At 55.0% G+C, this 57671-nt stretch carries 56 protein-coding genes and 2 tRNA genes (2 of these 58 cut by a window edge); 25 read left to right on the top strand and 33 right to left on the bottom strand.

Features of this window, described 5'->3' with window-relative positions; all coding sequences use genetic code 11:
- From pnp to AC0TOY_RS06195, 8 genes are all read right to left on the bottom strand, one after another.
- On the bottom strand, positions 1-1380 hold the 5' portion of the coding sequence (gene pnp, locus AC0TOY_RS06230; protein WP_473721609.1) for a polyribonucleotide nucleotidyltransferase. The gene continues 759 nt to the left of window position 1, outside the view; the window shows 1380 of its 2139 coding nt (coding positions 1-1380); it begins with the start codon at positions 1378-1380; its stop codon lies off the left edge, out of view.
- A gap of 242 nt (positions 1381-1622) precedes the next feature.
- Positions 1623-1892: a 30S ribosomal protein S15 gene (gene rpsO, locus AC0TOY_RS06225; protein ID WP_003861789.1), complete on the bottom strand. Its 270-nt coding sequence runs from the start codon at positions 1890-1892 to the stop codon at positions 1623-1625.
- 154 nt (positions 1893-2046) lie between these two features.
- The gene (truB, locus tag AC0TOY_RS06220; protein ID WP_148770242.1) at positions 2047-2997 is read right to left on the bottom strand and encodes a tRNA pseudouridine(55) synthase TruB; all 951 of its coding nucleotides are present in this window, start codon (positions 2995-2997) and stop codon (positions 2047-2049) included.
- Positions 2997-3401: a 30S ribosome-binding factor RbfA gene (gene rbfA / locus AC0TOY_RS06215; protein WP_003024988.1), complete on the bottom strand. Its 405-nt coding sequence runs from the start codon at positions 3399-3401 to the stop codon at positions 2997-2999. Before rbfA ends, truB begins: the two co-directional genes overlap by 1 nt.
- 89 nt (positions 3402-3490) lie before the next feature.
- The gene (gene infB / locus AC0TOY_RS06210) at positions 3491-6178 is read right to left on the bottom strand and encodes a translation initiation factor IF-2 (protein ID WP_048992084.1); all 2688 of its coding nucleotides are present in this window, start codon (positions 6176-6178) and stop codon (positions 3491-3493) included.
- A 24-nt stretch (positions 6179-6202) separates the two neighbouring features.
- The gene (gene nusA, locus AC0TOY_RS06205; RefSeq protein WP_003861798.1) at positions 6203-7705 is read right to left on the bottom strand and encodes a transcription termination factor NusA; all 1503 of its coding nucleotides are present in this window, start codon (positions 7703-7705) and stop codon (positions 6203-6205) included.
- Positions 7706-7733: 28 nt separating this feature from the next.
- Entirely contained in the window at positions 7734-8186 is a 453-nt protein-coding gene (rimP, locus tag AC0TOY_RS06200) for a ribosome maturation factor RimP (protein ID WP_014833432.1), read from the bottom strand.
- A gap of 207 nt (positions 8187-8393) precedes the next feature.
- A tRNA-Met gene (locus AC0TOY_RS06195) sits at positions 8394-8470 on the bottom strand.
- A gap of 287 nt (positions 8471-8757) precedes the next feature.
- Here AC0TOY_RS06195 and argG point away from each other — a divergent pair.
- Positions 8758-10104 carry an argininosuccinate synthase gene (gene argG, locus AC0TOY_RS06190; RefSeq protein ID WP_024906366.1) on the top strand — a complete coding sequence of 449 codons (1347 nt, stop codon included), beginning with the start codon at positions 8758-8760 and terminating at the stop codon, positions 10102-10104.
- Positions 10105-10257: 153 nt separating this feature from the next.
- Here argG and AC0TOY_RS06185 read toward each other — a convergent pair.
- From AC0TOY_RS06185 to rlmE, 6 genes are all read right to left on the bottom strand, one after another.
- Positions 10258-10344 (bottom strand) — tRNA-Leu (locus AC0TOY_RS06185).
- 9 nt (positions 10345-10353) lie between these two features.
- Positions 10354-10686: a preprotein translocase subunit SecG gene (gene secG / locus AC0TOY_RS06180; RefSeq protein ID WP_023333590.1), complete on the bottom strand. Its 333-nt coding sequence runs from the start codon at positions 10684-10686 to the stop codon at positions 10354-10356.
- Between the two features lie 223 nt (positions 10687-10909).
- Positions 10910-12247, bottom strand: a complete 1338-nt coding sequence (glmM, locus tag AC0TOY_RS06175; protein ID WP_024906365.1) for a phosphoglucosamine mutase — start codon at positions 12245-12247, stop codon at positions 10910-10912.
- Positions 12240-13088 (bottom strand): dihydropteroate synthase, encoded by an 849-nt coding sequence (gene folP / locus AC0TOY_RS06170; RefSeq protein WP_024906364.1) that lies wholly within the window; start codon positions 13086-13088, stop codon positions 12240-12242. Before folP ends, glmM begins: the two co-directional genes overlap by 8 nt.
- 98 nt (positions 13089-13186) lie before the next feature.
- Complete coding sequence (gene ftsH / locus AC0TOY_RS06165; protein WP_010436002.1) at positions 13187-15121, bottom strand: ATP-dependent zinc metalloprotease FtsH; 1935 nt, start codon at positions 15119-15121, stop codon at positions 13187-13189.
- Positions 15122-15223: 102 nt separating this feature from the next.
- Entirely contained in the window at positions 15224-15850 is a 627-nt protein-coding gene (rlmE, locus tag AC0TOY_RS06160) for a 23S rRNA (uridine(2552)-2'-O)-methyltransferase RlmE (protein ID WP_003861812.1), read from the bottom strand.
- A gap of 127 nt (positions 15851-15977) precedes the next feature.
- Between rlmE and yhbY the strand changes: the two genes are divergently transcribed.
- Complete coding sequence (gene yhbY / locus AC0TOY_RS06155; protein ID WP_003861814.1) at positions 15978-16271, top strand: ribosome assembly RNA-binding protein YhbY; 294 nt, start codon at positions 15978-15980, stop codon at positions 16269-16271.
- A gap of 151 nt (positions 16272-16422) precedes the next feature.
- Here yhbY and greA read toward each other — a convergent pair whose 3' ends face one another.
- Complete coding sequence (gene greA, locus AC0TOY_RS06150; protein WP_014171793.1) at positions 16423-16899, bottom strand: transcription elongation factor GreA; 477 nt, start codon at positions 16897-16899, stop codon at positions 16423-16425.
- Positions 16900-17127: 228 nt separating this feature from the next.
- Between greA and dacB the strand changes: the two genes are divergently transcribed.
- The 3 genes from dacB to pmrB are packed head-to-tail and all read left to right on the top strand — an operon-like array spanning position 17128 to position 20266.
- The gene (dacB, locus tag AC0TOY_RS06145; RefSeq protein WP_061716417.1) at positions 17128-18561 is read left to right on the top strand and encodes a serine-type D-Ala-D-Ala carboxypeptidase; all 1434 of its coding nucleotides are present in this window, start codon (positions 17128-17130) and stop codon (positions 18559-18561) included.
- A gap of 2 nt (positions 18562-18563) precedes the next feature.
- Positions 18564-19226, top strand: coding sequence for a two-component system response regulator PmrA (pmrA, locus tag AC0TOY_RS06140; RefSeq protein WP_024906362.1), 663 nt, complete (start codon positions 18564-18566; stop codon positions 19224-19226).
- The gene (pmrB, locus tag AC0TOY_RS06135) at positions 19223-20266 is read left to right on the top strand and encodes a two-component system sensor histidine kinase PmrB (RefSeq protein WP_024906361.1); all 1044 of its coding nucleotides are present in this window, start codon (positions 19223-19225) and stop codon (positions 20264-20266) included. Before pmrA ends, pmrB begins: the two co-directional genes overlap by 4 nt.
- Positions 20267-20300: 34 nt before the next feature.
- Here the strand turns inward: pmrB and cgtA are convergent, their stop codons facing one another.
- From cgtA to rplU, 4 genes are all read right to left on the bottom strand, one after another.
- Positions 20301-21476: an Obg family GTPase CgtA gene (gene cgtA, locus AC0TOY_RS06130; protein WP_023333597.1), complete on the bottom strand. Its 1176-nt coding sequence runs from the start codon at positions 21474-21476 to the stop codon at positions 20301-20303.
- A gap of 15 nt (positions 21477-21491) precedes the next feature.
- Positions 21492-22457 carry a DMT family transporter gene (locus AC0TOY_RS06125; RefSeq protein ID WP_014833443.1) on the bottom strand — a complete coding sequence of 322 codons (966 nt, stop codon included), beginning with the start codon at positions 22455-22457 and terminating at the stop codon, positions 21492-21494.
- Between the two features lie 96 nt (positions 22458-22553).
- Positions 22554-22811, bottom strand: coding sequence for a 50S ribosomal protein L27 (gene rpmA, locus AC0TOY_RS06120; RefSeq protein WP_004385076.1), 258 nt, complete (start codon positions 22809-22811; stop codon positions 22554-22556).
- A gap of 19 nt (positions 22812-22830) precedes the next feature.
- The gene (gene rplU / locus AC0TOY_RS06115; protein ID WP_003025032.1) at positions 22831-23142 is read right to left on the bottom strand and encodes a 50S ribosomal protein L21; all 312 of its coding nucleotides are present in this window, start codon (positions 23140-23142) and stop codon (positions 22831-22833) included.
- Positions 23143-23399: 257 nt separating this feature from the next.
- On the opposite strand from rplU, the gene ispB reads away from it, so the two are divergent.
- Both ispB and sfsB read left to right on the top strand, forming a co-directional pair.
- Positions 23400-24371, top strand: coding sequence for an octaprenyl diphosphate synthase (ispB, locus tag AC0TOY_RS06110; protein ID WP_024906360.1), 972 nt, complete (start codon positions 23400-23402; stop codon positions 24369-24371).
- A gap of 230 nt (positions 24372-24601) precedes the next feature.
- Entirely contained in the window at positions 24602-24889 is a 288-nt protein-coding gene (sfsB, locus tag AC0TOY_RS06105) for a DNA-binding transcriptional regulator SfsB (protein WP_024906359.1), read from the top strand.
- A gap of 60 nt (positions 24890-24949) precedes the next feature.
- Here the strand turns inward: sfsB and murA are convergent, their stop codons facing one another.
- From murA to mlaF, 7 genes are all read right to left on the bottom strand, one after another.
- On the bottom strand, positions 24950-26209 hold the full coding sequence (gene murA, locus AC0TOY_RS06100) for a UDP-N-acetylglucosamine 1-carboxyvinyltransferase (RefSeq protein ID WP_024906358.1): 1260 nt from the start codon (positions 26207-26209) through the stop codon (positions 24950-24952).
- A 50-nt stretch (positions 26210-26259) separates the two neighbouring features.
- Positions 26260-26514 carry a BolA family iron metabolism protein IbaG gene (gene ibaG, locus AC0TOY_RS06095; protein ID WP_008501458.1) on the bottom strand — a complete coding sequence of 85 codons (255 nt, stop codon included), beginning with the start codon at positions 26512-26514 and terminating at the stop codon, positions 26260-26262.
- Positions 26515-26640: 126 nt separating this feature from the next.
- A complete protein-coding gene (gene mlaB / locus AC0TOY_RS06090; RefSeq protein WP_024906357.1) occupies positions 26641-26934 on the bottom strand; it encodes a lipid asymmetry maintenance protein MlaB in 294 nt (97 codons plus the stop codon).
- Positions 26934-27569, bottom strand: coding sequence for a phospholipid-binding protein MlaC (mlaC, locus tag AC0TOY_RS06085; protein WP_148770239.1), 636 nt, complete (start codon positions 27567-27569; stop codon positions 26934-26936). The genes mlaB and mlaC overlap by 1 nt, the downstream gene beginning before the upstream one ends.
- 18 nt (positions 27570-27587) lie before the next feature.
- Positions 27588-28136, bottom strand: a complete 549-nt coding sequence (gene mlaD / locus AC0TOY_RS06080; protein WP_024906355.1) for an outer membrane lipid asymmetry maintenance protein MlaD — start codon at positions 28134-28136, stop codon at positions 27588-27590.
- A gap of 4 nt (positions 28137-28140) precedes the next feature.
- On the bottom strand, positions 28141-28923 hold the full coding sequence (mlaE, locus tag AC0TOY_RS06075; RefSeq protein WP_010436044.1) for a lipid asymmetry maintenance ABC transporter permease subunit MlaE: 783 nt from the start codon (positions 28921-28923) through the stop codon (positions 28141-28143).
- A 7-nt stretch (positions 28924-28930) separates the two neighbouring features.
- Positions 28931-29743 carry a phospholipid ABC transporter ATP-binding protein MlaF gene (gene mlaF / locus AC0TOY_RS06070; RefSeq protein ID WP_024906354.1) on the bottom strand — a complete coding sequence of 271 codons (813 nt, stop codon included), beginning with the start codon at positions 29741-29743 and terminating at the stop codon, positions 28931-28933.
- Between the two features lie 227 nt (positions 29744-29970).
- Between mlaF and AC0TOY_RS06065 the strand changes: the two genes are divergently transcribed.
- From AC0TOY_RS06065 to npr, 11 genes are all read left to right on the top strand, one after another.
- Positions 29971-30948, top strand: a complete 978-nt coding sequence (locus tag AC0TOY_RS06065) for a calcium/sodium antiporter (protein ID WP_023309354.1) — start codon at positions 29971-29973, stop codon at positions 30946-30948.
- 12 nt (positions 30949-30960) lie between these two features.
- Positions 30961-31947 (top strand): arabinose-5-phosphate isomerase KdsD, encoded by a 987-nt coding sequence (gene kdsD, locus AC0TOY_RS06060; RefSeq protein WP_008501450.1) that lies wholly within the window; start codon positions 30961-30963, stop codon positions 31945-31947.
- A 14-nt stretch (positions 31948-31961) separates the two neighbouring features.
- Positions 31962-32528 (top strand): 3-deoxy-manno-octulosonate-8-phosphatase KdsC, encoded by a 567-nt coding sequence (gene kdsC / locus AC0TOY_RS06055; RefSeq protein WP_023309356.1) that lies wholly within the window; start codon positions 31962-31964, stop codon positions 32526-32528.
- Positions 32525-33100: an LPS export ABC transporter periplasmic protein LptC gene (gene lptC, locus AC0TOY_RS06050; protein WP_024906353.1), complete on the top strand. Its 576-nt coding sequence runs from the start codon at positions 32525-32527 to the stop codon at positions 33098-33100. The genes kdsC and lptC overlap by 4 nt, the downstream gene beginning before the upstream one ends.
- The gene (lptA, locus tag AC0TOY_RS06045; RefSeq protein WP_024906352.1) at positions 33069-33623 is read left to right on the top strand and encodes a lipopolysaccharide ABC transporter substrate-binding protein LptA; all 555 of its coding nucleotides are present in this window, start codon (positions 33069-33071) and stop codon (positions 33621-33623) included. Before lptC ends, lptA begins: the two co-directional genes overlap by 32 nt.
- 6 nt (positions 33624-33629) lie before the next feature.
- Complete coding sequence (gene lptB, locus AC0TOY_RS06040) at positions 33630-34355, top strand: LPS export ABC transporter ATP-binding protein (protein WP_025756692.1); 726 nt, start codon at positions 33630-33632, stop codon at positions 34353-34355.
- Between the two features lie 47 nt (positions 34356-34402).
- Positions 34403-35836 carry an RNA polymerase factor sigma-54 gene (gene rpoN, locus AC0TOY_RS06035; RefSeq protein ID WP_032650397.1) on the top strand — a complete coding sequence of 478 codons (1434 nt, stop codon included), beginning with the start codon at positions 34403-34405 and terminating at the stop codon, positions 35834-35836.
- Between the two features lie 22 nt (positions 35837-35858).
- Positions 35859-36146 carry a ribosome hibernation promoting factor gene (gene hpf / locus AC0TOY_RS06030; protein WP_008501444.1) on the top strand — a complete coding sequence of 96 codons (288 nt, stop codon included), beginning with the start codon at positions 35859-35861 and terminating at the stop codon, positions 36144-36146.
- Positions 36147-36228: 82 nt separating this feature from the next.
- A complete protein-coding gene (ptsN, locus tag AC0TOY_RS06025; protein ID WP_008501443.1) occupies positions 36229-36720 on the top strand; it encodes a PTS IIA-like nitrogen regulatory protein PtsN in 492 nt (163 codons plus the stop codon).
- Between the two features lie 45 nt (positions 36721-36765).
- The gene (rapZ, locus tag AC0TOY_RS06020) at positions 36766-37620 is read left to right on the top strand and encodes an RNase adapter RapZ (protein WP_014885397.1); all 855 of its coding nucleotides are present in this window, start codon (positions 36766-36768) and stop codon (positions 37618-37620) included.
- Complete coding sequence (gene npr, locus AC0TOY_RS06015; RefSeq protein ID WP_003861872.1) at positions 37617-37889, top strand: PTS phosphocarrier protein NPr; 273 nt, start codon at positions 37617-37619, stop codon at positions 37887-37889. The genes rapZ and npr overlap by 4 nt, the downstream gene beginning before the upstream one ends.
- Before the next feature lie 39 nt (positions 37890-37928).
- On the opposite strand, the gene mtgA is transcribed toward npr, so the two are convergent.
- From mtgA to lptF, 5 genes are all read right to left on the bottom strand, one after another.
- Positions 37929-38654, bottom strand: a complete 726-nt coding sequence (mtgA, locus tag AC0TOY_RS06010; RefSeq protein ID WP_148770237.1) for a monofunctional biosynthetic peptidoglycan transglycosylase — start codon at positions 38652-38654, stop codon at positions 37929-37931.
- Positions 38651-39304, bottom strand: coding sequence for an isoprenoid biosynthesis glyoxalase ElbB (gene elbB, locus AC0TOY_RS06005; protein WP_061716459.1), 654 nt, complete (start codon positions 39302-39304; stop codon positions 38651-38653). The genes mtgA and elbB overlap by 4 nt, the downstream gene beginning before the upstream one ends.
- Positions 39305-39536: 232 nt before the next feature.
- Complete coding sequence (gene arcB / locus AC0TOY_RS06000; RefSeq protein WP_473721608.1) at positions 39537-41870, bottom strand: aerobic respiration two-component sensor histidine kinase ArcB; 2334 nt, start codon at positions 41868-41870, stop codon at positions 39537-39539.
- A gap of 135 nt (positions 41871-42005) precedes the next feature.
- Positions 42006-43088, bottom strand: coding sequence for an LPS export ABC transporter permease LptG (lptG, locus tag AC0TOY_RS05995; RefSeq protein WP_024906346.1), 1083 nt, complete (start codon positions 43086-43088; stop codon positions 42006-42008).
- Positions 43088-44188 carry an LPS export ABC transporter permease LptF gene (gene lptF, locus AC0TOY_RS05990; protein WP_024906345.1) on the bottom strand — a complete coding sequence of 367 codons (1101 nt, stop codon included), beginning with the start codon at positions 44186-44188 and terminating at the stop codon, positions 43088-43090. The genes lptG and lptF overlap by 1 nt, the downstream gene beginning before the upstream one ends.
- Before the next feature lie 266 nt (positions 44189-44454).
- Between lptF and pepA the strand changes: the two genes are divergently transcribed.
- From pepA to ahr, 5 genes are all read left to right on the top strand, one after another.
- The gene (gene pepA / locus AC0TOY_RS05985; RefSeq protein WP_024906344.1) at positions 44455-45966 is read left to right on the top strand and encodes a leucyl aminopeptidase; all 1512 of its coding nucleotides are present in this window, start codon (positions 44455-44457) and stop codon (positions 45964-45966) included.
- 118 nt (positions 45967-46084) lie between these two features.
- Positions 46085-46528: a DNA polymerase III subunit chi gene (gene holC, locus AC0TOY_RS05980; RefSeq protein ID WP_008502815.1), complete on the top strand. Its 444-nt coding sequence runs from the start codon at positions 46085-46087 to the stop codon at positions 46526-46528.
- Positions 46528-49383, top strand: coding sequence for a valine--tRNA ligase (locus tag AC0TOY_RS05975; protein ID WP_473721607.1), 2856 nt, complete (start codon positions 46528-46530; stop codon positions 49381-49383). Before holC ends, AC0TOY_RS05975 begins: the two co-directional genes overlap by 1 nt.
- Before the next feature lie 122 nt (positions 49384-49505).
- Complete coding sequence (locus AC0TOY_RS05970) at positions 49506-50009, top strand: GNAT family N-acetyltransferase (protein ID WP_111967955.1); 504 nt, start codon at positions 49506-49508, stop codon at positions 50007-50009.
- 83 nt (positions 50010-50092) lie between these two features.
- The gene (ahr, locus tag AC0TOY_RS05965) at positions 50093-51112 is read left to right on the top strand and encodes an NADPH-dependent aldehyde reductase Ahr (RefSeq protein ID WP_473721606.1); all 1020 of its coding nucleotides are present in this window, start codon (positions 50093-50095) and stop codon (positions 51110-51112) included.
- 49 nt (positions 51113-51161) lie between these two features.
- On the opposite strand, the gene AC0TOY_RS05960 is transcribed toward ahr, so the two are convergent.
- Entirely contained in the window at positions 51162-52796 is a 1635-nt protein-coding gene (locus AC0TOY_RS05960) for a dihydroxyacetone kinase subunit DhaK (protein WP_473721605.1), read from the bottom strand.
- A 137-nt stretch (positions 52797-52933) separates the two neighbouring features.
- Here AC0TOY_RS05960 and AC0TOY_RS05955 point away from each other — a divergent pair, with 137 nt between their 5' ends.
- Entirely contained in the window at positions 52934-54436 is a 1503-nt protein-coding gene (locus tag AC0TOY_RS05955; RefSeq protein ID WP_463727345.1) for a helicase HerA-like C-terminal domain-containing protein, read from the top strand.
- Here AC0TOY_RS05955 and mnmL read toward each other — a convergent pair.
- Entirely contained in the window at positions 54416-55357 is a 942-nt protein-coding gene (mnmL, locus tag AC0TOY_RS05950) for a tRNA modification radical SAM protein MnmL/YtqA (RefSeq protein ID WP_370884352.1), read from the bottom strand. The genes AC0TOY_RS05955 and mnmL overlap by 21 nt on opposite strands.
- A gap of 687 nt (positions 55358-56044) precedes the next feature.
- Here mnmL and gltB point away from each other — a divergent pair.
- Positions 56045-57671, top strand: partial view of a glutamate synthase large subunit gene (gltB, locus tag AC0TOY_RS05945; RefSeq protein WP_032645059.1) — the start only. The gene runs 2834 nt beyond the window's last position; only the first 1627 of its 4461 coding nucleotides appear in the window; its start codon is at positions 56045-56047; the stop codon falls past the right edge of the window.

Raw genomic sequence — 57671 nt, 5'->3', positions numbered from 1 at the left:
GGCGGCTTTGATTGGCACGCCTGCATCCATCAGCGCCAGAGAGGCACCACACACGGAAGCCATGGAAGAGGAACCGTTGGATTCGGTGATTTCAGAAACTACACGTACGGTGTACGGGAATTTGTCTGCTTCTGGCATGACTGCCAGTACGCCGCGCTTCGCCAGACGACCGTGACCAATTTCACGACGCTTCGGCGAGCCAACCATACCGGTTTCGCCTACGGAGTACGGAGGGAAGTTGTAGTGGAACAGGAAGCTGTCAGTGCGCTCGCCCATCAGTTCGTCGATGATCTGCGCATCACGTGCAGTACCCAGGGTCGCGGTAACCAGCGCCTGCGTTTCGCCACGGGTGAACAGCGCGGAACCGTGAGTACGTGGCAGAACGCCAGTACGCACATCCAGACCACGGATCATGTCTTTTTCGCGGCCATCGATACGCGGCTCGCCTGCCAGTACGCGGCTACGAACAACGTTTTTCTCGATAGCGTGCAGGATGTCGCTCAGTTCATTAGCGTCCAGCGTTTCATCTTCCGCAACCAGGGTCGCGATAGTTTCAGACTTGATCACGTCAACCTGAGCGTAACGCTCCTGTTTGTCAGTGATGCGGTATGCATCGCTCAGACGAGATTCTGCCAGTGCAGCAACGCGTGCGTTCAGCGCGTCGTTTGCCGCTTCTGGCTGCCAGTCCCAACGTGGTTTACCGGCTTCTTTCACCAGGTCGTTGATGTTCTGGATAACGATCTGCTGCTGGTCGTGGCCAAATACCACAGCGCCCAGCATCTGGTCTTCGCTCAGCAGTTCAGCTTCGGATTCAACCATCAGTACAGCCGCTTCAGTACCCGCAACCACCAGGTCCAGCTTACTTTCTTTCAGCTCTTCCTGGGTTGGGTTCAGCACGTACTGGTCGTTGATGTAGCCAACGCGCGCGGCACCGATTGGACCATTGAATGGAATACCAGACAGTGACAGGGCAGCGGACGCACCGATCATCGCTACGATGTCCGGGTTAACCTGCGGGTTAACGGAAACAACGGTCGCGATAACCTGTACTTCGTTAACGAAGCCTTCCGGGAACAGCGGACGAACCGGGCGGTCAATCAGACGCGCGATCAGGGTTTCGCCTTCGCTTGGACGGCCTTCACGACGGAAGAAACCACCCGGGATTTTACCGGCAGCGTAGGTACGCTCCTGGTAGTTAACGGTCAGCGGGAAGAAGTCCTGACCTAGTTTAGCTTTTTTCTGGCCAACAACGGTAACGAATACCGCAGTGTCATCCATGCTTACCATAACGGCAGCAGTAGCCTGACGAGCCATCATGCCGGTTTCCAGCGTGACGGTATGTTGACCATACTGGAATTTACGAACGATCGGATTCAGCAAAGTTCTGTCCTTTCTTAAATGTTTGACAGCACACCACCGGTGTGCTGTCGATTTAACCCGACCTTCTTCGCATCCTCGCGACTAATGACAACCAACACCCCCATGGGTGAAGCCTCTCATTAGCCGCGCGAACCTCTGCAATGAAGATCATTTATAGCAACAATACAATAGTTTCCAGTGAATTGCTGCCGTCTGGTTGAAAAAAGGGGCCATCAGGCCCCCTTTTCTGAAACTCGCAAGACTTAGCGACGCAGACCCAGACGCTCGATCAGCGCGGTGTAGCGTGCAACATCTTTACGTTTCAGGTAGTCGAGCAGTTTACGACGCTGAGAAACCATACGCAGCAGACCACGACGGCTGTGGTGATCTTTTTTGTGCTCTGCAAAGTGACCCTGCAGGTGGTTAATCTGTGCAGTCAGCAGTGCAACCTGAACTTCGGTAGAACCGCTGTCGTTAGTACCACGACCAAACTCAGAAACGATTTTAGCTTTAGCTTCAACGCTTAGAGACATTTTCAAACTCCAAAGTATAAAGAATGTAAGGGTGCCGATCTCTAATTCAGCGACCCCATGTACGCCCCGCAGATTGTTAAACAATTTACCAGGCGTTAAGCGGCGATATTCTACTCGTCTCCCCTGCTTATCGCAAGGTGAGCCGTCATCACCGTCATGCTTCGATCGGATACTCGACGACCAGACGACGCGGCGCAACGCGCCCTTCACCATCCATTTCGCCCATACCGATGAATTTCCCTTCGTCGCCTTCGGTCACGCGTACCAGTCCTTCCAGCGGCGCTTCCGCCGTACGAACCGGGTTGCCGTTCTTAAAGTAAACGGAGGATGTTAAAGGAAGATTAACAACCGGGAAGTCCGCTGCCGGACTGTCCATCGGCATCAGCAATGGATCCAGCAAATCTGCCGGCGCGATCCCCTGCGCTTCCGCCTGTTCTACCAGCTCGCGCAGTTGCTCCAGGGTCACCATCCGCTCTACCGGGTACTTGCTCACCGCCAGACGGCGCAGGTAAATCACATGTGCGCCGCAGCCCAGCTTTTCACCGAGGTCGTCGATGATGGTTCGAATATAGGTCCCTTTCGAACAGTGCACTTCCAGCTCCAGCTCATCACCTTCGTGGCGAATAAACAGCAGCTCATACACGGTTATCGGACGGGCTTCACGCGGGACATCAATGCCCTGGCGCGCATATTCGTAGAGTTTTTTTCCCTGATACTTCAGCGCCGAATACATCGACGGCACCTGCATCGTGTCCCCACGGAAACTCTCCAGCGCTGCATCAAGCTGTTCCGCGCTGAAGGTCACCGGACGCTCTTCTACCACCTGGCCATCCGCATCGGAGGTATCCGTGCGCTGGCCCAGTTTAGCGATAACGCGGTAGCGCTTATCGGAGTCGAGCAGGTACTGGGAAAACTTTGTCGCCTCTCCCAGGCAGACCGGCAGCATGCCGGTTGCCAGCGGATCGAGCGCGCCGGTGTGGCCCGCGCGGTTGGCGTTATAAATACGCTTAACTTTTTGCAGCACGTCGTTGCTGGAAGCGCCCTGGGGTTTATCCAGCAGCAGCACACCATGCACGTCGCGACCACGACGACGAGGACGACTCATTAGTCCTCCTTGCTGTCGTCCGCCGGGTTAACACGACGCTCGTCGTCATGTTTAACCACGCTGGTCACCAGGTTGGACATACGCATACCTTCGACCAGCGAGTTGTCGTAGAAGAAGGTCAGTTCAGGCACGATACGCAGGCGCATCGCTTTGCCAAGCAGGGAGCGGATGAAACCAGAGGCTTCCTGCAGCGCTTTAATGCCGTTTTTCACTGCCGCTTCGTCCTGATCGTTCAGGAAGGTGACGAACACTTTGGCATAGGCCAAATCACGGGACATTTCGACACCGGAAACGGTGGTCATCATGCCGACACGCGGGTCTTTAATTTCACGTTGCAGAATGAGTGCTATCTCTTTCTGCATTTCCTGCGCTACGCGCTGAGGGCGACCAAATTCTTTCGCCATAATAAATTCTCCAGACAAAAAAGGGGCTAAAGCCCCTTTTTGAAATTATTGCCGGGTGGCGCGAGGCGATCCCGGCTTACAATCGGTAATTAAGCGATGGTACGCTGAATTTCGATGATCTCGAACACTTCGATCATATCGCCAACGCGAACGTCGTTGTAGTTCTTCACACCGATACCACATTCCATGCCGTTACGGACTTCGTTAACGTCATCTTTGAAGCGGCGCAGGGATTCCAGCTCGCCTTCGTAGATAACCACGTTGTCACGCAGTACGCGGATTGGGTTGTGACGCTTGATGTTACCTTCGGTCACCATACAGCCCGCGATCGCACCGAATTTCGGTGATTTGAACACGTCACGTACTTCAGCCAGACCGATAATCTGCTGTTTCAGCTCAGGAGACAGCATACCGCTCATCGCGGCCTTCACTTCGTCGATCAGGTTATAGATGACGGAGTAGTAACGCAGATCCAGGCTTTCGGATTCAATCACTTTACGCGCAGACGCATCCGCACGAACGTTGAAGCCAACCAGGATAGCGTTAGAGGCAGCAGCCAGGGTAGCGTCGGTTTCGGTGATACCACCTACGCCCGAACCGATGATCTTCACTTTCACTTCGTCGGTAGACAGTTTCAGCAAGGAGTCGGAGATCGCTTCCACAGAACCCTGAACGTCGGCTTTCAGCACGATGTTCACTTCGTGAACTTCGCCCTCGGTCATGTTGGCAAACATGTTCTCGAGTTTAGATTTCTGCTGACGAGCCAGTTTAACTTCACGGAATTTGCCCTGACGGTACAGTGCCACTTCACGCGCTTTCTTCTCGTCACGCACAACGGTCACTTCGTCACCGGCAGCCGGAACACCGGACAGACCCAGGATTTCCACTGGAATGGACGGACCCGCTTCCAGCACTTCCTGACCCAGTTCGTTACGCATCGCACGAACGCGGCCGTATTCGAAACCGCACAGAACGATATCGCCTTTATGCAGTGTACCTTCACGAACCAGAACGGTAGCAACCGGGCCACGACCTTTATCCAGGAAGGATTCGATCACCGCGCCGCTCGCCATACCGTTACGGATGGCCTTCAGCTCCAGAACTTCGGCCTGCAGCAGGATCGCGTCCAGCAGTTCGTCGATACCGGTACCCGCTTTCGCAGACACGTGTACGAACTGGCTTTCACCGCCCCACTCTTCCGGCAGGATACCGTACTGGGAAAGTTCGTTTTTAACACGATCGGGATCCGCTTCTGGCTTATCGATCTTGTTCACTGCAACCACAACTGGCACACCTGCAGCCTTCGCGTGCTGGATAGCTTCGATGGTCTGTGGCATCACGCCGTCGTCTGCGGCAACAACCAGAACAACGATATCCGTCGCCTGAGCACCACGAGCACGCATTGAGGTAAACGCGGCGTGGCCTGGGGTATCCAGGAAGGTGATCATACCGTTGTCAGTTTCTACGTGGTATGCACCGATGTGCTGGGTAATGCCACCCGCTTCACCCGAGGCAACCTTAGTAGAACGAATGTAGTCAAGCAGAGAGGTTTTACCGTGGTCAACGTGACCCATGATGGTCACAACCGGTGCACGCGGTTCAGCCGCAGCGCCAGTATCACGGTCGCTCATTACTGCTTCTTCCAGCTCGTTTTCACGACGCAGGATTACTTTGTGGCCCATCTCTTCCGCAACCAGCTGTGCGGTTTCCTGATCGATCACCTGGTTGATGGTCGCCATGGCGCCCAGCTTCATCATCGCTTTGATGACCTGAGAGCCTTTAACCGCCATCTTGTTCGCCAGTTCGCCAACGGTAATGGTTTCGCCGATCACAACGTCACGGTTAACGGCCTGAGCAGGCTTCTGGAAGCCCTGCTGCAGAGCGGAACCTTTACGCTTGCCGCCTTTACCACCGCGAACAGCAGCGCGTGCTTCTTCACGATCAGCTTTGGATTCAGCGTGCTTGTTGCCTTTTTTCGCCGGACGCGCAGCTTTTGCATTACGGCCACGGCCACGACCGCCTTCCACTTCACGGTCGTTATCATCTTCAGCCTGACGCGCATGCTGAGAAGTGGTCACGTGATAGTCGCTGGTGTCTTCAGTCGGCTCAACGGTATTCACACCATTCTTCTCGTTTTCTTCTGCCATACGGCGCGCTTCTTCGGCGACGCGGCGAGCTTCTTCTTCCAGCTTACGGCGGGCTTCTTCTTCCGCTTTACGCTTCAGCTCGGCAGCTTCATTTTCACGGCGGGCTTTTTCAGCCTGGGCGGTTTTGGTCATTTCGTCTGTCTGTTGATTGCTCACTTTGTCTTTTTCCGCAGCGTCACGCTTCACTTTATCACTTGCGTCGCGTTTCGCTTTTTCTGCGGCCTCACGTTCAGCTTTTAATTCTGCTTCACGTTTGGCGGCTGCTTCCGCCTCACGCTGAGCTTGTTCTTCCGCTTCACGCTGTGCCTGCTCTTCCGCGGCAAGGCGTTCTGCCTCTTGCGGATCACGTTTTACAAAGGTGCGCGTCTTGCGGACTTCAATTTGTACCGATTTGCTTTTGCCACCGGTACCAGGGATGTTTAACGTGCTACGCGTTTTGCGCTGCAGCGTTAACTTGTCAGGCGTAGAGCCGTGTTCACGGTTCAGGTGCGTTAACAAGGTTTGTTTTTCTTGCGCGGTCACCGAGTCATCAGCGGACTTCGGGATCCCTGCATCAGCAAATTGCTGTACCAGGCGGTCCACGGAGGTCTGAATCTCAGCAGCCAGCGATTTTACAGTTACATCAGTCATGCTGTTCCTTCCTGCTACAGTTTATTACGCTTCGTCGCCGAACCAGCAAATATTACGTGCGGCCATGATGAGCTCGCCGGCTTTCTCGTCGGTTAAACCTTCGATATCAGCCAGGTCATCAACGCCTTGCTCAGCGAGATCTTCCAGCGTACAAACACCACGGGCAGCCAGCTTGAACGCAATCGCACGATCAAGACCTTCCAGATTCAGCAGGTCATCAGCCGGCTTCTTATCGCCAAGGCTTTCTTCCTGAGCCAGTGCCAGGGTGGTCAGTGCGTTTTTAGCGCGTTCACGCAGGGCTTCAACGGTTGGTTCATCCAGACCGTCAATTTCCAGCAGCTCTTTCATTGGCACATAGGCCAGTTCTTCCAGCGTAGAGAAACCTTCTTCAACCAGAACAGTGGCGAAGTCTTCGTCAATATCCAGGTATTTCGTGAAGGTATCGATCGCCGCATGGGCTTCAGCCTGATGCTTAGCCTGCAGGTCATCAACGGTCATCACGTTGAGTTCCCAGCCGCTCAGCTGTGACGCCAGGCGTACGTTCTGGCCGTTACGGCCGATTGCCTGCGCCAGGTTGCCCGCTTCAACAGCGATATCCATGGTGTGTTTGTCTTCGTCAACAACGATAGACGCCACATCAGCTGGAGCCATTGCGTTGATCACGAACTGCGCCGGGTTGTCATCCCACAGAACGATATCAATACGTTCGCCGCCCAGCTCAGTAGACACTGCCTGGACACGCGCACCGCGCATACCGACGCAAGCACCGACCGGGTCGATACGCTTGTCGTTGGTTTTCACCGCAATTTTCGCACGGGAGCCCGGATCGCGAGCCGCCGCTTTAATCTCGATAACTTCTTCACCGATTTCCGGTACTTCGATACGGAACAGTTCTACCAGCATTTCTGGTTTAGAACGGGTCACGAACAGCTGTGCGCCACGCGCTTCAGGGCGAACGGCGTACAGAACACCGCGAATACGGTCGCCTGGACGGAAGTTTTCACGCGGCAGCATATCTTCACGCAGGATCACGGCTTCAGCGTTACCCGGCAACCCTTCGGATTTGATCTCCAGGGAGATATTGTCGCGGTTCACTTTCTTCACCACGCCGGTGATGATTTCGCCTTCCTGATCGCGGAACTGATCGACAACCAGCGCGCGCTCGGCTTCGCGCACTTTCTGCACGATAACCTGTTTAGCGGTCTGGGTGGTGATACGGTCGAAGGTCACAGATTCAATCTGATCTTCAACGTAGTCACCCACGTTCAGACTTTCGTCTTCAAAACGGGCGGCTTCCAGGGTGATCTCTTTGGTCGGCTGGGTTACTTCTTCAACGATTACCCAACGACGGAATGTATCGAAGTCACCGCTTTTACGATCGATTTCTACGCGAACATCGATCTCTTGTTCGTATTTTTTCTTGGTTGCTGTAGCCAGTGCACTTTCCAGCGCTTCAAAAATCTTCTCACGCGGCAGTGATTTCTCGTTGGAGACGGCTTCAACAACAGCCAAAATTTCTTTGTTCATCGCGGGCTTTTCACCTCAATCCAGACTGTTAAAAGTGGGGAACCAGGTTCGCCTTCTGGATATTACTCAGCGCGAACACTTCATCTTTGCCTTCGACTGTCACCGTGATCATTTCACCATCAACAGCTTTGATAATTCCCTGCCATTTACGGCGGTTCTGTACGGCCATACGCAGAACGAGAGCCACTTCTTCACCGGTAAAGCGCACATAGTGCTCGGCCGTGAACATCGGGCGATCGAGGCCAGGTGAGGAAACTTCCAGGTTGTACGCAACGGTAATCGGGTCTTCAACATCAAGAACCGCACTCACCTGGTGGCTGACATCAGCACAATCATCAACATTGATGCCATCTTCACTATCAATATAGATGCGCAGCGTCGATGTACGGCCGCGAACGAATTCGATGCCGACCAGTTCGTAGCCCAGTGCTTCGACCGGTGCAGTAATCATCTCTGTTAATTTTTGCTCTAATGTGGACAAGCCCACCCCCAAGACATAAAAAAAGGGCGTAAAGCCCAGTTATTCTGTAGTCAGATAACAAAAAACCCCGATAAATCGGGGCTTTAGATAACTGAACCCTATAGCCACAACTGTGGCCTGGAGCACTTTCCGAAAGAATTTTTTCAAATCCAGCTACGAAGGCTCTAAGTCTTCACAGTATATTTGAAAAAGAACTTTATGGGAAAGTGGTTGCGGGGGCCGGATTTGAACCGACGACCTTCGGGTTATGAGCCCGACGAGCTACCAGGCTGCTCCACCCCGCGCCTGAAACGTGGCAAATTCTACGCGTTTTGGACAGAATTTGCAAATAATGCTGGGATTTGGTACCGAAGACGGGACGTAAAATCGGCGTTTAGTATATTGATAGTTGACCCCACCTGTCAAGGCGACTTCCGCCAGATCGATCAGACCAAAATTTTTACAAAAAACGCATGACTCTCTTCCGGTCTTCGCCAAAAGATGATTAAATGAATACTCACTTATTTTGCATAAAAATGCACAAGAGAGCGAAAGCGGTCTCTAATCAGTCAATCAAGCAGGGTTTTATTCTATGACGACGATTCTCAAGCATCTTCCGGTAGGACAACGTATTGGCATCGCTTTCTCAGGTGGCCTGGATACCAGCGCTGCACTGCTGTGGATGCGCCAGAAGGGAGCGGTTCCGTATGCCTATACTGCGAACCTGGGTCAGCCGGATGAGGACGACTATGATGCCATTCCTCGTCGCGCTAAAGAGTATGGTGCAGAGAACGCGCGCCTGATTGACTGCCGTAAGCAACTGGTCGCGGAAGGTATCGCGGCGATTCAGTGTGGTGCATTCCATAACACCACCGGCGGTCTGACCTATTTCAACACCACGCCGCTGGGCCGTGCGGTCACCGGCACCATGCTGGTTGCGGCGATGAAAGAAGACGGCGTCAACATCTGGGGTGACGGTAGCACCTATAAAGGTAACGATATCGAACGCTTCTATCGCTATGGCCTGCTGACCAACGCCGAACTGCAGATTTACAAACCGTGGCTGGACACCGACTTCATCGACGAGCTGGGTGGTCGTCATGAGATGTCCGAGTTTATGATCGCCTGCGGTTTCGACTATAAGATGTCAGTCGAGAAAGCCTATTCCACCGACTCCAACATGCTGGGTGCAACGCACGAAGCGAAAGACCTGGAATTCCTGAACTCCAGCGTGAAGATCGTTAACCCGATCATGGGCGTGAAGTTCTGGGACGAGAACGTCAAAATCCAGGCGGAAGAGGTGACCGTACGTTTCGAGCGCGGCCATCCGGTTGCGCTGAACGGTAAAACCTTCTCTGACGATGTTGAGCTGATGCTGGAAGCTAACCGTATTGGCGGTCGTCACGGTCTGGGCATGAGCGATCAGATTGAAAACCGTATCATCGAAGCGAAAAGCCGTGGCATTTATGAAGCCCCGGGAATGGCGCTGCTGCACATCGCTTACGAGCGTCTGCTGACCGGCATTCACAACGAAGACACCATTGAGCAGTATCACTCTCATGGCCGTCAGCTGGGCAAACTGCTGTATCAGGGCCGCTGGTTCGATCCACAGGCGCTGATGCTGCGTGATGCGCTGCAGCGTTGGGTGGCAAGCGCGATCACCGGTGAAGTGACCCTGGAACTGCGTCGCGGTAACGACTACTCCATCCTGAACACCGTGTCTGACAACCTGACCTATAAAGCAGAACGTCTGACTATGGAGAAAGGTGAATCTGTGTTCTCACCAGACGATCGTATTGGTCAGCTGACCATGCGTAACCTGGACATCACCGATACACGTGAGAAGCTGTTCAACTATGTTGAAAATGGCCTGCTCTCCGCCAGCTCCGGTAACGGCCTGCCGCAGGTTGAAAATCTGGAACACAGCGATAAGAAGTAATCGACAGCACGACATGCAAAAGGCGCCCAACAGGCGCCTTTTTTATTTAGTATTTGTAGAGCGGGTAAGCGCAGCGCCACCCGCCATTTTGCCCGCTACCACAATATACAGACGAAAAAAAAGACGTCTTTCGACGTCTTTCTTCTGGAATATTGGTACCGAGGATGGGACTCGAACCCACAAGCCCGTTAGGGCACTACCACCTCAAGGTAGCGTGTCTACCAATTCCACCACCTCGGTACAGAATACTTAGTGCGGGATATCGCTGGTTGGCTTAGCCGGTGCAGCTGGCTGAGTCTGCTCAGTTTTCGCTGGCGCGCTCAGGTTTTCCCACTCGCTTCCTTTGCTGGTCTTATTGCTGTTGATATTGCCAAGCACCAGACTGATGATGAAGAACAGCGTAGCCAGAATCGCCGTTGTGCGGGTCATGAAGTTCGCAGAACCACTTGAACCGAACAGCGTACCGGAAGCGCCTGCTCCGAAGGAGGCTCCCATATCAGCGCCTTTACCTTGCTGCAGCATAATCAGCGCTACGAGAGCGATGGCTACAATAAGGAAAATAACTAAAAGAGCTTCGTACATAATCAACCTGTTCCTTGCGGATTTGCCGCATACCAATGCTTCGACCAATTAGCAGGATTTCTGTTTCCCACTGAAGCGGGTGTGAATACTAACCAAAGCGAATCACCTTCGCAAGGGCATTTTCGACGCATTGTATCAACTGCGGAAAAAAACAGCAAAAAGCCATGAATTGCTTAAAACAAAGGCGGCAAACGCCGCCTTTTTAAACATTTAGCGTGCAAGATTATGCAGCTTTTACGGCATCCGCAATACGGTGCGCAAATTCGGTGACCTGCGCTTCGTCTTCACCTTCCACCATCACGCGGATCAGCGGTTCGGTACCGGACTTACGCAGCAGCACGCGTCCACGGCTGCCCAGAGCCGCTTCAACATCAGCCATCACCGCTTTGACGTTCTCATTTTCCAGCGGATCGCCTTTGCCAGCAGTAAAGCGCACGTTCACCAGGATCTGTGGGAACATTTTCATCCCGCTGCACAGATCGTGCAGGCTCATATGGTTGCGCGCCATCGCGGCAACCACCTGCAGCGCGGCCACGATACCGTCACCGGTGGTAGTTTTGTCGAGCAGGATGACGTGACCCGAGTTTTCTGCACCGATGCGCCAGCCCTTCTCCTGCAGTTTTTCCAGCACGTAGCGGTCACCCACTTTCGCGCGCACGAACGGAATACCGAGCTGTTTCAGCGCCAGTTCCAGGCCCATGTTACTCATCAGCGTACCTACCGCACCGCCGCGCAGTTGGCCCTGACGCAGACCTTCACGTGCAATGATGTAGAGGATCTGATCGCCGTCGACCTTGTTACCTTCGTGGTCGACCATGATCACGCGGTCACCGTCGCCGTCCAGCGCAATACCGAGATCGGCTTTCTCCGCCAGAACACGCGCCTGCAGGGCACGAACGTCAGTTGCCCCCACCTGCTCGTTAATGTTCAGACCATCCGGCTCGCAGCCGATGGCGATCACTTTCGCACCCAGTTCGCGGAAAACATTTGGGGCGATGTGGTAGGTCGCACCGTTCGCACAGTCCACCACAATTTTCAGATGAGCCAGGCTCAGCTCATTCGGGAAGGTACCTTTACAGAATTCGATGTAACGCCCCGCCGCATCGACGATACGGTTCGCTTTACCCAGCTCTGCGGAATCAACACAGGTGATCTCTTTTTCCATTTCGGCTTCAATCGCCTCTTCCACGTCATCCGGCAGCTTGGTGCCGTCAATGGAGAAGAATTTAATGCCGTTGTCGTAGAACGGGTTGTGAGAAGCCGAGATGACAATCCCCGCTTCCGCACGGAAGGTGCGCGTCAGATACGCGACTGCAGGCGTTGGCATTGGGCCCGTAAAGGAGGCGGACAGTCCGGCAGCTGCCAGACCCGCTTCAAGCGCGGACTCCAGCATATAGCCCGAAATACGGGTGTCTTTACCGATGATAATTTTACGTGAGCCATGACGCGCCAGTACCTTGCCAGCAGCCCAGCCGAGCTTCAGGACAAAATCAGGGGTGATGGGAGCATCGCCTACACGCCCACGGATACCGTCGGTACCAAAATATTTACGATTACTCATAGCGTTTGTTTTCCTTCGCTGCCAGTGTGGCTTCCACCACACGCATGGCTTCTACTGTTTCTTTGACGTCATGGACACGAATAATGTGCGCACCCTGCATCGCCGCAATCACTGCGCAGGCCAGGCTGCCGCTCAGGCGTTCGCTCGGCCCCACGTTCAGCAACTGCCCAATCATCGACTTTCTCGACATCCCCACCAGTAACGGCAGGCCAAAATGATGGAATTCCGACAGGCGCGCAAGCAACGCATAGTTGTGGGAGAGATTTTTACCGAAACCGAACCCCGGGTCGAGCAGCAATTTCTCTTTTGGGATACCTGCACGTTCACAGCGTGCAATATGCTCAATAAAGAAGCGATTCACGTCGGCAAAGACATCGTCATACTTCGGTGCTTCCTGCATGGTTTTCGGTTGGCCCTGCATGTGCATCAGGCATACCGGTAACCCCGTCTCTGCCGCGGCTTCAAGTGCGCCAGGCTCGGTGAGTGAGCGAATATCATTAATAATGTGAGCGCCCACTCTCGCCACTTCACGAATCACTTCGGGTTTGGAGGTATCAACGGAGATCCACACTTCAAACCGCTGCGCGATGGCTTCAACGACCGGCACGACGCGCGCCAGCTCTTCTTCCACAGACACGTCAGCCGCACCAGGACGCGTCGATTCGCCGCCAACGTCAATGATGGTGGCACCCGCATTAATCATTAAATTCGCGTGCTTAACCGCCTCGATAAGCGTGTTATGCGTGCCGCCGTCAGAGAAGGAGTCAGGGGTAACATTCAGGATCCCCATCACATGGGGATGTGAGAGATCGAGATGCGAGTCCTGAGCGAATAATTTCATGGCGAAATCCCTGATATCTATATGGTTAAACAGAAATGAAAAACCCCGGAGCAAGCTCCAGGGTTTGAGGTACAGACAAACGCGTCAACAGCAGTAACTTACTTATCGCCCAACTGTTCTGACATGGTGTTGCCCGGGTTTGGCGTACGCGGTTCATCAACCGGACGCGGCGCACGCGGGGTGCCATTGTTGTCAGAATTATTGGAAGCGCCTGGGTCTTCCCAGCCTGCTGGCGGACGCACTTCACGGCGCGCCATCAGGTCGTCAATCTGCGGTGCATCGATGGTCTCATACTTCATGAGCGCATCTTTCATCGAATGCAGGATGTCCATATTGTCGTTCAGGATCTGGCGAGCACGTGCATAGTTACGCTCTACCAGAGATTTTACTTCCTGGTCGATGATACGTGCCGTCTCATCGGACATATGTTTCGCTTTCGCCACAGAACGGCCCAGGAAGACTTCACCCTCTTCCTCTGCATACAGCAGCGGACCGAGTTTGTCGGAGAAGCCCCACTGCGTCACCATGTTACGCGCCAGGTTGGTCGCGACTTTAATGTCGTTGGACGCACCGGTAGAAACATGTTCCACACCGTAGATAATCTCTTCTGCCAGGCGACCACCGTAGAGGGTAGAAATCTGACTTTCCAGTTTCTGACGGCTGGCGCTGATCGCGTCGCCTTCAGGCAGGAAGAAGGTCACACCCAGCGCACGACCGCGCGGAATAATCGTCACTTTATGCACCGGATCGTGTTCCGGTACGAGGCGACCAATAATCGCGTGACCCGCTTCGTGGTATGCCGTGGACTCTTTCTGCGCTTCCGTCATCACCATGGAGCGACGTTCCGCACCCATCATGATTTTGTCTTTCGCTTTCTCGAACTCCACCATGGACACCACGCGCTTGTTACCGCGAGCGGCAAACAGAGCTGCTTCGTTGACCAGGTTAGCCAGGTCCGCACCGGAGAAGCCAGGAGTACCGCGCGCAATGATTGCCGCGTCGATATCTGGTGCCAGCGGTACGCGACGCATGTGAACTTTCAGAATCTGTTCACGACCGCGAACGTCCGGCAGACCCACAACAACCTGACGGTCGAAACGGCCTGGACGCAGCAGCGCAGGGTCAAGTACGTCCGGACGGTTAGTCGCCGCGATAACGATGATACCTTCGTTACCTTCGAAGCCGTCCATCTCAACCAGCATCTGGTTCAGCGTCTGTTCACGTTCATCATGACCACCGCCCAGACCTGCGCCACGCTGGCGGCCTACGGCGTCGATTTCATCGATGAAGATAATGCACGGTGCTGCCTTCTTGGCCTGCTCGAACATGTCACGCACACGAGATGCACCGACACCCACGAACATTTCAACGAAGTCAGAACCTGAAATAGTAAAGAACGGCACCTTCGCTTCGCCCGCAATGGCTTTCGCCAGCAGGGTTTTACCGGTACCCGGAGGGCCAACCATCAGCACGCCTTTCGGGATCTTACCGCCCAGCTTCTGGAAACGGCTCGGTTCACGCAGGTATTCAACCAGTTCGCCGACCTCTTCTTTCGCTTCGTCACACCCGGCAACGTCTGCAAAAGTGGTCTTGATCTGATCTTCCGTTAACATACGCGCCTTGCTCTTACCGAACGACATGGCACCTTTGCCACCGCCGCCCTGCATCTGGCGCATAAAGAAGATCCAGACGCCGATAAGAAGCAGCATCGGGAACCAGGAAATGAAGATAGAAGCCAGCAGGCTTGGTTCTTCTGGCGGCTCGCCAACTACCTTGACGTTTTTGGTCAGAAGGTTATCAAGCAGCTTAGGATCGTTCACCGGGATGTAAGTCGTGTAACGGTTACTATCTTTCTTGGTAACGTTGATCTCACGTCCGTTGATACGCGCTTCGCGAACCTGGTCCTGATTGACCTCCTGCAGGAAGGTAGAATAATCCACCTTGCGGCCATTCGACTCGCTGGGCCCAAAGCTCTGGAATACTGACATCAGCACAACGGCAATGACCAGCCAGAGTATTAGGTTTTTCGCCATGTCACTCAAGGGATTAACCTCATATTACAACTGTGTTAAAAACAGCGTCAGGATACTCTATATCCAGTTTCATTCAAACTTTCGTCTGAAATCTCCCGGTTATCATTTTCGCCCGGTCGCTACAATATACACTTCACGGGAACGGGCCCGGGAAGAGTCCGGCTTACGAACTTTGACCTTCGCAAACAGGGAGCGAATTTCCTTAAGATACTCCTCGAAACCTTCGCCCTGAAACACCTTCACAACAAAACTACCACCAGGCGCTAGTACATCACGACACATTTCTAACGCTAGCTCCACCAGATACATGGCGCGGGGGATATCCACCGCCGGTGTTCCGCACATATTTGGTGCCATATCTGACATGACAACCTGGACCTTACTGTCACCTACACGATCAAGTAACGCTTTCAGCACTAATTCATCACGAAAGTCGCCCTGAAGGAAGTCGACACCGACGATGGGATCCATTGGTAAAAGATCGCACGCGATGATTCGGCCCGTTCCGCCGATCTGCGTGACCGCATACTGGGACCATCCGCCAGGTGCCGCACCGAGGTCAACAACCGTCATCCCCGGCTTAAAAAGTTTGTCACTTTGCTGTATTTCATCAAGTTTAAACCAGGCACGGGAACGCAACCCCTTTTTCTGTGCCTGTTGAACATATTTATCGCTAAAGTGTTCCTGGAGCCAGCGGCTGGAGCTGGCAGAACGCTTTTTACCTGTCATTTAACATTTCCGTCCTGGTTCATCGTTGCTTGCCTGTGACGTAAATTTCTACGCAGCTATTTGGCGATATAAGGGAGATGGCGGTAGAATGAACCGTTTTCAATCCCAACGTAAGCAAAAATATACGATGAATCTGAGTACTAAACAAAAACAGCACCTTAAAGGTCTGGCACATCCGCTCAAGCCTGTAGTGATGCTTGGCAACAATGGTTTGACCGAAGGGGTGCTTGCCGAGATTGAACAAGCGCTGGAACACCACGAGCTGATCAAGGTGAAAATCGCCTCTGAAGACAGAGACACTAAAAACCTGATCGTGGAAGCCATCGTGCGCGAAACCGGCGCCTGTAATGTACAGGTCATCGGTAAAACGCTGGTGCTCTACCGCCCGTCTAAAGAGCGTAAAATCTCGCTGCCACGTTAAGGATATCCTGAATTAAACACATTTTCTGTGTGAAACGAGGGATTTCTGTCAGCAGGCGAGCAAAATGCCATGCTCCTTGAGTTGATAAAAGGCCGCTACGCGGCCTTTTTCTTTTCTTTACAATGTATCAACATCTTAGTAGAGAAGCGAATTACAGGTATTCAACCTTAATAATTTCGTATTCTACTTCACCGCCAGGGGTGCGGATGGTGACAACATCGTCCTGCTCTTTGCCAATCAGGCCGCGAGCAATCGGCGAGTTCACCGAAATCAGGTTCTGTTTGAAATCAGCTTCATCATCACCCACGATGCGATAGGTCTGCTCTTCGTCGTTGTCCAGGTTCAGCACGGTCACGGTAGAACCAAAGATCACACGCCCGTTGTTAGGCATTTTGGTGATGTCGATAACCTGTGCATTGGACAGTTTTGCTTCGATATCTTTAATACGCCCTTCACAGAAGCCCTGCTGCTCACGCGCGGCGTGGTATTCAGCATTCTCTTTCAGGTCGCCATGCTCGCGCGCATCCGCGATAGCGGCGATGATTTCAGGACGACGCACGGATTTCAGGAAATCCAGCTCTTCGCGCAGTTTTTCGGCACCACGTAAGGTCATCGGAATAGCTTGCATTTGTTATACCTCTTAAACATTCCTGTTGGGAGCAGTGTTCCCTGCTCCTGCCCCCCTAAGCGGGCAAGAAGCAAAAAGAAAACCGACCCGGGAGCAATGCCCCAGGTCAGCAGCAATTTTTCAATTTGATATGCATTTTACCGCGAAGTTCACTATGGGTCATCGTTTACTTTGCAGTGCCATGCACCGTAGTATGACGGTTTGTTTTCGGGTTGTTAGCGCGAGATTATGCGATTTTCCAGATTTATCATCGGATTGACTACCAGTATAACGTTCACCGCCCAGGCCGCGAATGTTGATGAGTACATTAATCAGCTCCCCGCAGGCGCGAACCTTGCCCTGATGGTGCAGAAGGTTGGCGCACAGGCTCCCGAGATTGACTTTCACAGTCAACAGATGGCGCTGCCTGCCAGTACCCAAAAGGTGATCACTGCCCTCGCCGCCCTGCTCCAGCTCGGGCCTGACTTCCGTTTTACGACCACTCTTGAAACCAAAGGTAACGTTGAGGGTGGCGAACTGAAAGGCGATCTTATCGCCCGTTTTGGCGGCGATCCGACCTTTAAGCGCCAGGATATCCGCAATATGGTTGCGGTGCTGAAAAAATCTGGCGTGCAGAAAATTGATGGCAATGTGCTGATCGACACGTCCATCTTTGCCAGCCACGATAAAGCCCCAGGCTGGCCGTGGAACGACATGACCCAGTGCTTTAGCGCCCCGCCCGCCGCCGCGATTGTCGACCGTAACTGCTTTTCGGTTTCGCTTTACAGCGCGCCAAAGCCGGATGATTTAGCGTTTATCCGCATAGCGTCCTACTACCCGGTCACGATGTTTAGCCAGGTCCGCACGCTGGCGAAAGGCTCCCCGGATGCGCAATATTGTGAGCTGGACGTCGTGCCAGGCGATCTTAACCGCTTCACGCTGACCGGCTGCCTGACCCAGCGCGCCGATCCGCTGCCGCTGGCCTTTGCGATACAGGATGGCGCAAGCTATGCGGGCGCCATCCTGAAAGATGAACTGAAACAAGCGGGAATAACCTACTCGGGCACGCTGCTTCGTCAGACGCAGGTCAACCAGCCCGGTACGGTCATCGCCAGCAAACAGTCTCCACCGCTGCACGATTTATTGCGAATTATGCTGAAAAAGTCGGACAACATGATTGCCGATACGGTGTTTCGCATGATTGGTCACGCCCGTTTCGGCGTGCCGGGAACCTGGCGCGCGGGTTCAGACGCGGTTCGGCAGATCCTGCGCCAGCAGGCGGGGATCGAACTGGGTAATACCATCGCTGTCGATGGCTCCGGACTATCGCGCCATAATTTGATCTCTCCGGCCACGATGATGCAGGTGCTTCAGTACATTGCACAGCATGACACTGAGCTAAACTTTATTTCAATGCTGCCGCTGGCCGGGCATGACGGTTCACTGCAGTACCGCGCCGGGCTTCACGCTGCCGGTGTGGATGGCAAAGTATCCGCTAAAACAGGCTCACTGCAGGGGGTTTACAACCTTGCAGGCTTCATCACTACCGCCAGCGGACAACGCATGGCATTCGTGCAGTATCTTTCCGGCTATGCCGTCGAACCGACCGACCAGCGCAATCGTCGTATTCCGCTTGTTCGCTTCGAAAGCAGGCTTTATAAGGACATCTACCAGAATAACTAGCGATGAAACTACTTATAGTTGAAGACGATCTGTTATTGCAGGAAGGGCTGGCGCTGGGGCTGGCCAATGAAGGGTATGCCCTCGACTGTGCCGGCACCGCAGCGGAGGCAGACGCCCTGATTCAGAGCGGCGAATACAGTCTGGTGATCCTCGATTTGGGCTTGCCTGATAAAGACGGCGCTACGCTGCTCAGCCAGTGGCGACGTCGCGGCATCGCCAACCCGGTATTGATCCTGACGGCACGTGATGCCATTGAAGACCGTATCACCGGCCTCGATGCAGGCGCAGATGATTACCTGGTGAAGCCTTTTGCGCTTGCGGAGCTGCAGGCTCGGGTGCGAGCGTTGATTCGCCGCTATCAGGGACATAGTGATAACTTACTGACCGACGGCGATATTACGCTGAATCTGCAAACCCAGCAGGTACTGCGCCAGGATCAGGCGGTCGAGGTAACACCAAAAGAGTTCGCCTTGCTTACGCGTCTGATCATGCGCAGCGGGCAAACTGTGCACAGAGAAACGCTCCAGCAGGATATCTACTCCTGGCAGGACGATCCGGGGTCAAATACCCTTGAAGTCCACATTCACAACCTGCGTCGTAAGCTTGGCAAGGACAGAATCAAAACCGTCCGTGGCGTTGGCTATCGCCTGGAGAGCCAGAAATGAACAGCATGCGTCGGCGTTTGATGGTGCTGCTGGCGGTCATTCTGTTATTTTTCCAGCTGATAAGCGTCATCTGGCTGTGGCATGAAAGCCGTGAGCAGATTAGTTTCCTGGTCAGTGAAACGCTGTCAGCAAAAGCGCGTAATAACCATGTCGAGAAAGAGATCCGCGAGGCGATTGCCTCGCTGCTGGTCCCTTCTCTGGTGATGGTCGGTTTTACCCTGCTCTTCTCCTTCTGGGCGGTCACCTGGATCACCCGGCCCCTGAATAAACTGCGTGTCAGCCTGGCTAACCGTTCGGCGGATAACTTAACCCCGCTTCCTATGTATTCCGACATGGAAGAGATCGGCGCGGTGACGACTTCCCTGAACCAGCTCCTCGCCCGGCTGGACAATACCATTCAACAGGAGCGTCTCTTCACTGCAGACGCCGCGCACGAGCTTCGAACGCCTCTTGCCGGTATCCGGCTCCATCTGGAGCTGATGTCGCAGTCTGGTGCGCCACAGGCGGCAACGCTGATTAGCCGTATCGATCAGCTCATGCATACCGTCGAACAGCTGCTGATGCTGGCCCGGGCCGGACAGGCAATGGCGAGCGGCCACTACGAAACCGTAAGCTGGACGGAAAATATCATTGAACCTCTCGGCCTGGGTCATGAAGCCAAAGAGCATACGGTAATTTGGCCCGCTAAAAGCGCGCTCACGGTTCAGGGAGACGCCGTGCTCCTGCGCCTGATGCTGCGCAACCTGCTGGAAAATGCAGGACGCTACAGCCCGGCAGGGACAACGATTACAGTGACGTTAACCGAGGTCGACGGGGGGACGCAGATCAGCGTTATCGATCAGGGCCCAGGGATTGATGAAGCGCACCGGCAGTCCATTACCGAGCCATTCCGCCGTCTTGACCAGCGCTACGGCGGCAGCGGTCTGGGGCTGAGCATCGTGCAGCGCATCGTCCAGCTTCACCACGGCAGGCTAACGCTTGAGAATGGCGCTGAAGGCGGTTTAATCGCCAGCTGCTGGCTGCCTGCGACGCTGGAATAAAAAAAGCCCCCATAATGGGGGCTTTGGACAGATATTAGTGCTTGTAGATGAACTCGACGCCTTCTTCGTCGTCTTCATCCCAGTCATCGTCCCAGTCTTCATCGTCTTCTTCCGCTTCCAGCTCTTCGAGCTGCTGGCGGTGGTAGTCATCCCACATGAATTCGACTTTTTCAGGCTGTTTGGCTTCTTCCGCCTGAACGATTGGGTTCTCGATGATGAAGGTCATCACATCCCAGCACAGATCTTTCACGCCAACCTGGCTTGCCGCAGAGATCAGGTAGTATTTATCTTCCCAACCCATCGCTTCGGCAATGGCTTTCGCTTTTGCTTCCGCTTCGGCTTTGTCCATCAGGTCGATCTTGTTGAAGACCAGCCAGCGTGGTTTATTCGCCAGTTTTTCGCTGTATTTTTCCAGCTCACCGATGATGATGCGGGCGTTTTCAACCGGATCGGAACCATCGATAGGATCGATATCAATGAGGTGCAGCAGTACGCGGCAACGCTCAAGGTGTTTCAGGAAGCGAATACCCAGTCCCGCGCCTTCCGCAGCGCCTTCAATCAGACCCGGAATATCGGCAACCACAAAGCTCTTCTCGTTATCCATGCGGACAACGCCCAGGCTTGGCACCAGCGTGGTAAACGGATAGTCCGCCACTTTCGGTTTCGCCGCAGAGACGGCACGAATGAACGTTGATTTACCGGCGTTTGGCATACCCAGCATGCCCACGTCAGCCAGAAGCATCAGCTCCAGCTGCAGGTCGCGCTTATCGCCCGGGGTACCCATCGTTTTCTGACGCGGCGTACGGTTAACGGAAGATTTGAAACGGCTGTTACCCAGACCGTGCCAGCCGCCTTTCGCTACCATCAGGCGCTGACCGTGTTTGGTCATGTCACCCATGGTTTCACCGGTTCCCTGGTCAATCACACGCGTACCGACCGGAACCTTAATGGTGACGTCTTTACCGCGTTTCCCGGTACAGTCACGGCTCTGGCCGTTCTGGCCACGTTCAGCGCGGAAGGATTTTTCGAAACGGTAGTCGATCAGCGTGTTGAGGTTCTCATCCGCCTCCAGCCACACGTCACCACCATCCCCACCGTCGCCGCCATCAGGGCCGCCACGAGGGATATACTTTTCACGGCGGAAGCTCACGCAACCGTTGCCGCCATCACCAGCCACGACCAGGATCGTCGCTTCATCAACAAACTTCATTTTACTCTCCGTAACTCATTCGCCTGAGCGGGGGACTACTACAACCGCTTCATTTTTGCGCCAACGTCCCCAAAGACGATGACCAATGGCGGAATACATCGCGCCCGCAACCACGACAAACGCACCGAGATAGCCCAACAGGTTGAGCATCGGTCTGACGAAGACATCGGGCCAGGCCATTGATAACAAATCTGAAAATAACAGCGTAAACAGCGGAGTAAGCGTAATTAACGCGCTCACCTGTGCTGCCTGCCAGCGCGCCATCGCTTCGGCAAGCGCGCCATAACCGACCAGCGTGTTCAGCCCACAAAAAATGAGGCACGCCAGTTGCCAGTCGCTAAGCTGAGTAATCACACCCGGCTTCGCTAATGGCAGCAATGCTATTGTACACAAAGTGTACAGCAAAAAGAGGATCTGCTGTGAGGCAAGTCGACGCAATAACACCTTTTGTGCGACGCCATAGCTCACCCAGACCGTTGCTGCCCCCACACCGAAAATGACACCCCATGTGTAATCCGTCAGGCGGGTAAAAATCTCTATCAGACTGGTGTTGAAGAACATCACCAGACCGCACAGCAGCATGCTCGCCCCGATAATCTGCGTACCGCGCATCTTCTCCTTGAGGATAAAGACGCTGGCGACCATCATGCCCACCGGTGAAAGCTGACCAATCACCTGCGACGCCGTGGGGCTGAGATATTGCAGGGAAGAGCTGAACAGGATGAAGTTACCGAACAAACCGCCCGTCGCGATAGCCAGCAGCACCAGCCAGCGCGGTTTACGGAAGAGCCGCAAGGGTGGAAGCTTACCTTTGACGGCCAGAATCGCCCCGAGGCCGATGCTTGCCATCAGAAAGCGATAAAAGACCACCGTAGGCGGCTCCATCACTTCCAGCACCTGCTTCATTGCAATTGGCAGCGCACCCCAGCACATTGCGGTGGTGAGCGCCAAAAGAATTCCTATGCCGGCCTGCTGCTTCATGCCCGTTTTCCCTACAGAAAAAATTACCGGGTTTCCAATGTAAAAAGCCCCGCAACAGGGTGCGGGGCTTTAATCCGTTACCGGACCGAGAAAACCTTACTCAGCAACGATGCTGATGTATTTACGGTTGTTCGGGCCTTTAACTTCAAATTTCACTTTACCGTCTGCTTTAGCAAACAGAGTGTGGTCACGACCGCAACCTACGTTGTTGCCAGCGTGGAATTTGGTACCACGTTGACGAACGATGATGCTACCCGCCAGAACGGATTCGCCACCGAAACGCTTAACGCCCAGGCGTTTAGCTTCTGAATCGCGACCGTTACGTGTGGAGCCGCCAGCCTTTTTATGTGCCATTTAAATCTCTCCTCAGGTCTTAGGCGCTGATGCCAGTAATTTTCACATCAGTGAACCACTGACGGTGGCCCTGCTGCTTACGGTAGTGCTTACGACGACGAAACTTAACGATTTTAACTTTCTCGCCACGACCGTGTGCAACAACTTCAGCTTTGATAACGCCGCCATCAACGAAAGGAACGCCGATTTTGACTTCTTCACCGTTTGCGATCATCAGAACTTCTGCGAACTCAACAGATTCGCCAGTTGCGATGTCCAGCTTTTCCAGGCGAACGGTCTGACCTTCGCTTACTCGGTGTTGTTTACCACCACTTTGGAAAACCGCGTACATATAAACTCCGCTTCCGCGCACATCCTCGTATGATTCAGAGTGCGCTATAAATATTCACAATAGGGCGCGAATATTACGCAAAACGCGAGCCTTTGACAAGTGCTACCGTCAATACATGAAGAAAAAAAACACAACACGTACGGTAACGTTTATCTGAGCCGTTTTTTCAGTACAATCAGCACTACTATTGATAAACCGAAACCCTTCGTTACCCCATTGAAGATGGGATCAACAGGATAAAAAGCCCGGCTTTTGCGATGAATTTAGAAAAAATCAACGAGTTAACCGCGCAAGATATGGCGGGTGTGAATGCAGCAATCCTGGAGCAACTCAACTCTGACGTCCAGCTGATCAATCAGTTGGGCTATTACATTGTCAGCGGCGGTGGTAAACGCATTCGTCCGATGATCGCCATTCTGGCTGCCAGAGCCGTTGGTTATCAGGGAAATGCCCACATCACTATCGCAGCGCTCATCGAATTTATCCACACGGCGACGCTTCTGCACGACGATGTGGTGGATGAATCGGATATGCGTCGTGGCAAAGCCACGGCTAACGCCGCGTTCGGGAACGCAGCCAGCGTACTGGTGGGGGACTTTATCTACACCCGCGCCTTCCAGATGATGACCAGTCTGGGCTCCCTGAAAGTGCTGGAAGTGATGTCCGAAGCCGTAAACGTCATTGCTGAAGGCGAAGTGCTGCAGCTGATGAACGTCAACGACCCGGACATCACCGAAGAAAACTACATGCGCGTGATCTACAGCAAAACCGCGCGCCTGTTTGAAGCGGCGGCCCAGTGTTCCGGCATTCTGGCTGACTGTACCGAAGCACAGGAAAAAGGCCTGCAGGACTATGGTCGCTATCTGGGTACGGCATTCCAGCTGATTGATGATTTGCTGGACTACAGTGCGGACGGCGAGACGCTCGGCAAAAACGTTGGCGATGACCTGAACGAAGGCAAACCGACCCTGCCGCTGCTCCATGCCATGCGTAACGGAACAGCCGATCAGGCGAAAATGATCCGTGAAGCGATTGAGCAGGGAAATGGCCGCCATCTTCTGGAACCTGTGCTGGAAACCATGGCTATCTGCGGATCGCTGGAATGGACGCGGCAGCGTGCGGAAGAAGAAGCCGACAAAGCCATCGAAGCTCTCCAGGTCATTCCCGACAGCCCGTGGCGCGAGGCATTGATTGGTCTTGCCCACATCGCCGTTCAGCGCGACCGTTAACCCTCCTTGTTTCTCCCCGCGACCATGGCGGGGGGATTCCAGAAAAATCCTGTAAATTACGTATTCCTGTAAATTCATCGGTTTAGAGACCGCATGAATAAAGCCATGTCTTATTCTGAATATCCCTTCAAGTAACGCGAACTTTTTAGAACAAAAGCTTGAAATGGGTATATTAACCCCGTCGTTTCAGAAGAAACGGCGTAGGTGAATCCGAACTTAAGGACGGCGTTATGGATACGAAATTTATCGACTGGCACACGGCTGATATTATTGCCGCACTGCGCAAAAGAGGCACTTCACTGGCAGCAGAGTCCCGCCGCCATGGACTGAGTTCTTCAACTCTGGCAAACGCCCTCACCCGCCCCTGGCCCAAGGGAGAATTAATCATCGCGACGGCGCTGGATACGCATCCGTGGGTGATTTGGCCTTCGCGCTACCACGATCCCATCACCCATGAATTTATCGACAGAACGCGCATGATTCGCCAGAGAAAGGCAAAAAGAGAACCGCAGAAGTAATGCGTTTTTGACAGGAACAGCAACCCCCCGGTCATTGCTGGCAGGGGGCTGCCGGAACGATTACTCGCCCTTCACACGCTCGATATTGGCACCCAGCGCGCGCAGTTTATCTTCGATACGCTCATAACCACGATCGATGTGATAAATACGATCCACGATCGTTGTGCCTTCCGCGATACAACCCGCCAGCACCAGGCTTGCAGACGCACGCAGATCGGTTGCCATCACCTGAGCACCTGACAGTTTCTCAACGCCATGGCAAATCACGGTATTACTTTCGATCTCAGCATGCGCACCCATACGGATCAGCTCCGGTACGTGCATAAAGCGGTTTTCGAAAATGGTTTCTGTGATGAAGCCAGTACCTTCGGCGACCAGGTTCAACAGGGTGAACTGCGCCTGCATGTCCGTTGGGAACGCCGGATGCGGTGCCGTCCGCACATTGACCGCTTTTGGACGCTGGCCGTGCATATCAAGGCTGATCCAGTCTTCACCGATTTCGATATCCGCACCCGCATCGCGCAGTTTCGCCAGCACCGCATCCAGGGTATCGGGCTGCGCGTTGCGACAAACAATCTTACCGCCAGAGATCGCGGCAGCGACCAGGAAGGTACCGGTTTCGATACGGTCCGGCAGAACGCGATAAACACCACCGCCCAGACGCTCAACGCCTTCGATGGTGATACGGTCGGTACCCTGACCGGTGATCTTCGCACCCAGCGCCACGAGGAAGTTGGCGGTATCCACAATTTCCGGTTCGCGCGCGGCGTTTTCGATGATAGTGGTCCCTTCTGCCAGCGTCGCCGCAGACATAATGGTCACCGTTGCGCCCACGCTCACTTTGTCCATGACAATGTGCGCGCCTTTCAGACGACCATTGACGGACGCTTTGACGTAACCTTCTTCCAGCTTGATCTCTGCGCCCAGTTTTTCCAGACCAAAGATGTGCAGGTCAACCGGACGCGCACCGATAGCGCAGCCGCCCGGCAGAGAGACCTGACCCTGACCAAAACGCGCCACCAGTGGGCCAAGCGCCCAGATGGATGCACGCATGGTTTTCACCAGATCGTAAGGGGCAGAGAAGTTGTTCACCTTGCTGGCGTCAATCCAGACGGAACCGTTACGCTCGACTTTCGTGCCCAACTGGGTGAGCAGCTTCATGGTGGTATCGATATCTTTCAGCTTCGGTACGTTCTGAATTTCTACCGGCTCTTCCGCGAGCAGCGCAGCAAAGAGGATTGGCAGCGCGGCGTTTTTCGCGCCAGAAATTGTGACTTCGCCCTGGAGACGCGTTGGCCCCTGTACACGAAATTTATCCATTGTGTGCTCTCTTATAAATTCAACCGTGCTGCGGGCCTGTCGCCCTCAGCTCAAAAACCGTTTAGTTTGCGATCGCGTGCCCACTCTTGCGGGGTGAACGCTTTAATCGACAGGGCGTGGATGCGGTTATCCGCAATATATTCCATCAGCGGCGCGTACACAGCCTGCTGTTTCTTCACACGGCTCATACCGTCGAACATCTCACCCACAGCAATAACCTGGAAGTGACTGCCATCGCCAGTGACGTGGGCTTCCTGAAGGGAGAGTGCATTCATCAGCACTGTCTGGATTTCATGATTTTCCATGGGTTCTTAATCATCTGATAGTGAAAACAAGCCCAACATCTTAGAGCAAAGTGGCGTCGTCTTAAACAAGCAAAAAGCCCCGACGATGAAACTGTCAGGGCTTTCGGAAGTAACGCACTGAAAATATTAACGAGGCAATACGTCCTGAGGCAGATTGTAGAGCTGCGCCAGGGTAACGACATTATCGCTCGCGCCGCGAAGCGTGACGCTCGCCCCCTGCTTTTTCCCTACCGCAACCAGATGGGCAAGCAGCGCAACGCCTGCCGTATCGACCCGTGTGATGTCGGTTAAGTCGATAAGCGTCACGCCCTGCATAGCCTCATGGCGTTTATCCCATAAGGGGTTCAGCAGATCCTGATCCAGCTCACCGGACAGCTTTAATGTCTCGCCTTCACGCGACCAGCTGAGTTGCTGTGACATTACTTCTTCTCGTCCAGCGTGATTTTCTGACGAGCAATGGACTGCAGCTGCGCGGTCAGGCCATCAATCCCCTTGGTGCGCAGCAGGTCACTCCACTCGTTCTGTTTGGTGGTGATCATGCTTACGCCTTCGGCGATCATGTCATACGCCTGCCAGTGGCCGGTCTGGCTGTTTTTACGCCACTGGAAATCCAGACGAACCGGCGGACGGCCGTTAGGATCGTTGATCGTTACGCGGATAGGCACGATGGTCGCATCACCCAGCGGCTGCTCAGGCGCAATCTGATAGGTCTGACCGTGGTACATCGCCAGCGCCTGGCCATAAGCCTGTTTCAGGTATTCACGGAACGCGGCAAAGTAGGCCTCACGCTGCGCAGGGGTCGCGTCTTTGTAATAACGGCCCAGTACCAGCGCACCCGCATATTTTATCTGCACATACGGCAGCAGTTCCTGGTCAACGACTTCACGCAGATAATCAGGATTAGCACGAATTTTAGGCTGTTCGTTTGTAAGGCGGTCAAAGGTCTTCTTCGCCGCTTCGTCCATCAGTTTGTACGGGTTACTCTGATCCGCAGCGTGGGCAGCGGTAAGAGGGGCGATGACCAGCATGGCAACCATTAACAGTCGTTTAAACATGAATGACTTCTCCTGAAATTAATTCGCAGCACCAGGTGTCGGTGCGGCGTCGGTATGCTCTTCGCTCTGCGCAGGGGCTGCATCGGATTTTTTCTCATCCCCTTTGCTGTTGTAAAGGAACTGACCAATCATATCCTCCAGAACCATCGCGGATTTCGTATCCTGAATGACGCTACCGTCTTTAAGGATAGTCGTTCCCAGCTCGGGGTCTTCAAAACCGACGTTAAGCGCCAGATATTGTTCACCCAGCAGGCCGGAAGTACGGATAGAAAGGGAACTGGTGTCCGGGATATGGTTATAACGCTCTTCGATATCCATCGCGACGCGTGGCAGATAGGTTTTCTCATCGAGCGTAATGTCCGTTACGCGTCCGATCACCACGCCGCCAATACGGACCGGTGAACGCGCCTTCAGCCCGCCGATGTTATCGAAGGTGGCATAGATGCGATACGTCGGCTCGGTGCGCACAGACGTAATATCCGCCGCTCTCAGGCAGATGAACAGCGCGGCCAGCAGCGCCAGAAGCAGGAATACACCGACCCAAATTTCATTTTTTCTCGTTTGCATGAACTCAATTCCCAAACATCAGTGCGGTGAGCACAAAATCCAGACCCAGTACGGCCAGCGACGAATGTACGACGGTACGTGTAGTTGCACGGCTAATGCCCGCCGACGTCGGGATGGCATCGTAACCATTGAACAATGCAATCCACGTGACCGTAATGGCAAATACCACGCTTTTAATCAGGCAGTTAACCAGATCCATTCGCAGGTCAATGGCGTCCTGCATCGCGGACCAGAAGAAACCGGCGTCAATGCCTTTCCAGTGCACGCCAACCAGCGAACCGCCCCAGATACCCACGGCGACAAACAGAATAGTCAGTAACGGTAAAGAGATCACCCCAGCCCAGAAACGCGGCGAGATCACGCGACGTAGCGGATCGACCGCCATCATCTCCATGCTGGAGAGCTGCTCGGTCGCACGCATCAGGCCAATTTCTGCCGTTAATGCCGACCCCGCACGCCCGGCGAACAACAGCGCCGCCACAACCGGCCCCAGTTCTCGCAGCAGCGAGAGCGCCACCAGCATCCCGAGGCTGGTTTCCGCACTGTAGGTTGTCAGAACAAGATAGCCCTGTAGCCCAAGCACCATACCGATAAAAAGACCGGAGACAATGATGATGAGCATCGACAGCACGCCGACATTATAAAGCTGCCGCACCAGCAGCGGTGCGTGCTTACGGAATTCCGGCTTGCCGACCAGCGCGTTGAATAACATCAATCCGGCACGCCCGAACGTCCTGATGGTTTTTATGCCACGGTGTCCGAGAGCGGCCAACGCATTTAACAGCATGAGTGGCTTAACTCCCTATTCCCAGTAAATCGTCACGATAGTCGCCCGCCGGGTAGCGGAACGGCACAGGGCCATCGGCAATACCGTCGAGGAACTGCCGCACGCGCGGATCGCAATTCTCCTGCAGCGCCTGGGCGCTACCGTGCGCGACGATCTTTTTGTCCGCCACGATATAGGCGTAATCGGCAATGCTCAATACTTCCGGTACATCGTGAGATACCACAATGCAGGTGACGCCAAGCGCACTGTTCAGTTCAGAGATGAGCTTCACCAGCACGCCCATCGTGATGGGATCCTGTCCAACGAACGGTTCGTCAAACATGATTAAATCAGGTTCGAGTGCAATGGCTCGCGCCAGCGCGGCGCGGCGCGCCATCCCCCCGGATAGCTCTGAAGGCATCAGTTTCGCGGCGCCCCGCAAACCGACGGCTTCAAGCTTCATCATCACCGTGCTTTTCAGCAGTTCAGGCGGCAAGCTGGTATGCTCGCGCAGCGGATAGGCCACGTTATCAAAGACATTCATGTCGGTGAACAAGGCTCCAGACTGAAAGAGCATGCTCATGCGTTTGCGGACAGTATACAGGCGCGAGCGTGACATCTCCGGGATGTTTTCGCCATCAAAGAGAATTTCACCGCTATCCGGTGGGATCTGCCCACCAATAAGGCGCAACAGGGTCGTTTTACCGATCCCGGACGGCCCCATGATGGCAGTGATCTTGCCACGCGGTACGGTCAACGAAATATCATCAAATATCAATCTGTTGGCGCGAGAAAAACTCACACCGCGAACATCGACTAAATTCGCCATCGTTTGGCTCATTTATGGTTCCTTTATTACCCTGCTCACATTAAGGCATGCTGCCTGAATCAGCCCTCAACTCCGCATTTTTACAGAATAATAGCCGTTGAGGTTAGCGAAAGCTGGCATTTGTTTTACTTTTCCGGCGCATAAAGTCAAAATTAGGAATTCGTTACGCCTCAGACTGTATGCAGTCCAGCCATTTCCGCGCGATGGACCGACGAGTATACCTGAAGAAAGGACTTTTGATGCTTTTAGCAACAGCACTGTTAATAATTGGTTTACTTTTGGTGGTCTACAGTGCTGACCGTTTAGTGTTTGCTGCATCTATCCTGTGTCGCCTGACGGGCGTACCGCCTGTCGTCATCGGGATGACCGTGGTCAGTGTTGGAACGTCACTTCCTGAAATCATCGTCTCTGTCTCGGCATCGCTGCATGGCCAGTTAGACCTGGCAGTCGGCACTGCGATTGGCTCTAACATCGTCAATATACTCTTGATTTTAGGCCTGGCGGCACTGCTCCATCCATTTCGCGTGCATTCTGATGTTCTGCGCCGTGAATTGCCGCTAATGTTAATCGTAAGTCTGCTGGCAGGGTGCGTATTTTACGATGGTGTACTGAGCTACAGCGACGGCATTTTCTTGCTGGCGCTGGCCGTTATTTGGCTGCTCTATAGTGTTAAAATCGCCCGTCTGGCTGAAAAGCAGGGCCAGGATAGCCTCACGCGTGAGCAGGTCGCCGAACTTCCGCGAGAAGGCACGCTGCCTGTTGCCCTGCTGTGGCTTGGCGTTGCGCTGATCATCATGCCGATGGCAACGCGTATGGTCGTGGATAACGCGACGGTGCTGGCGAACTATTTCGCCATCAGTGAACTGACCATTGGCCTGACGGTGATTGCCATCGGTACCAGCCTGCCGGAGCTGGCTACGGCCATTGCGGGGGCACGCAAAGGTGAGGATGACATTGCCATTGGTAATATCATCGGTTCCAACATATTTAATATCGCCATTGTGATGGGGCTGCCGGCCCTGATTACGCCAGGGCCCTTTAATCCCCTGGCGTTCTCACGCGACTACGGCGTGATGTTATTGGTCAGCGTGATATTTGCCCTGCTCTGCTGGCGGCGGCAACGACAGATCGGCAAAGGCGCAGGCGCGCTGCTGACGGGTGGATTTATCGTATGGATGGCGATGCTGTACTGGCTCTCGCCTCTTCTCTCTGGGTAACGGAAACGCATTATGTCGCAAATAGAATTGCAGCCGGGTTTTGACTTTCAGAAAGCAGGCAAAGACGTTCTGGAGATTGAACGTGAAGGTCTGGCGCAGTTAGATCAGTACATTAATCAGGATTTTAGTCTGGCATGTGAGAAGATATTCTACTGTGCCGGCAAAGTCGTGGTGATGGGGATGGGTAAGTCCGGCCACATTGGACGCAAAATGGCGGCAACGTTTGCCAGTACCGGCACCTCGTCCTTCTTTGTGCACCCGGGGGAAGCCGCGCACGGCGATCTGGGTATGGTCACGCCGCAGGATATCGTCATCGCGCTGTCCAACTCCGGTGAGTCCAATGAGATCCTGGCGTTGATTCCGGTACTGAAGCGCCTGCAGGTGCCGCTTATTTGCATGACCAGCCGTCCGGAAAGCAGCATGGCGCGGGCGGCAGACATTCACCTGTGCGTGAAAGTGCCCAAGGAGGCCTGTCCGCTCGGCCTGGCGCCGACGTCCAGCACCACCGCCGCGCTGGTCATGGGTGATGCGCTTGCCGTCGCGCTGCTCGAAGCCCGTGGTTTTACGCCGGAAGATTTCGCGCTTTCCCACCCGGGCGGTGCGCTGGGGCGCAAGCTGCTGCTTCGGGTAAACGATATTATGCACACCGGGGATGAGATCCCTCACGTCAGTAAAGAAGCCTCCCTGCGTGATGCGCTGCTGGAAATCACCCGCAAGAATCTGGGGATGACGGTCGTGTGCGACGATCTGATGAAAATTCAGGGGATCTTCACCGATGGCGACCTGCGTCGCGTGTTCGACATGGGTGTCGATGTCCGCACGCTCGGCATTGCCGACGTGATGACGCCAGGCGGTATCCGCGTGCGTCCGGGTACGCTGGCCGTGGATGTGCTGAACCTGATGCAGTCCCGCCATATCACCTCCGTTATGGTTGCCGATGGCGACCAGTTGCTGGGTGTGGTACATATGCATGATCTGCTGCGCGCAGGCGTAGTGTAATGAAGGATAAGACAATGAGTAATGCGGGTGCATCCCTTGCAACCTGTTATGGTCCGGTCAGTACCCAGATGATGGCAAAGGCGGAAAACATTCGTCTGCTCATCCTGGATGTGGATGGGGTACTCTCCGACGGCCTGATTTACATGGGCAATAATGGTGAAGAGCTGAAAGCGTTTAACGTTCGCGACGGCTACGGTATCCGCTGTGCGCTCACCTCAGGTATTGAGGTGGCTATCATCACCGGGCGAAAAGCTAAACTGGTAGAAGACCGCTGTGAAACCTTAGGCATTACCCATCTGTATCAGGGGCAATCCGATAAGATGGCGGCGTTTAAGGATTTACTGGGTAAACTGGCTATCGCACCGGAAAACGTGGCCTACGTCGGGGACGATCTGATTGACTGGCCCGTGATGGCTGAAGTTGGGCTTAGCATCGCCGTTGCCGATGCGCATCCGCTGCTGATCCCGCGCGCTGACTACGTTACCCACATCAACGGGGGCCGCGGTGCCGTACGTGAAGTCTGCGATCTGCTCCTGCTGGCGCAGGGCAAGCTTGATGAGGCCAAAGGGCAATCGATATGAGTAAAACCAGACGTTGGATTATCATTTTGCTTTCGCTTGTCGCACTGGTATTGATTGGCGTGAACCTTGCCGATCGCGACGATACGCAAACGGAAGTGATCAACAATAACGATCCAACCTATAAAAGCGATCACAGCGACACCGTGGTCTACAGCCCTGAAGGCGCGCTGAACTATCGCCTGATTGCCCAGCATGTTGAATATTTTTCAGATGATGGTATTTCGTGGTTTACCCAACCTGTCATGACCACATTTGATAAGGACAAAGTGCCGACGTGGTCAATTAAGTCAGATCGGGCAAAACTGACAAATGACCGTATGCTTTATCTGTATGGCCACGTTGAAGTCAACGCCCTGACCGCTGACTCGCAGCTACGAAAAATTACGACGGATAATGCCCAGATCAACCTGGTAACCCAGGACGTGACGTCGCAGGATCTGGTCACACTGTATGGCACAACATTTAATTCCAGCGGTTTGAGAATGCGCGGGAACTTACGCAGCAAAAACGCCGAGCTGATTGAAAAGGTTAGAACCTCCTATGAAATTCAAAACAAACAAACTCAGCCTTAAAGTAATTATCGCCAGCGCGATGCTGGCGACCAGTCTCCCCGCGCTTGCTGTAACGGGCGATACCGACCAACCGATCCATATCGAGTCCGATACCCAGTCTCTCGATATGCAGGGCAACGTCGTCACCTTCACGGGTAACGTCGTCATGACTCAGGGCACCATCAAAATCAACGCCGACAAAGTGGTCGTGACCCGTCCGGGTGGCGAGCAGGGCAAAGAGATCATTGATGGTTACGGTAACCCGGCCACCTTCTATCAGATGCAGGACAACGGCAAGCCGGTGAAAGGTCACGCTACGCACATGCACTATGAGCTGGCGAAGGACCTGGTCATCCTGACCGGTAATGCGTACCTGGAACAGCTGGACAGCAACATTACCGGCGACCAGATTACCTATCTGGTAAAAGAGCAAAAAATGCAGGCCTCCAGCGAGAAAGGCAAACGCGTCACCACCGTACTGGTTCCGTCGCAGCTGCAGGACAAAGGCAAAGGCCAGGCCCCGGCACAGAAGAAGAGTAACTAATTCGTTATGGCAACATTAACTGCAAAAAATCTCGCGAAGGCCTATAAGGGCCGCCGTGTCGTAGAAGATGTCAGTCTGACCGTCAACTCCGGCGAAATTGTAGGGCTGCTTGGCCCTAACGGTGCGGGTAAAACCACCACTTTCTACATGGTCGTTGGCATTGTGCCGCGCGATGCCGGCAACATTGTCATTGACGATGAAGACATCAGTCTTCTGCCGCTGCACGCACGCGCACGTCGCGGGATCGGCTACCTGCCGCAGGAAGCCTCCATTTTCCGTCGTCTTAGCGTTTACGATAACCTGATGGCGGTCCTACAAATTCGTAACGATCTGACCAGCGAACAGCGTCAGGATCGTGCCAACGAGCTGATGGAAGAGTTCCACATTGAGCATCTGCGCGACAGCCTCGGTCAGGCTCTCTCCGGGGGCGAACGCCGTCGTGTTGAGATTGCCCGTGCGCTGGCCGCAAACCCGAAGTTTATCCTTCTGGATGAACCGTTTGCGGGCGTTGACCCAATCTCGGTTATCGACATTAAACGTATCATTGAACACCTGCGTGACAGCGGGCTTGGCGTACTGATCACCGACCACAACGTCCGTGAAACGCTGGCCGTGTGTGAACGCGCGTATATTGTGAGCCAGGGCAATCTGATCGCCCACGGTACGCCACAGCAGATCCTCGAAGACGATCATGTTAAGCGCGTCTATCTTGGGGAAGACTTCAGACTCTGATAGGGTAGAGGTAACGTAACGCCGAACCGGAGAAAAATGCTCTGAACATGAAGCAAGGTTTGCAATTAAGGCTCAGCCAACAACTGGCGATGACGCCGCAGCTACAGCAGGCAATTCGCCTGTTGCAACTGTCCACGTTAGAACTTCAGCAGGAGCTCCAGCAGGCGCTGGACAGCAACCCCCTACTGGAACAAACCGATCTTCATGACGAGGTAGATACCCAGCAATCGCAGGATACAGAAGCGCTCGACACCGCGGATGCACTCGAACAAAAAGAGATGCCGGACGAGCTTCCGCTGGATGCCAGCTGGGATGAAATCTACACCGCCGGAACCCCTTCCGGTACGCGTGCAGACTACCAGGATGATGAGCTACCGGTCTATCAGGGCGAAACCACCCAGTCACTGCAGGATTACCTGATGTGGCAGGTGGAGCTCACTCCCTTCTCCGATACCGACCGCGCGATTGCCACCTCAATTGTCGATGCCGTTGACGACACCGGCTATTTGACCGTCACGCTGGACGATATTCTGGAAAGCATGGGCGACGACGAGATAGAGCTTGAGGAAGTTGAAGCCGTTCTGAAGCGCATCCAGCGTTTCGATCCGGTAGGCGTGGCCGCAAAAGATCTGCGCGACTGCCTGCTGATCCAGCTTTCTCAGTTCAGCAAAGAGACGCCGTGGCTCGACGAGGCGCGCTTAATCATCAGCGATCATCTGGATCTGCTGGCGAACCACGATTTCCGCTCCCTGATGCGCGTCACGCGCCTGAAGGAAGAAGTGCTGAAAGAAGCGGTGAATCTGATCCAGTCGCTCGATCCGCGCCCGGGACAGTCGATCCAGACCAGCGAGCCCGAGTACGTCATCCCGGATGTGCTGGTCAGAAAACACAATGGCCGCTGGGTCGTTGAACTGAATTCAGACAGCATCCCTCGCCTGCAAATCAACCAGCAGTATGCCTCCATGTGCACCAGCGTGCGTAACGACTCCGACAATCAATATATTCGTAGCAATTTGCAGGAAGCGCGATGGCTGATCAAAAGTCTGGAGAGCCGAAATGATACGCTGCTACGCGTCAGCCGCTGTATTGTCGAACAGCAGCAGGCCTTCTTTGAGCAGGGCGAAGAGTATATGAAACCGATGGTACTGGCGGATATCGCCCAGGCCGTCGAAATGCATGAATCAACCATTTCCCGTGTCACCACGCAGAAGTATCTGCACAGTCCACGCGGTATTTTTGAGCTTAAGTATTTCTTCTCCAGCCATGTAAATACCGAGGGCGGCGGTGAAGCGTCGTCAACGGCCATTCGTGCCCTGGTGAAGAAGTTGATCGCCGCGGAGAATCCCGCGAAGCCACTAAGCGACAGTAAGTTAACCACCATGCTGTCCGATCAGGGTATTATGGTGGCACGTCGTACTGTTGCGAAGTATCGAGAGTCTTTATCCATTCCGCCGTCCAACCAGCGTAAACAGCTGGTCTGACACAACCGATAAGGAAGACACTATGCAGCTCAACATCACTGGACAAAACGTCGAAATTACTGAGGCTTTACGCGACTTTGTGAACGCGAAGTTTGCAAAACTCGAGCAGTATTTCGAAAGGATCAATCAGGTCTATATTGTGTTGAAAGTGGAGAAAGTGACTCATATCTCGGATGCCACCCTGCATGTTAACGGGGGTGAACTGCATGCCAGTGCGGAAGGGCAAGACATGTACGCTGCTATCGACGGCTTAATTGATAAGCTTGCGCGACAGCTCAATAAACATAAAGATAAACTGAAACAACACTAATTGTCCGGGCAGTTAACGGGTGCAGGACGGCCTGTTGTGAAACACAACAGGCCATTTGTACAGTTAGCGCTTAGGTGAAATTATGATGAACAACGATTCCGCTCTTCAACTGAGCAATGTCCTTAACCAGGAATGTACCCGCAGTGCGGTTCACTGCCAGAGCAAAAAACGTGCGCTGGAGATCATCAGTGAACTGGCCGCAAAACAGCTGGGCCTGCCGCCGCAGGTGGTGTTCGAAGCGATTCTGACCCGTGAAAAGATGGGCAGTACCGGTATCGGCAACGGCATCGCGATCCCGCATGGCAAACTGGAAGAGGATACCCTGCGTGCCGTCGGTGTGTTTGTGCAACTTGAAACACCCATCGCCTTCGATGCCATTGATAACCAGCCCGTCGATCTCCTCTTCGCGCTGCTGGTGCCTGCTGACCAGACGAAAACCCATCTGCATACGCTGTCGCTGGTCGCCAAGCGTCTGGCTGACAAAACCATTTGCCGTCGACTGCGCTCGGCTCAAAGTGATGAAGAGCTCTATCAAATTATCACTGAAGCAGAAGGCAATCAGGATGATGCATAACCAGGAGATGGCCTTCACATCTGTTGTCCTGAGGAGAAACGGAACATGGTGCTGATGATTGTCAGTGGCCGTTCAGGGTCGGGGAAATCCGTTGCTCTGCGCGCGCTGGAAGACATGGGTTTTTACTGCGTCGATAACCTGCCGGTCGTGTTATTGCCCGACCTGGCCCGCACGCTTGCGGAGAGACAAACCTCTGCCGCCGTCAGCATCGACGTCCGTAACATGCCTGAATCGCCAGAGATCTTCGAGCAGGCCATGAGCAACCTGCCTGATGCGTTTTCGCCTCAGCTGCTTTTCCTTGATGCAGACCGCAATACGCTGATCCGCCGCTACAGCGATACCCGTCGCTTGCACCCGCTTTCCAGTAAGAACCTCTCTCTGGAGAGCGCGATCGATGAAGAGAGCGACCTCCTGGAGCCGCTGCGCTCTCGTGCCGACCTGATTGTCGACACCTCTGAGATGTCCGTTCACGAGCTGGCGGAAATGCTGCGTACCCGGTTGTTGGGTAAACGCGAGCGTGAGCTGACGATGGTGTTCGAATCCTTCGGATTTAAGCACGGTATTCCGATTGATGCGGATTACGTTTTCGACGTGCGCTTCCTGCCTAACCCGCACTGGGATCCGAAGCTGCGTCCCATGACCGGTCTGGATAAACCCGTCGCGGCCTTCCTCGACCGGCACACAGAAGTTCACAATTTTATCTACCAGACGCGAAGCTACCTTGAGCTATGGTTACCTATGCTGGAGACAAACAATCGTAGCTACCTGACGGTGGCGATTGGCTGTACCGGCGGTAAACATCGTTCGGTTTATATCGCCGAACAGCTGGCCGACTATTTCCGCTCGCGCGGGAAGAACGTTCAGTCCCGTCATCGCACGCTGGAAAAACGTAAAACATGACCGTAAAACAAACCGTTGAGATCACCAATAAGCTGGGTATGCACGCCCGCCCGGCGATGAAACTGTTTGAGCTGATGCAGGGTTTCGATGCAGAGGTTCTGCTGCGGAATGACGAAGGTACCGAAGCGGAAGCGAACAGCGTGATCGCCCTGCTAATGCTGGATTCCGCCAAAGGCCGCCAGATTGAAGTCGAAGCCACCGGACCTCAGGAAGAGGAAGCGCTGGCGGCGGTGATTGCCCTGTTTAACGCCGGCTTTGACGAAGACTAACGTTCGCCCCTTCGGCGGGTGGCGCTGCGCTTACCCGCCCTACATAAGATTATTACGCTGCATAAAACCCTCTCCACCCAGCTGATTCATCTGGCGTAGGATCCACGCCTGACGGCTTCGCACGTACCCTGATGGGGCACTGGCTTTAAAGCGGATGGGATTCGGTAAGACAGCGGCCAGAAGTGCTGCTTCTGACATGCTCAGACGGCTGGCTGGCTTATTGAAATAACGCTGCGCGGCAGCTTCCACGCCAAAAATACCGTCGCCAAATTCAGCGACGTTGAGATAGACGGTCAGAATGCGCTTTTTGCTCCAGACCGTTTCCATCCCCAGGGTCAACCCCGCTTCCAGCCCCTTTCGCACCCAGCTGCGGCCGTCCCACAGAAACAGATTTTTGGCCGTCTGCTGCGACAACGTTGAGGCACCGCGCACGCGGTTTTCATGGCGTTCGTTATGGGCCAGCGCCTTCTCAATGGCCGCCACGTCGAACCCCCAGTGCTCCGGGAATTTCTGGTCCTCCGCCGCGATGACCGCCAGCCCCATGAAAGGCGAGATCTCGTCCATGCTTACCCAGTCAGAGTGGGCAACATAGCTGAAATCGCCGCTGAGCCACGCGCCGAGCTGGCGCTCAACCATCACGGCAGAGAACGGGACTGGCATAATGCTGAACAGGGCGAGTCCACCACCCCAAAACACCGCCAGCACCAGAACGATGCGCAACAGGGTACGTTTTACCCACGCGCCAGCACCGGATTGACGACTCATTCAGCCAACACCAGCACGCGGGCGACCAGCTTTTCGATCCCCATAGCCGCTTCTGCAATATTCTTCGCCAGCATATACGCAGGCGTGGTGACAATTTTGTTATCTTCATCAACCACAATGTCATCTACCGGGCACGGAACGTGTTCGCCCCCCATTTCCTCGACGATCTCTGCGGTATCGATATCCGTCCCGATAGTCAGGCGCAGCGGGAAATCAAAAATCTTAGGCAACATCGCGGGTGCGATACAGATAAAGCCCAGCGGCTTTCCTGCCGCATGCATGGCCTGCGACAGCGCTTTCAGATGAGGATCGATCTGACACTCCGCGCCCTGCGCAGCAAAGGTACTGAGATTTTTGGCCGCGCCAAACCCACCCGGCACAATGAGGGCATCAAGCTCTGTAGGGTCTGCCTGAATAAGAGGATGGATATCACCTCGCGCAATACGCGCGGCTTCAATCAGTACATTACGGGTTTCCACCATCGGCTCACCGGTCAGATGGTTAATCACATCCGCCTGATTTTTGTCTGGCGCAAAACAAATCACCTCTGCTCCCTGCTTAGCCAGGGCCAGCAGTGTGATTACGGCTTCATGTATCTCAGAACCATCGTAAACACCGCATCCGCTCAGCACGACACCAATCTTTTTCATCATGACAATCCTTTTCTGCAACTTGCTGAAGCACATTAATAATTTTGATTAAAACGCTATGCTTCACACATTTCACTGATTCATGTAACAAACCATTTAAGATTTGCTATCTTATCTGCGTGCGGCCTAAATTTTTCAGGCAGCGCCCTTTCGAAAATAACGTTTAAAAACAGGCGCAGCCACGATTTCCCTGGTGTTGGCGCAGTATTCGCGCACCCCGGTTAATCCGGGGTCATTTTTTTCTGGCGTCAACCCAGGCTTTAAGCACCGCCACATCGTTTTGCCACTCTTGCTTCATCTCTTCAACCCAATCACCCACGTTATCTTCCCATGCAGGTAAATCAGGTGACTGAATCTGTTGACCCAACTGCTGCAGGTGGCGTAGGCCAACCGAACCGGCGGCACCTTTAATTTTATGTCCTTCTTCCACGATGCCCTTCTGGTCACGCGCCGTCAGGTTTGATTCCAGCACGCTCAGATAGCCCGGCATCATTTTTTCGAACACCGCCAGACCATCGGTAATCAGTTTCGGGCCGACCAGATCGATGTACTGCTCCAGCATCGCGGTATCGAGTATCGTTTGGGCTTTTGCGCTATCAACAGACGTCATGGTGCTCTCCTCTTCATTACGGGTATCCCAGAACTTCTTAATCATGGCGGTCAGAGCAGGCACCGCCAGCGGCTTGCTGAGTACATCGTCCATACCGGCATCGAGATACTCTTTTTTATCTTTCAGTACGTTCGCCGTCAGGGCAACCAGCGGCGGCAGTTCGTCGGCCGCGTACTGACGCGTCAGCTCGCGCGAGATATCCAGCCCGGTCATATCCGGTAACTGAATATCCAGCAGAACAAGATCGTATTCACCCGGTTTAAACATCTCCAGCGCAGCCTTACCGGTCATCGCGACATCGACGCTGTTGCCCAGTTTTTCCAGCACGGAGCGCGCCACGATCACGTTCAGCTCAATGTCTTCCACCAGCAGGACGTGCAGCGCAGGCAGCGGCATATCGTCATTTTCAAAGGTATCTTCTACCTCTTCCGCCACCGCCGGCGCATGGACCGTCAGCGTGAAGGTTGACCCTTTACCCGGCTGGCTGGCAACGGTGATATCGCCCCCCATGCTCTTCGCCAGTCGTTTAGAGACCGCCAGGCCAATGCCCGTTCCGGTAGCTGGTTTTCCGCCGTTGCTGTCCTTCACCTGGTAGTACATGGCGAAGATTTTGTCCTGCTCCTCCTGCGGAATACCCATCCCGGAGTCCTCTACCTCAAAGTGCAGCATGTCGCCTTCGTCAAAGCGGATGCGTACCGCAACCTGCCCCTTCTGGGTAAATTTCACCGCGTTGCTGATCAGGTTCCACAGGATCTGGCGCAAACGCGTGCCGTCAGTCACCACTTTATGCGGCAGCGGCAGGGTTGGCTCCATGACAAAACTTAGCCCCTTCTGCTGCGCCTGCAGGCCGGACAGGTTTTCCAGATCGGCAAGGAAGCTGGTGAAATCAACAGGCTGATTATCAAGCTGAACTTTACGGCGCTCCATCTTATCCATATCAATAATATCGTTGAAGATATTACCCAGCGTGACCGCCGAAACATGGATAGTCTTGAGGTATTTTTCCTGCTCTGCGGTCAGGTCGGTATCCAGCAGAATACGGCTCAGCCCGACGATGCCGTTAAGCGGCGTACGCAGCTCGTGGCTGATGGTGGAGATAAAGGTGGTCTTGTCGCGGCTGGCACGCTCAAGGGCATCCTGATAGCGCTTACGCTCGGTAATGTCGCGGCCAAAGCCCATCAGGCCATGGCGTTTCCCCACGCGGTCATAGTAGGGCACCTTACGGATCTCAAAGCAGGCTTTGCGTCCGTCCGGGTAATCCAGCCACTGTTCATAGGTCAGCGAGACGTTATGACGGAAGACTTTTTCGTCGGTCTCCATGACCTTGGCCGCCGCCTCTTCAGAGTAAACGTCCTGCGGTTTCAGGTTAATCAGCTGCTTCTCGCTTTTCCCGGTGAGCAACTCCATCGCCCGGTTACAGCCGGAAAACTCTTTATCTTCATTACGGTAAAACACCAGATCCGGCGAAGCATCGAGGAATGACCGCAGGAAAGAGGATTGCTGCTCAAGCTGGATCTGCGTGACCTCACGCTCTTTCATTTCGATTTTCAGCTGCTCCAGCGTGGCCTGGCGCTCGGCCTCCGCCTTCTCACGATCTGAAATCTCCTGGTTCAGCTGCGCAATGTTGTCTTTAAGCTGGACGTTGAGCTTCAGGTCGCGCTCGCGCATCTCTTCCAGTTTATCGACCAGCTTAGACAATCGCTGTCGGGACTCTTCCAGCTGTTCAACCACCACGGAAAGGAAGTAGACCGCCCAGGGGGTAATAAGCAAGCCAAAGAAGATGGAGCGGATGACGTCGATACTCTCGACCTGACCATGCAGAACCATGGTGACGGCCATTTGCACGACAATGGCCAGAACGACCAGTGCCAGCGCAAGCAGCATAGAGAAACGCACCAGCCCAAGCTTCATCATCAGGTCGACGTAATACTGGGCAAGCATTCGAATTTGCTTCATAGAGGATCCCTTCACGACTTTATCGCTCAATAATACTCAAATTCAGGGCGAGGCGTTGAAGGTTGTGAGAAAAAGTGCGGGGTGAAACAGGAGATTAGCCTCGCTCCCGGTGAACCGGAAGCGAGGAGAGGTCAATCAGGAGCGTTTCAACAACAGCCAGAGGCTGATCAGGAGGAAACTGGCGCTTGGCAGCAGCGCACCAATTATCGGCGGAATGCCATAAACCAGCGTCAGCGGACCGAAGATCTGGTCGAGCACGTAGAACACAAAGCCGAAACTGATACCGGTCACGACGCGCACGCCCATCGGCACGCTGCGTAACGGGCCGAAGATAAACGACAGCGCCATCAGCATCATCACCGCCACGGACATCGGCTGGAAGATTTTGCTCCACATGTTGAGCTGATAACGTCCCGCATCCTGCCCGCTCGACTTCAGGTATTTCACATAGTTGTGTAAACCGCTGATGGAGAGCGCGTCTGGATCCAGCGCCACGACCCCGAGCTTATCGGGCGTCAGGTTGGTCTTCCACGTCCCGGTTACCGTCTGAGAACCCGTAATCTGTTTCGGATCGGTCAGGTTAGATTCATCAACCTGGGACAACCGCCACTGCTTATGTTCGGCGTCAAATTTCGCCGAAGAGGCGTGGCGAACGGACTCCAGACGGCGCTGGTCATCGAAAGCGTAGATGCTCACCCCACCCAGTTCGTCATTCCCCTTTACCCGCTCGATGTAGACGAAGTTTTTACCGTCTTTCGCCCATAAACCTTGTTGAGTCGAGAGCAGTGAGCCACCGTACATTGCCTGCGCACGGTAGTTACGCGCCATCTGTTCGCCCTGCGGCGCGACCCACTCGCCGATCGCCATGGTCAACAGCACCAGTGGGATCGCGGTTTTCATTACCGACAGCGCGACCTGCATGCGGGTAAAGCCTGAGGCCTGCATAACGACCAGCTCACTACGCTGCGCCAGCATTCCCAGCCCCAGCAGCGCGCCCAGCAGGGCCGCCATCGGGAAGAAGATCTGCACATCTTTCGGCACACTGAGCAGGGTATACATCCCCGCGCCCATCGCGTCATAGCTCCCCTGCCCGGCTTTTTTCAGCTGATCGACAAATTTGATAATGCCGGAGAGCGACACCAGCATGAACAAGGTCATCATGATGGTGGTAAAAATGGTTTTACCGATATAGCGATCAAGAACGCCAAACGCCTGCATTAGATGGCTCCTTTACGCGAGAATCGGGCACGTATGCGGCGCACAGGCACCGTATCCCACAGGTTTAACCCTAGCGCCAGTAAGATGTACAGGCTGTTGACGAACCATGTCCAGACCATAGGGTCCAGCTTACCCTTCGCGCCGTTAGAACGAATCGAGGTTTGCAGCAGGAAATAGATCAGGTAAAGCAGCATCGCCGGCAGCATAGAGAGCACGCGTCCCTGGCGAGGGTTCACCACGCTCAGCGGAACGACAATCAGCGCCATCATAAACACGGTGAAGACGAGCGTAATACGCCAGTGGAACTCAGCGCGCGCTCTGTCGGTATCGGTATTCCAGAGGGTCCGCATGTCCATTTGCTCGGTATCCGTTGGATCGAGCGCCACCGCCTGATGGCCGATAATGGCCTGATAGTTCTGGAAATCCGTGATACGGAAGTCGCGCAGCATCGCGGTGCCTTCGAAACGGGTGCCTTTATTCAGCGTCACGATCTGAGAACCATCTTTGCGCTGAGCAAGCTGACCGGAATCTGCAACCACCACGGAAGGACGCGCGTTACCTTTGGGACGTAACTGCGCCAGGAAGACGTCGTTGAATTTACTGCCGTCAACGCTCTCAATAAACAGCACGGAGTTGCCGTCGGTCGCCTGCTGGAACTGCCCCTGGGCTAACGCCGCCATGCCGGGGTTGGCTTTCGCTTCGGCCAGCACTTCGTCCTGATGACGGGAAGACATGGGGCCCGCCCACATCACATTCACCGCGGCAACAATACCCGTGAACAGCGCCAGTATCATGGCCGCTTTCACCAGTACCGCTTTGCTCAGGCCACAGGCATGCATCACCGTGATTTCACTCTCGGTGTAGAGTTTCCCAAGCGTCATGAGCAGGCCAAGGAAAAGACTTAGCGGCAGGATGAGCTGCGCCATTTCCGGGATCCCTAAACCAAGCAGGGAAAGCACCAGATTTGTTGGAATTTCGCCGTCAACGGCCGCACCGAGGATCTTAACCAGCTTCTGACAGAAAAAAATCAGCAGCAGGATGAAGAGGATCGCCAGTTGGCTTTTGAGCGTCTCCCGCACCAGATATCTTATGATTATCACTTTAAATACGCCCGTAAAAACCCGTCTCTTTGCAGGAATTTCGCTTGTTTCATGGCTTAAACGTCATTTATTCTCTTGAGTCGTCGAAATCATCGCTAAGATTAAAACATCCAGCGGATTCACGCTTCAGGACTTTTTCTGACGTGTCGAAACCGTAGTAACGTAAGATTAACACGAAGTCACCACAACAGCGGACATGAGTTACGAAAGGTTTCAATTCTATCCGTAGCAGCCGCCGTTGTCTTTAAGATTCAGGAGCGTAGTGCATGGAGTTCAGTGTAAAAAGCGGTAGCCCGGAGAAACAGCGGAGTGCCTGCATCGTTGTGGGCGTCTTTGAACCACGCCGACTCTCCCCGATCGCCGAGCAACTCGATAAAATCAGTGACGGCTATATTAGCGCCCTGCTGCGCCGTGGCGAACTGGAAGGCAAACCTGGGCAGACGCTGTTACTGCACCATGTTCCGAACGTACTGTCAGAGCGTATTCTGCTGATTGGCTGCGGCAAAGAACGCGAGCTGGATGAACGTCAGTATAAGCAGGTGATTCAGAAAACAATCAATACGCTGAATGATACCGGCTCAATGGAAGCCGTCTGCTTCCTGACTGAATTGCACGTCAAAGGGCGTAACACCTACTGGAAAGTGCGTCAGGCAGTCGAAACGGCAAAAGAGAGCCTCTACAGCTTCGATCAGCTGAAGACCAATAAAAGCGAGCCGCGTCGTCCGCTGCGTAAAATGGTCTTTAACGTGCCAACCCGTCGCGAACTGACCAGCGGCGAACGCGCGATCCAGCACGGTCTGGCGATCGCAGCCGGCATTAAAGCGGCCAAAGATCTCGGCAACATGCCGCCTAACATCTGTAACGCGGCGTACCTGGCCTCTCAGGCGCGTCAGCTGGCCGACGCCTACAGCAAAAACGTCATTACCCGCGTCATCGGCGAACAACAGATGAAAGAGCTGGGAATGCACTCTTACCTGGCGGTCGGTAACGGCTCGCAGAATGAATCCCTGATGTCCGTCATCGAGTACAAGGGCAACCCGGCCGAAGACGCGCGCCCTGTCGTGCTGGTCGGTAAAGGCCTGACCTTCGATTCCGGCGGTATCTCCATCAAGCCTGCCGAAGGCATGGACGAGATGAAATACGACATGTGCGGCGCGGCGGCGGTTTACGGCGTGATGCGCATGGTCGCTGAACTTCAGCTGCCGATTAACGTTATCGGCGTACTGGCGGGCTGCGAAAACATGCCTGGCGGGCGTGCTTATCGTCCGGGTGACGTGCTGACCACCATGTCCGGCCAGACCGTTGAAGTGCTGAATACGGACGCCGAAGGCCGTCTGGTGCTGTGTGACGTGCTGACCTACGTTGAGCGCTTCGAGCCTGAAGCGGTCATTGACGTCGCCACGCTCACCGGCGCCTGTGTGATTGCGCTGGGCCACCACATCACCGGCCTGATGTCGAACCACAATCCGCTGGCGCACGAGCTTATCGGCGCCTCGGAACAGGCCGGTGACCGCGCATGGCGTCTGCCGTTGGGTGACGAATATCAGGAGCAGCTGGAGTCTAACTTCGCGGATATGGCAAACATCGGTGGACGTCCTGGCGGGGCGATCACCGCGGGCTGCTTCCTGGCACGCTTCACCCGCAAGTACAACTGGGCGCACCTGGATATCGCGGGCACCGCATGGCGCTCCGGCAAAGCCAAAGGCGCAACCGGTCGTCCAGTGGCGCTGCTGTCGCAGTTCCTGCTCAATCGCGCGGGTTTTAACGGCGACGAATGATGTAAAACGCCGGGTGGCGGCTTCGCCTTACCCGGCCTACAGCGTCACTCAACCGTAGGCCGGGTAAGCGTAGCGCCACCCGGCTTTGCATTTAAATCCACGACAAGAAGCCCCATATATGAAGAATGCAACGTTCTACCTTCTGGACAACGACACCCATCAGGATGGCCTCAGCGCCGTCGAACAGCTGGTGTGTGAAATTGCCGCAGAACGTTGGCGCGCAGGCAAACGCGTGTTGATCGCCTGTGAAGATGAGCAGCAGGCGATTCGTCTCGATGAAGCGCTGTGGGCTCGCCCGCCGGAGAGTTTTGTTCCGCATAACCTGTCAGGCGAAGGGCCACGCGGCGGAGCACCGGTTGAAATTGCCTGGCCGCAAAAGCGCAACAGCAGCGCGCGCGACATTCTTATTAGCCTGCGGATAGATTTTGCAGATTTTGCCACCGCTTTCACAGAAGTGGTAGACTTTGTCCCTTACGAAGAATCTTTGAAACAACTGGCGCGCGAACGCTATAAAGCGTACCGCCTGGCTGGTTTTAACCTGAATACGGCAACCTGGAAATAATGGAAAAGACATATAACCCACGCGATATCGAACAGCCGCTTTACGAGCACTGGGAACAGCAGGGCTATTTCAAGCCTAACGGCGACGAAAGCAAAGAGTCCTTCTGCATCATGATCCCGCCGCCGAACGTCACCGGCAGTTTGCATATGGGTCATGCTTTCCAGCAGACCATCATGGACACCATGATCCGCTACCAGCGCATGCAGGGTAAAAACACCCTGTGGCAGGCGGGGACTGACCACGCGGGTATCGCGACCCAGATGGTGGTTGAGCGTAAAATTGCCGCTGAAGAAGGGAAAACCCGCCACGACTACGGTCGCGACGCGTTCATCGACAAAATTTGGCAGTGGAAAGCGGAATCCGGCGGCACGATTACCCGTCAGATGCGCCGCCTCGGCAACTCCGTGGACTGGGAGCGCGAGCGCTTCACCATGGATGAAGGCCTCTCCAACGCCGTGAAAGAAGTCTTCGTCCGTCTGTACAAAGAAGACCTGATTTACCGTGGCAAACGCCTGGTCAACTGGGATCCGAAACTGCGCACCGCAATTTCTGACCTGGAAGTGGAAAACCGCGAGTCCAAGGGCTCCATGTGGCATATCCGCTATCCGCTGGCCGACGGCGCAAAAACCGCCGACGGTAAAGATTACCTGGTGGTCGCGACCACCCGTCCGGAAACCCTGCTGGGCGATACCGGCGTGGCCGTTAACCCGGAAGATCCGCGTTATAAAGATCTGATTGGCAAATTCGTGGTGCTGCCGCTGGTAAACCGCCGTATTCCGATTGTGGGCGACGAACACGCCGATATGGAAAAAGGCACCGGCTGCGTGAAAATCACCCCGGCGCACGACTTCAACGACTATGAAGTGGGTCGTCGTCACGCCCTGCCGATGATCAACATTCTGACCTTCGACGGCGATATCCGCGAAAGCGCAGAAGTGTATGACACCAAAGGCGAAGAGTCTGACGTTTACTCCAGCGACATCCCTGCGGAGTTCCAGAAGCTGGAACGCTTTGCCGCGCGTAAAGCGATCGTTGCTGCCGTCGACGCACTCGGCCTGCTGGAAGAGATCAAACCTCACGATCTGACCGTGCCGTACGGCGACCGTGGCGGCGTGGTTATCGAGCCAATGCTGACCGACCAGTGGTACGTGCGTGCCGACGTGCTGGCGAAACCGGCTGTTGAAGCGGTTGAGAACGGCAGCATTCAGTTCGTGCCGAAGCAGTACGAAAACATGTACTTCTCCTGGATGCGCGATATTCAGGACTGGTGTATCTCCCGCCAGCTGTGGTGGGGTCACCGTATCCCGGCATGGTACGACAACGACGGCAACGTCTACGTTGGCCGCACCGAAGACGAAGTGCGTCAGGAAAACAACCTGAGCGCGGACGTTGCCCTGCGTCAGGACGAAGACGTGCTGGACACCTGGTTCTCCTCCGCGCTGTGGACTTTCTCCACCCTCGGCTGGCCAGAAAACACCGACGCGCTGCGTCAGTTCCACCCGACCAGCGTGATGGTGTCCGGCTTCGACATCATCTTCTTCTGGATTGCCCGCATGATCATGATGACCATGCACTTCATCAAAGACGAAGACGGCAAGCCGCAGGTTCCGTTCCATACCGTCTACATGACCGGTCTGATCCGCGACGACGAAGGCCAGAAGATGTCCAAGTCCAAGGGTAACGTTATTGACCCGCTGGACATGGTTGACGGTATCTCTCTGGAAGAGCTACTGGAAAAACGTACCGGCAACATGATGCAGCCGCAGCTGGCTGAGAAAATCCGCAAGCGCACCGAGAAGCAGTTCCCGAACGGGATCGAGTCTCACGGTACCGACGCCCTGCGCTTCACCCTGGCGGCACTGGCCTCTACCGGTCGTGACATCAACTGGGACATGAAGCGTCTGGAAGGCTACCGCAACTTCTGCAACAAGCTGTGGAACGCCAGCCGCTTCGTGCTGATGAACACGGAAGATCAGGACTGCGGCTTCAACGGCGGCGAGATGACCCTGTCTCTGGCGGACCGCTGGATCCTGGCGGAATTCAACCAGACGGTGAAAGCGTTCCGCGAGGCTCTGGACAGCTACCGCTTCGATATCGCGGCGGGCATCCTGTATGAATTCACCTGGAACCAGTTCTGCGACTGGTATCTGGAGCTGGCGAAGCCGGTGATGAACGGCGGTACTGAGGCGGAACTGCGCGGCACGCGCAACACGCTGATTACCGTTCTGGAAGGTCTGCTGCGCCTGGCGCATCCGGTCATTCCATTTATCACCGAAACCATCTGGCAGCGCGTGAAGGTGATTGCAGGCATCAACGCTGACACCATCATGCTGCAGCCGTTCCCGGCATTCGATGCGGCTAAGGTTGATGAAGCGGCGTCCGCGGATACCGAGTGGCTGAAACAGGCGATCGTTGCGGTGCGTAACATTCGTGCTGAAATGAACATCGCCCCGGGCAAACCGCTGGAACTGCTGCTGCGCGGCTGCAGCGAAGCGGCTGTTCGTCGCGTCACCGAGAACAACACCTTCCTCAAGACCATGGCGCGCCTGGAAAGCATCACCGTGCTGCCTGCGGATGACAAAGGTCCGGTTTCCGTGACCAAAATCATCGACGGCGCCGAGCTGCTGATCCCAATGGCAGGTCTGATCGATAAAGACGCTGAGCTGGCTCGTCTGGCGAAAGAAGTGGCGAAAGTCGACGTGGAAATTGGCAAAATCGAAAGCAAGCTGGCGAACGAAGGCTTTGTCGCCCGCGCGCCGGAAGCGGTCATCGCGAAAGAGCGTGAGCGCCTGGTTGCCTTCGCCGATGCGAAGACCAAGCTGATTGAGCAGCAGGCGGTTATCGCCGCGCTGTAATGCTTTTACCCCTTACGCTTCAGGGCGTAAGGGGTAACCTTCCTGAAAACTCCTCGCTTGCACTCCCCCTTCTGCGGTGCTATTAACAGCAGTTATGTGTCAATTTTGTAATGAGTAATGCTATGAGCGTGATTACCCCCGTCGCGACGACGATGCGTCGGATCACTGAGCAGGATAACCCGGCTATCGCCGCCGTTATTCGCACCGTTTCTGCCGAATATGGCCTGACGGCTGACAAAGGTTACACGGTTGCGGACCCGAACCTGGACGCGCTTTTCCAGCTCTACAGCCAGCCAGGGCATGCCTACTGGGTAATCGAGCAGAATGGCCAGGTGGTGGGCGGTGGCGGCGTGGCGCCCCTCAGTTGCAGCGAGCCGGATATCTGCGAACTGCAAAAAATGTATTTCCTGCCAACGGCACGCGGACAAGGACTGGCCAAAAAGCTGGCGCTGATGGCGCTGGACCACGCGCGCAAGCAGGGCTTTACCCGCTGCTACCTGGAAACGACCGCCTTCCTCAAAGAGGCCATCGGCCTGTATGAACATCTGGGCTTTGAGCATATCGATGCGCCGCTGGGCTGTACCGGCCACGTTGATTGCGAAGTCAGGATGCTGAAAAGTCTGTAACTTTCGTTCCTGCCCTCTTCTGTTAAGCGGCTGTAAACTGAATGCTCTACACTCTCAGTTCACACCACAACGGGGGAAACACGATGTCGAAGATAAAAAGCTACGCCGCACCGCAGGCGGGTGCAGAACTTGAGCTGTACGAGTACGACGCGGGCGAACTAAAAGCAGAAGACGTCGAAGTACAGGTTGATTACTGCGGGATCTGCCACTCGGATCTCTCGATGATCGACAACGAATGGGGCTTCTCCAGCTATCCGCTGGTTGCCGGACACGAAGTTATTGGCCGCGTCGTGGCGCTCGGTAGCGCCGCGCAGGACAAAGGGCTGAAAGTGGGCCAGCGCGTGGGCATTGGCTGGACGGCACGCAGCTGTGGCCACTGCGATGCCTGTATCAGCGGTAATCAGATCAACTGCCTCGAAGGCGCCGTTCCCACCATTCTGAACAAAGGCGGTTTCGCCGACAAGCTGCGCGCCGACTGGCAATGGGTCATCCCGCTGCCGGACAGCATTGATATCGAATCCGCCGGTCCGCTGCTGTGCGGCGGTATCACCGTCTTCAAACCCCTGCTGATGCACCATATCACCGCCACCAGCCGCGTGGGCGTCATCGGTATTGGTGGCCTTGGGCATATCGCCATCAAGCTGCTGCACGCGATGGGCTGTGAAGTCACGGCGTTCAGCTCGAACCCGGCGAAAGAGAAAGAAGTGCTGGCTATGGGGGCGGATAAAGTGGTGAACAGCCGCGATCCGCAAGCGCTGAACGCGCTGGCGGGCCAGTTTGACCTGATCATCAACACCGTTAACGTCGATCTCGACTGGCAGCCGTACTTTGAAGCGTTGGCCTACGGCGGTAACTTCCACACCGTGGGTGCGGTGATGAAGCCGCTGCCGGTTCCGGCGTTTACCCTGATCGGTGGGGATCGCAGCGTGTCAGGCTCCGCTACCGGTACGCCGTACGAGTTGCGCAAACTGATGAAATTCGCCGGACGCACCAAAGTGGCGCCGACCACCGAACTGTATCCGATGTCGAAAATCAACGAAGCGATCCAGCACGTGCGCGACGGCAAAGCCCGCTACCGCGTGGTGCTGAAAGCAGATTTCTGATGTGAGTTTGCCGGGTGGCGGCTTCGCCTTACCCGGCCTACTTTCACTGCTACGCCAATACGTTAAATACTTCCGCTACCGCGACCGCTCCCGGATCCATCACCCCATCCAGGTTTTCTTTATTGACATACGACGAGCGTCCCGCGCCGGCTTTCGCCATTTTCGACGTTGCTTCTGCGCCCTGCTGCGCGGCCTGCGCTGCCGCCTGAATATTGCCTTTCTGTAACGCCTCCAGCGCCGGTTGCAGCGCATCGATCAGCGTGCGATCGCCAAGATCCGCTCCGCCGTACTGCTTCATCTGCGCCAGTCCGCTCAACAGCGCATCCGGCAGGGCGTGTCCGTCATGCAGCTTTTGCCCGGCCGCCGTAAAGAAGATCGACATCAGCACCCCGCTCGACCCGCCCATCACCGTAGCCAGCCGCTCGCCAACCAGCAGCAGCAGCTTAGACACGTCATTAAGCGGGAGCGTGTTCTCCTCCAGGCGCTGCGCAATATCCCGCGCCCCTTGCGCAAAGGTGGAGCCGGTATCGCCATCGCCCACTTTGGCATCCAGCGCGTTCAGACGGTTTTCGAGTTGGATCAGCGTCCTCGTTACCGAGGAGACATACTCACCCACCTGCGGATTGTCAGACGGTGTGTATTCCACGCGATCGTGAATAGCGCTATGCGCCACGGTGCGCAGCGGCGCAAACGCCACGGGCTTCTGCCAGCCCAGCGTTTCAACCTCGGCGTGAATCGCCTTTTTGAAGAAATCGTTAAGCTTCAGCAGCGTCAGAGAAAAGCCTTTCATATCCAGCGCGCTCACCAGCGGCGCGGGGCCTATCAGATACGCGATCTCCTCTTTCAGCGCCGAATGCGCCAGCTCTTTGGTCAGCAGCGCCATCTCCAGCGCCGATACGCCGCCAAGATTGTTAATCAATACCGCAAAGCGCCCCTCTCCCGCCTGCGCGCGTAGCGGCGTCACCAGCGTGTCGATAATCGCTTTGCTGTTCTGCGTATCCACGACGGAAGCGCCGGGCTCGCCGTGAATGCCCAGACCCAGCTCGACGTGGCCTTGCTTAATGCGCCCCTCTTCATCGTCACTGCCCGGCAGGTTGCAGGTTTGCATCGCCACGCCCAGGCTCCAGAGGTTATCGCAGGCCTGTTGCGCAATCTCCCGCACCTCGCTCAGCGATTTCCCCTGCTCCGCCGCATAGCCCGCAATCTTGTGCACCAGTGCCGTACCGGCAATACCGCGCGGCTGCTTGTTATCCGGCAGCGCGATATCGTCTGCCACAATCACCATCTCCACCTTCAGGCCATAGCGCTTGGCCTTTTCGGCCGCCAGACCAAAGTTCAGGCGGTCGCCGGTGTAGTTTTTGACGATCAGCAGACAGCCGCGATCGCCCGTGACCGCCACAATGGCATTCAGCACCGCATCCACGCTCGGCGAGGCAAACAGATCGCCGCACACTGCCGCCGTCAGCATCCCTTTGCCGACAAACCCGGCGTGTGCGGGTTCGTGGCCTGAGCCGCCGCCGGAGATCACCGCCACGCGGCTTTTGTCCCAGTCGCCACGTGCGACGATCCTGATGGCCGGATCGATATCAAGCTTGACGAGATTGGCATGTGGCGCAGAAAGCAGTATGCCTTCAATGGCATCGTTGACCAGCTGTTTGCGATCGTTAAAGAAGAATCTGGACATAGTTTCCCACTATTTTGTGAACCGTATGCAAAAGCATAGTCCGCGCTGGATAATGCGCCGCAAAGTCAGGAATTTACTCAACCAAATTGCAATCAGGTTGCCTATACTCCACCCAGGACTAAGAGAGGAAGCGCATCATGAGTACACCATTGTTAATTGCCCGGACGCTGGAAAAAGAGCTGTATTTACTGCCCGCGATGGCGAACCGCCACGGTTTGATCACCGGCGCGACCGGGACGGGGAAAACCGTCACCCTGCAAAAGCTGGCGGAGTCGCTTTCGGAGATTGGCGTACCGGTCTTTATGGCTGACGTGAAAGGCGATTTAACCGGTGTCGCTCAGGAAGGGACGGCCTCTGAAAAACTGCTCGAACGGCTGAAGAATATTGGCATCACGGACTGGATGCCGCATAACAATCCGGTGGTGGTGTGGGATATTTTTGGTGAGAAAGGCCATCCGGTGCGCGCCACCGTCTCCGATCTCGGCCCGCTGCTGCTGGCCCGTCTGCTTAACCTTAACGACGTGCAGTCCGGCGTGCTGAATATTATCTTCCGCATTGCCGACGATCAGGGGCTGCTGCTGCTTGATTTTAAAGATCTGCGCGCCATTACGCAGTATATCGGCGATAACGCCAAATCCTTCCAGAACCAGTATGGCAACATCAGCAGCGCCTCGGTGGGCGCCATTCAGCGTGGGCTACTGACCCTGGAGCAACAGGGTGCCGAACACTTCTTTGGCGAGCCAATGCTGGATATCAAAGACTGGATGCGCACCGACAGCAGCGGCAAAGGCATCATCAACATTCTGAGTTCGGAAAAACTCTACCAGATGCCAAAGCTCTACGCCGCCAGCCTACTGTGGATGCTCTCCGAACTGTATGAACAGCTACCGGAAGCGGGCGATCTGGAAAAACCGAAGCTGGTGTTCTTCTTTGACGAGGCGCATCTGCTGTTTAACGACGCGCCGCAGGTATTGCTGGATAAAATTGAACAGGTCATTCGCCTGATCCGCTCCAAAGGGGTCGGCGTCTGGTTTGTCTCGCAAAACCCGTCGGATATCCCCGATAACGTGCTCGGTCAGCTCGGCAACCGCGTGCAGCACGCCCTGCGCGCCTTCACGCCGAAGGATCAGAAAGCGGTGAAAGCCGCCGCGCAAACCATGCGCGCCAATCCTGCCTTTGATACTGAAGCGGCGATTCAGGCGTTAGGCACTGGTGAAGCGCTGATCTCTTTCCTGGATGCGAAGGGCAGCCCGTCCGTGGTGGAACGCGCCATGGTGATTGCCCCCTGCTCGCGCATGGGGCCGGTTACCGACGATGAACGTAACGGCCTGATTAACCACTCTCCGGTTTACGGGAAGTACGAAGACGAGGTGGATCGCGAGTCCGCTTTTGAGATGCTGCAAAAAGGGGTACAGGCGACCACCGAATCGCAGGATGCGCCTGCCGCTAAAGGGCAATCTGTCGCCGTGGATGACGGTATTCTCGGGGGGCTCAAAGACATCCTGTTCGGCAGCACCGGGCCGCGTGGCGGCAAGCGCGACGGCGTGGTACAGACCATGGCGAAAAGCGCGGCGCGACAGGTCACCAATCAGATCGTGCGCGGCATGCTGGGGAGTCTGTTAGGCGGCCGTCGCCGGTAGACGGGGAATCCACGGGCGGCCCAGCGCCGAACCCTGTACACCGTTCTCCTGCAGATAGCGGTCGATTTCCACCATCCCCGTCCAGCGGTTCTCACACCATAGCGGTGCCAGAAGCGTTGGACGGCGGGCGCTGGCCGAAATACGGTGGTAGACAATTTCCGGCGGCGTGTGGCGAATCATCTCCCCCGCCGTCACCGAATAGTCCTCAAGCGCAATACCGTTTAACCGCCCCGCTTCCCAGGCTTTCGCCATAATGCTTCCCGTAACAATATGCAGCGGGTGCAGCTTGATGCCGTCCACGCCGGTCTCAACTACCCTCTCCAGCGTTTCAAGGCCATGCTGTTGACCTTCGCCGGGCAGACCGACAATCAGATGCGAACAGACCTTCAGCCCGCGCTCACGGGCCAGGCGCGTGGTGCGCTGGTAGCAGGCGAAATCATGGCCACGGTTAATACGGTGCAGGGTTTTGTCGTGCGCGGTTTGCAGGCCCAGCTCCAGCCAGATCTCGTAGCCTTGTTCTTTGTACTCGCTGAGCAGGTCCAGCACCGCGTCCGGCACGCAGTCCGGGCGCGTGCCCACGCACAGCCCAACGATGTTAGCCTGGCTGACGGCCTGCTGATACATAGAGCGCAGCACCTGCACCTCCGCCCACGTGCTGGTGTAGGCCTGGAAATAGGCCAGATATTGCTTCGCGCGGTTCACCAGGCTGGCCTGATGGGCAAGCTGTTCCGCGATAGATTTATGCTGCTGGGCTTCGTCAGCAAAGGACGCAACGTTACAGAAGGTGCAGCCGCCGCGCCCGATGGTGCCATCACGATTCGGGCAGCTAAACCCGCCGTGCAGCGTCAGCTTATGAACCTTTTGCCCGTACCGCTGCAAAAGATCCCCACCAAACATATTGACTAATTTCTGTAACTGCATAATCTGATAGACCGTCCCGAAGAAAGGGGACAAGCCTGCCACTTTTAGCCTCTGTCGGCGATGACCTGGATCAATCGCCCTGGACGGCCTTTATCTATATGAATAAATACTCAGGATTACTGCAATTTCATTCACGCTACTCGTGATTACTTTTCCTTATGTTCTGATTGTTTTTTTCATTTATAGCGCCGTCACTGAAAAACAGTGACTTTATGCGGGTTTGAAGGAAATGCCAGATTATTATTCTGCTATAAAACCGCTATTCAGCACGCTACATTGATAATACCGCTTACATATAGTGAGTCAGATCACACTCCGCTACGTCCTGTCAGGGCATATAATCAATGTAAATATAGTTAAATATCCTTTAATTACAATCATATAAACTCTCTTTAGCACATTTTTGTATAAATAAGAATGCCATTTGACCTGTGTACCAATTCCCGATAAGTTGGAAATCCGCTGGAAGCTTTCTGGATGAGCGGCCTGCTCATCATATTTATGCAGTAATTGAGATTCCCTCTGAAGCAAGTCCTCAAACTTGTTTACCTGCGCGAAAGGATGAAAAAGAGGGCGAATGCGAGGTCCGCGTATGAAACGCAAACCCCGTCGCCATGCTCTTTCTGTGCCTGTGCGCCACGGTAAAGTTCAGTGGGAAGCCCGACGAGCCTGGGGAGGTTCACTGATATGTTGTACGATAAATCCCTTGAGAAGGATAACTGTGGTTTCGGCCTGATCGCCCACATAGAAGGCGAACCTAGCCACAAGGTAGTGCGTACTGCTATTCACGCACTGGCCCGTATGCAGCACCGTGGCGCCATCCTTGCCGATGGTAAAACCGGCGACGGTTGCGGCCTGCTGCTGCAAAAACCGGATCGTTTCTTCCGCATCGTGGCGGAAGAGCGCGGCTGGCGTTTAGCCAAAAACTACGCTGTCGGCATGCTGTTCCTGAATCAGGATCCTGAAAAGGCTGCCGCCTCACGCCGCATCGTCGAAGAAGAACTTCAGCGTGAAACCCTGTCGATTGTCGGCTGGCGCAATGTGCCAACCAACGAAGGGGTACTCGGTGAAATCGCCCTCTCCTCGCTGCCTCGTATTGAACAGATTTTCGTCAACGCGCCTGCGGGCTGGCGTCCGCGTGATATGGAACGCCGTCTGTTTATTGCCCGCCGCCGTATTGAAAAACGTCTCCAGGACGATAAAGAGTTCTACGTCTGTAGCCTCTCTAACCTGGTGAACATTTATAAAGGTCTGTGTATGCCGGCTGACCTGCCGCGCTTCTACCTGGACCTGGCGGACCTGCGTCTGGAATCGGCCATTTGCCTGTTCCACCAGCGCTTCTCCACCAACACCGTTCCACGCTGGCCGCTGGCTCAGCCGTTCCGCTACCTGGCGCACAACGGCGAGATCAACACCATCACCGGTAACCGCCAGTGGGCCCGCGCCCGTACCTATAAGTTCCAGACGCCACTGATCCCGGACCTGCACGATGCCGCACCGTTCGTGAACGAAACCGGCTCTGACTCCAGCTCGATGGATAACATGCTGGAACTGCTGCTGGCGGGCGGGATGGATATCGTGCGCGCCATGCGTCTGCTCGTGCCACCGGCCTGGCAGAACAACCCGGATATGGATCCTGAGCTGCGCGCGTTCTTCGACTTTAACTCCATGCACATGGAGCCGTGGGACGGTCCGGCGGGCATCGTGATGTCCGACGGCCGTTTTGCCGCCTGTAACCTGGACCGTAACGGTCTGCGTCCGGCGCGCTACGTCATCACCAAAGACAAGCTCATCACCTGCGCCTCTGAAGTCGGTATCTGGGATTACCAGCCTGACGAAGTGGTCGAGAAAGGCCGCGTCGGTCCGGGCGAGCTGATGGTAATCGACACCCGCGGTGGGCGCATCCTGCACTCCGCCGAAACCGACAACGATCTGAAAAGCCGCCATCCGTACAAAGAGTGGATGGAGAAGAACGTGCGTCGTCTGGTGCCGTTCGAAGATCTGTCGGACGAAGAAGTGGGCAGCCGCGAGCTGGACGACGATACCCTCGCAAGCTACCAGAAGCAGTTTAACTACAGCGCAGAAGAGCTGGACTCCGTCATCCGCGTGCTCGGTGAGAACGGCCAGGAAGCGGTCGGCTCGATGGGTGACGATACCCCGTTTGCCGTGCTCTCCAGCCAGCCGCGCATCATCTATGACTACTTCCGTCAGCAGTTCGCGCAGGTGACTAACCCGCCAATCGATCCACTGCGTGAAGCACACGTGATGTCGCTGGCCACCAGCATCGGTCGCGAGATGAACGTCTTCTGCGAGG

This window comes from Enterobacter sp. PL_is379 (assembly GCF_055817355.1).
Note: the sequence above shows the minus strand (reverse complement) of the source record. Positions and strands in the feature narration are given on the sequence as shown.

Coding starts and splice junctions, on each gene's coding strand:
- hpf (WP_008501444.1), top strand. CDS start 35,859: ATGCAGCTCAACATCACTGGACAAAACGTCGAAATTACTGAGGCTTTA.
- mnmL (WP_370884352.1), bottom strand. CDS start 55,357: ATGCAGTTACAGAAATTAGTCAATATGTTTGGTGGGGATCTTTTGCAG.
- mlaB (WP_024906357.1), bottom strand. CDS start 26,934: ATGTCACAGCAACTCAGCTGGTCGCGTGAAGGCGAGACATTAAAGCTG.
- AC0TOY_RS05975 (WP_473721607.1), top strand. CDS start 46,528: ATGGAAAAGACATATAACCCACGCGATATCGAACAGCCGCTTTACGAG.
- AC0TOY_RS06125 (WP_014833443.1), bottom strand. CDS start 22,457: ATGAAGCAGCAGGCCGGCATAGGAATTCTTTTGGCGCTCACCACCGCA.
- mlaC (WP_148770239.1), bottom strand. CDS start 27,569: ATGTTTAAACGACTGTTAATGGTTGCCATGCTGGTCATCGCCCCTCTT.
- npr (WP_003861872.1), top strand. CDS start 37,617: ATGACCGTAAAACAAACCGTTGAGATCACCAATAAGCTGGGTATGCAC.
- rpsO (WP_003861789.1), bottom strand. CDS start 1,892: ATGTCTCTAAGCGTTGAAGCTAAAGCTAAAATCGTTTCTGAGTTTGGT.
- mlaF (WP_024906354.1), bottom strand. CDS start 29,743: ATGAGCCAAACGATGGCGAATTTAGTCGATGTTCGCGGTGTGAGTTTT.
- infB (WP_048992084.1), bottom strand. CDS start 6,178: ATGACTGATGTAACTGTAAAATCGCTGGCTGCTGAGATTCAGACCTCC.
- pepA (WP_024906344.1), top strand. CDS start 44,455: ATGGAGTTCAGTGTAAAAAGCGGTAGCCCGGAGAAACAGCGGAGTGCC.
- rpoN (WP_032650397.1), top strand. CDS start 34,403: ATGAAGCAAGGTTTGCAATTAAGGCTCAGCCAACAACTGGCGATGACG.
- AC0TOY_RS06065 (WP_023309354.1), top strand. CDS start 29,971: ATGCTTTTAGCAACAGCACTGTTAATAATTGGTTTACTTTTGGTGGTC.
- ftsH (WP_010436002.1), bottom strand. CDS start 15,121: ATGGCGAAAAACCTAATACTCTGGCTGGTCATTGCCGTTGTGCTGATG.
- truB (WP_148770242.1), bottom strand. CDS start 2,997: ATGAGTCGTCCTCGTCGTCGTGGTCGCGACGTGCATGGTGTGCTGCTG.
- AC0TOY_RS05955 (WP_463727345.1), top strand. CDS start 52,934: ATGAGTACACCATTGTTAATTGCCCGGACGCTGGAAAAAGAGCTGTAT.
- rbfA (WP_003024988.1), bottom strand. CDS start 3,401: ATGGCGAAAGAATTTGGTCGCCCTCAGCGCGTAGCGCAGGAAATGCAG.
- rpmA (WP_004385076.1), bottom strand. CDS start 22,811: ATGGCACATAAAAAGGCTGGCGGCTCCACACGTAACGGTCGCGATTCA.
- elbB (WP_061716459.1), bottom strand. CDS start 39,304: ATGAAAAAGATTGGTGTCGTGCTGAGCGGATGCGGTGTTTACGATGGT.
- holC (WP_008502815.1), top strand. CDS start 46,085: ATGAAGAATGCAACGTTCTACCTTCTGGACAACGACACCCATCAGGAT.
- argG (WP_024906366.1), top strand. CDS start 8,758: ATGACGACGATTCTCAAGCATCTTCCGGTAGGACAACGTATTGGCATC.
- ispB (WP_024906360.1), top strand. CDS start 23,400: ATGAATTTAGAAAAAATCAACGAGTTAACCGCGCAAGATATGGCGGGT.
- dacB (WP_061716417.1), top strand. CDS start 17,128: ATGCGATTTTCCAGATTTATCATCGGATTGACTACCAGTATAACGTTC.
- AC0TOY_RS05960 (WP_473721605.1), bottom strand. CDS start 52,796: ATGTCCAGATTCTTCTTTAACGATCGCAAACAGCTGGTCAACGATGCC.
- ibaG (WP_008501458.1), bottom strand. CDS start 26,514: ATGGAAAATCATGAAATCCAGACAGTGCTGATGAATGCACTCTCCCTT.
- lptC (WP_024906353.1), top strand. CDS start 32,525: ATGAGTAAAACCAGACGTTGGATTATCATTTTGCTTTCGCTTGTCGCA.
- nusA (WP_003861798.1), bottom strand. CDS start 7,705: ATGAACAAAGAAATTTTGGCTGTTGTTGAAGCCGTCTCCAACGAGAAA.
- cgtA (WP_023333597.1), bottom strand. CDS start 21,476: ATGAAGTTTGTTGATGAAGCGACGATCCTGGTCGTGGCTGGTGATGGC.
- rapZ (WP_014885397.1), top strand. CDS start 36,766: ATGGTGCTGATGATTGTCAGTGGCCGTTCAGGGTCGGGGAAATCCGTT.
- lptG (WP_024906346.1), bottom strand. CDS start 43,088: ATGCAGGCGTTTGGCGTTCTTGATCGCTATATCGGTAAAACCATTTTT.
- kdsD (WP_008501450.1), top strand. CDS start 30,961: ATGTCGCAAATAGAATTGCAGCCGGGTTTTGACTTTCAGAAAGCAGGC.
- kdsC (WP_023309356.1), top strand. CDS start 31,962: ATGAGTAATGCGGGTGCATCCCTTGCAACCTGTTATGGTCCGGTCAGT.
- pmrA (WP_024906362.1), top strand. CDS start 18,564: ATGAAACTACTTATAGTTGAAGACGATCTGTTATTGCAGGAAGGGCTG.
- rlmE (WP_003861812.1), bottom strand. CDS start 15,850: ATGACAGGTAAAAAGCGTTCTGCCAGCTCCAGCCGCTGGCTCCAGGAA.
- mtgA (WP_148770237.1), bottom strand. CDS start 38,654: ATGAGTCGTCAATCCGGTGCTGGCGCGTGGGTAAAACGTACCCTGTTG.
- mlaE (WP_010436044.1), bottom strand. CDS start 28,923: ATGCTGTTAAATGCGTTGGCCGCTCTCGGACACCGTGGCATAAAAACC.
- AC0TOY_RS05970 (WP_111967955.1), top strand. CDS start 49,506: ATGAGCGTGATTACCCCCGTCGCGACGACGATGCGTCGGATCACTGAG.
- rplU (WP_003025032.1), bottom strand. CDS start 23,142: ATGTACGCGGTTTTCCAAAGTGGTGGTAAACAACACCGAGTAAGCGAA.
- yhbY (WP_003861814.1), top strand. CDS start 15,978: ATGAATCTGAGTACTAAACAAAAACAGCACCTTAAAGGTCTGGCACAT.
- mlaD (WP_024906355.1), bottom strand. CDS start 28,136: ATGCAAACGAGAAAAAATGAAATTTGGGTCGGTGTATTCCTGCTTCTG.
- greA (WP_014171793.1), bottom strand. CDS start 16,899: ATGCAAGCTATTCCGATGACCTTACGTGGTGCCGAAAAACTGCGCGAA.
- ahr (WP_473721606.1), top strand. CDS start 50,093: ATGTCGAAGATAAAAAGCTACGCCGCACCGCAGGCGGGTGCAGAACTT.
- secG (WP_023333590.1), bottom strand. CDS start 10,686: ATGTACGAAGCTCTTTTAGTTATTTTCCTTATTGTAGCCATCGCTCTC.
- folP (WP_024906364.1), bottom strand. CDS start 13,088: ATGAAATTATTCGCTCAGGACTCGCATCTCGATCTCTCACATCCCCAT.
- sfsB (WP_024906359.1), top strand. CDS start 24,602: ATGGATACGAAATTTATCGACTGGCACACGGCTGATATTATTGCCGCA.
- murA (WP_024906358.1), bottom strand. CDS start 26,209: ATGGATAAATTTCGTGTACAGGGGCCAACGCGTCTCCAGGGCGAAGTC.
- pmrB (WP_024906361.1), top strand. CDS start 19,223: ATGAACAGCATGCGTCGGCGTTTGATGGTGCTGCTGGCGGTCATTCTG.
- glmM (WP_024906365.1), bottom strand. CDS start 12,247: ATGAGTAATCGTAAATATTTTGGTACCGACGGTATCCGTGGGCGTGTA.
- lptA (WP_024906352.1), top strand. CDS start 33,069: ATGAAATTCAAAACAAACAAACTCAGCCTTAAAGTAATTATCGCCAGC.
- arcB (WP_473721608.1), bottom strand. CDS start 41,870: ATGAAGCAAATTCGAATGCTTGCCCAGTATTACGTCGACCTGATGATG.
- lptB (WP_025756692.1), top strand. CDS start 33,630: ATGGCAACATTAACTGCAAAAAATCTCGCGAAGGCCTATAAGGGCCGC.
- ptsN (WP_008501443.1), top strand. CDS start 36,229: ATGATGAACAACGATTCCGCTCTTCAACTGAGCAATGTCCTTAACCAG.